This window comes from Trinickia dabaoshanensis (assembly GCF_002879885.1).
GTDB lineage: Bacteria > Pseudomonadota > Gammaproteobacteria > Burkholderiales > Burkholderiaceae > Trinickia > Trinickia dabaoshanensis.
Window position 1 is genome coordinate 1 of sequence record NZ_PNYA01000025.1, and the last position, 57525, is coordinate 57525.

50 protein-coding genes and 2 pseudogenes (1 of these 52 only partly in view) are annotated in these 57525 nt (G+C 63.8%); 37 read left to right on the forward strand and 15 right to left on the reverse strand.

The annotated features are described in order from the left end of the window. Positions 1 to 791 (reverse strand): annotated as a pseudogene (locus C0Z18_RS23660) (glucose-6-phosphate isomerase); the annotation flags it as partial. A 382-nt stretch (positions 792 to 1173) separates the two neighbouring features. Between C0Z18_RS23660 and C0Z18_RS23670 the strand changes: the two are divergent. Then, positions 1174 to 2025 (forward strand): lysozyme inhibitor LprI family protein, encoded by an 852-nt coding sequence (locus C0Z18_RS23670; RefSeq protein ID WP_158244284.1) that lies wholly within the window; start codon positions 1174 to 1176, stop codon positions 2023 to 2025. A 79-nt stretch (positions 2026 to 2104) separates the two neighbouring features. Here the strand turns inward: C0Z18_RS23670 and C0Z18_RS23675 are convergent, their stop codons facing one another. Then, on the reverse strand, positions 2105 to 3706 hold the full coding sequence (locus C0Z18_RS23675; protein WP_102647981.1) for an NAD(P)H-hydrate dehydratase: 1602 nt from the start codon (positions 3704 to 3706) through the stop codon (positions 2105 to 2107). Between the two features lie 149 nt (positions 3707 to 3855). Beyond that, entirely contained in the window at positions 3856 to 5145 is a 1290-nt protein-coding gene (locus C0Z18_RS23680) for an FAD-dependent oxidoreductase (RefSeq protein ID WP_102647982.1), read from the reverse strand. Positions 5146 to 5483: 338 nt separating this feature from the next. Between C0Z18_RS23680 and purL the strand changes: the two genes are divergently transcribed. Further along, the gene (gene purL / locus C0Z18_RS23685; RefSeq protein ID WP_102647893.1) at positions 5484 to 9563 is read left to right on the forward strand and encodes a phosphoribosylformylglycinamidine synthase; all 4080 of its coding nucleotides are present in this window, start codon (positions 5484 to 5486) and stop codon (positions 9561 to 9563) included. 93 nt (positions 9564 to 9656) lie between these two features. On the opposite strand, the gene C0Z18_RS23690 is transcribed toward purL, so the two are convergent. From C0Z18_RS23690 to C0Z18_RS23710, 5 genes are all read right to left on the reverse strand, one after another. After that, positions 9657 to 10436 carry a peptidylprolyl isomerase gene (locus C0Z18_RS23690; RefSeq protein ID WP_102647894.1) on the reverse strand — a complete coding sequence of 260 codons (780 nt, stop codon included), beginning with the start codon at positions 10434 to 10436 and terminating at the stop codon, positions 9657 to 9659. Positions 10437 to 10549: 113 nt separating this feature from the next. Beyond that, complete coding sequence (locus tag C0Z18_RS23695; protein WP_102647895.1) at positions 10550 to 10867, reverse strand: BolA family protein; 318 nt, start codon at positions 10865 to 10867, stop codon at positions 10550 to 10552. Further along, the gene (locus tag C0Z18_RS23700; protein ID WP_102647896.1) at positions 10864 to 11400 is read right to left on the reverse strand and encodes a septation protein A; all 537 of its coding nucleotides are present in this window, start codon (positions 11398 to 11400) and stop codon (positions 10864 to 10866) included. Before C0Z18_RS23700 ends, C0Z18_RS23695 begins: the two co-directional genes overlap by 4 nt. Positions 11401 to 11501: 101 nt before the next feature. Further along, on the reverse strand, positions 11502 to 11945 hold the full coding sequence (gene msrB / locus C0Z18_RS23705; RefSeq protein WP_102647897.1) for a peptide-methionine (R)-S-oxide reductase MsrB: 444 nt from the start codon (positions 11943 to 11945) through the stop codon (positions 11502 to 11504). A gap of 179 nt (positions 11946 to 12124) precedes the next feature. Continuing rightward, a complete protein-coding gene (locus tag C0Z18_RS23710; RefSeq protein ID WP_102647898.1) occupies positions 12125 to 13681 on the reverse strand; it encodes a protein adenylyltransferase SelO in 1557 nt (518 codons plus the stop codon). Positions 13682 to 13817: 136 nt separating this feature from the next. Between C0Z18_RS23710 and C0Z18_RS23715 the strand changes: the two genes are divergently transcribed. The 12 genes and pseudogenes from C0Z18_RS23715 (at position 13818) to C0Z18_RS23770 (ending at position 26929) form a co-directional block, all read left to right on the forward strand. Continuing rightward, the gene (locus C0Z18_RS23715) at positions 13818 to 15485 is read left to right on the forward strand and encodes a 3-(methylthio)propionyl-CoA ligase (RefSeq protein WP_102647899.1); all 1668 of its coding nucleotides are present in this window, start codon (positions 13818 to 13820) and stop codon (positions 15483 to 15485) included. A gap of 368 nt (positions 15486 to 15853) precedes the next feature. Then, positions 15854 to 17173 (forward strand): annotated as a pseudogene (locus C0Z18_RS23720) (3-hydroxyacyl-CoA dehydrogenase NAD-binding domain-containing protein); the annotation flags it as partial. Positions 17174 to 17209: 36 nt separating this feature from the next. After that, positions 17210 to 17851 carry a bifunctional nicotinamidase/pyrazinamidase gene (gene pncA, locus C0Z18_RS23725; protein ID WP_102647901.1) on the forward strand — a complete coding sequence of 214 codons (642 nt, stop codon included), beginning with the start codon at positions 17210 to 17212 and terminating at the stop codon, positions 17849 to 17851. Between the two features lie 150 nt (positions 17852 to 18001). Beyond that, positions 18002 to 18604: a hypothetical protein gene (locus C0Z18_RS23730; RefSeq protein ID WP_146014088.1), complete on the forward strand. Its 603-nt coding sequence runs from the start codon at positions 18002 to 18004 to the stop codon at positions 18602 to 18604. A gap of 202 nt (positions 18605 to 18806) precedes the next feature. Further along, a complete protein-coding gene (locus C0Z18_RS23735; RefSeq protein ID WP_102647983.1) occupies positions 18807 to 20006 on the forward strand; it encodes an efflux RND transporter periplasmic adaptor subunit in 1200 nt (399 codons plus the stop codon). A 3-nt stretch (positions 20007 to 20009) separates the two neighbouring features. After that, on the forward strand, positions 20010 to 21998 hold the full coding sequence (locus tag C0Z18_RS23740; RefSeq protein ID WP_102647903.1) for a MacB family efflux pump subunit: 1989 nt from the start codon (positions 20010 to 20012) through the stop codon (positions 21996 to 21998). A gap of 48 nt (positions 21999 to 22046) precedes the next feature. Next, on the forward strand, positions 22047 to 23462 hold the full coding sequence (locus tag C0Z18_RS23745; RefSeq protein ID WP_102647984.1) for an efflux transporter outer membrane subunit: 1416 nt from the start codon (positions 22047 to 22049) through the stop codon (positions 23460 to 23462). 106 nt (positions 23463 to 23568) lie between these two features. Further along, positions 23569 to 23871: a Dabb family protein gene (locus C0Z18_RS23750; protein ID WP_102647985.1), complete on the forward strand. Its 303-nt coding sequence runs from the start codon at positions 23569 to 23571 to the stop codon at positions 23869 to 23871. A gap of 37 nt (positions 23872 to 23908) precedes the next feature. Continuing rightward, on the forward strand, positions 23909 to 24412 hold the full coding sequence (locus tag C0Z18_RS23755) for a PaaI family thioesterase (protein ID WP_102647904.1): 504 nt from the start codon (positions 23909 to 23911) through the stop codon (positions 24410 to 24412). Between the two features lie 67 nt (positions 24413 to 24479). Beyond that, positions 24480 to 25478, forward strand: coding sequence for an NADP-dependent oxidoreductase (locus C0Z18_RS23760; RefSeq protein ID WP_102647905.1), 999 nt, complete (start codon positions 24480 to 24482; stop codon positions 25476 to 25478). A gap of 101 nt (positions 25479 to 25579) precedes the next feature. After that, complete coding sequence (locus C0Z18_RS23765) at positions 25580 to 26440, forward strand: SDR family oxidoreductase (RefSeq protein ID WP_102647906.1); 861 nt, start codon at positions 25580 to 25582, stop codon at positions 26438 to 26440. Between the two features lie 51 nt (positions 26441 to 26491). Next, positions 26492 to 26929, forward strand: a complete 438-nt coding sequence (locus tag C0Z18_RS23770) for a GNAT family N-acetyltransferase (protein ID WP_102647986.1) — start codon at positions 26492 to 26494, stop codon at positions 26927 to 26929. 36 nt (positions 26930 to 26965) lie between these two features. Here C0Z18_RS23770 and C0Z18_RS23775 read toward each other — a convergent pair whose 3' ends face one another. Further along, a complete protein-coding gene (locus C0Z18_RS23775; protein WP_102647907.1) occupies positions 26966 to 27802 on the reverse strand; it encodes an NRDE family protein in 837 nt (278 codons plus the stop codon). 174 nt (positions 27803 to 27976) lie between these two features. On the opposite strand from C0Z18_RS23775, the gene C0Z18_RS23780 reads away from it, so the two are divergent. After that, on the forward strand, positions 27977 to 28420 hold the full coding sequence (locus C0Z18_RS23780) for a DUF2778 domain-containing protein (protein WP_233217456.1): 444 nt from the start codon (positions 27977 to 27979) through the stop codon (positions 28418 to 28420). Next, positions 28417 to 28749: a hypothetical protein gene (locus C0Z18_RS23785; protein ID WP_102647909.1), complete on the forward strand. Its 333-nt coding sequence runs from the start codon at positions 28417 to 28419 to the stop codon at positions 28747 to 28749. Before C0Z18_RS23780 ends, C0Z18_RS23785 begins: the two co-directional genes overlap by 4 nt. Positions 28750 to 28775: 26 nt before the next feature. Here the strand turns inward: C0Z18_RS23785 and ygfZ are convergent, their stop codons facing one another. After that, positions 28776 to 29810, reverse strand: a complete 1035-nt coding sequence (ygfZ, locus tag C0Z18_RS23790; RefSeq protein WP_102647910.1) for a CAF17-like 4Fe-4S cluster assembly/insertion protein YgfZ — start codon at positions 29808 to 29810, stop codon at positions 28776 to 28778. 78 nt (positions 29811 to 29888) lie between these two features. Here ygfZ and mltG point away from each other — a divergent pair, with 78 nt between their 5' ends. From mltG to C0Z18_RS23835, 9 genes are all read left to right on the forward strand, one after another. Further along, the gene (gene mltG / locus C0Z18_RS23795; protein ID WP_102647911.1) at positions 29889 to 30905 is read left to right on the forward strand and encodes an endolytic transglycosylase MltG; all 1017 of its coding nucleotides are present in this window, start codon (positions 29889 to 29891) and stop codon (positions 30903 to 30905) included. Beyond that, entirely contained in the window at positions 30906 to 31526 is a 621-nt protein-coding gene (gene tmk / locus C0Z18_RS23800; protein ID WP_102647912.1) for a dTMP kinase, read from the forward strand. 58 nt (positions 31527 to 31584) lie between these two features. Beyond that, a complete protein-coding gene (locus tag C0Z18_RS23805; protein WP_102647913.1) occupies positions 31585 to 32610 on the forward strand; it encodes a DNA polymerase III subunit delta' in 1026 nt (341 codons plus the stop codon). A 71-nt stretch (positions 32611 to 32681) separates the two neighbouring features. Next, positions 32682 to 33212: a GNAT family N-acetyltransferase gene (locus tag C0Z18_RS23810; protein ID WP_102647914.1), complete on the forward strand. Its 531-nt coding sequence runs from the start codon at positions 32682 to 32684 to the stop codon at positions 33210 to 33212. Positions 33213 to 33264: 52 nt separating this feature from the next. Further along, positions 33265 to 34056, forward strand: coding sequence for a TatD family hydrolase (locus tag C0Z18_RS23815; RefSeq protein ID WP_102647915.1), 792 nt, complete (start codon positions 33265 to 33267; stop codon positions 34054 to 34056). A 52-nt stretch (positions 34057 to 34108) separates the two neighbouring features. Further along, entirely contained in the window at positions 34109 to 34846 is a 738-nt protein-coding gene (locus C0Z18_RS23820) for an ankyrin repeat domain-containing protein (protein WP_102647916.1), read from the forward strand. A gap of 76 nt (positions 34847 to 34922) precedes the next feature. Then, complete coding sequence (locus C0Z18_RS23825) at positions 34923 to 35300, forward strand: Rap1a/Tai family immunity protein (protein WP_102647917.1); 378 nt, start codon at positions 34923 to 34925, stop codon at positions 35298 to 35300. Positions 35301 to 35396: 96 nt separating this feature from the next. Beyond that, the gene (gene otsA, locus C0Z18_RS23830; RefSeq protein WP_102647918.1) at positions 35397 to 36773 is read left to right on the forward strand and encodes an alpha,alpha-trehalose-phosphate synthase (UDP-forming); all 1377 of its coding nucleotides are present in this window, start codon (positions 35397 to 35399) and stop codon (positions 36771 to 36773) included. A gap of 197 nt (positions 36774 to 36970) precedes the next feature. Then, entirely contained in the window at positions 36971 to 38056 is a 1086-nt protein-coding gene (locus C0Z18_RS23835) for a glycosyltransferase family 4 protein (RefSeq protein ID WP_102647919.1), read from the forward strand. A 96-nt stretch (positions 38057 to 38152) separates the two neighbouring features. Here the strand turns inward: C0Z18_RS23835 and C0Z18_RS23840 are convergent, their stop codons facing one another. Both C0Z18_RS23840 and C0Z18_RS23845 read right to left on the reverse strand, forming a co-directional pair. After that, on the reverse strand, positions 38153 to 38752 hold the full coding sequence (locus C0Z18_RS23840; protein WP_102647920.1) for a BPSL1445 family SYLF domain-containing lipoprotein: 600 nt from the start codon (positions 38750 to 38752) through the stop codon (positions 38153 to 38155). 131 nt (positions 38753 to 38883) lie between these two features. After that, positions 38884 to 39327 carry a hypothetical protein gene (locus tag C0Z18_RS23845; RefSeq protein ID WP_102647921.1) on the reverse strand — a complete coding sequence of 148 codons (444 nt, stop codon included), beginning with the start codon at positions 39325 to 39327 and terminating at the stop codon, positions 38884 to 38886. A 48-nt stretch (positions 39328 to 39375) separates the two neighbouring features. On the opposite strand from C0Z18_RS23845, the gene C0Z18_RS32785 reads away from it, so the two are divergent. The 8 genes from C0Z18_RS32785 to C0Z18_RS23885 all read left to right on the forward strand — a co-directional run bounded on the left by C0Z18_RS32785 (position 39376) and on the right by C0Z18_RS23885 (position 50450). Continuing rightward, the gene (locus C0Z18_RS32785; RefSeq protein ID WP_146014089.1) at positions 39376 to 39585 is read left to right on the forward strand and encodes a hypothetical protein; all 210 of its coding nucleotides are present in this window, start codon (positions 39376 to 39378) and stop codon (positions 39583 to 39585) included. 114 nt (positions 39586 to 39699) lie between these two features. Further along, complete coding sequence (locus C0Z18_RS23855; protein ID WP_102647923.1) at positions 39700 to 39978, forward strand: hypothetical protein; 279 nt, start codon at positions 39700 to 39702, stop codon at positions 39976 to 39978. 256 nt (positions 39979 to 40234) lie between these two features. Continuing rightward, entirely contained in the window at positions 40235 to 41206 is a 972-nt protein-coding gene (locus tag C0Z18_RS23860) for a sugar ABC transporter substrate-binding protein (protein ID WP_102647924.1), read from the forward strand. Between the two features lie 412 nt (positions 41207 to 41618). Next, complete coding sequence (locus C0Z18_RS23865) at positions 41619 to 42647, forward strand: LacI family DNA-binding transcriptional regulator (protein WP_102647925.1); 1029 nt, start codon at positions 41619 to 41621, stop codon at positions 42645 to 42647. A gap of 155 nt (positions 42648 to 42802) precedes the next feature. Further along, positions 42803 to 44707, forward strand: coding sequence for a methyl-accepting chemotaxis protein (locus C0Z18_RS23870; protein ID WP_102647926.1), 1905 nt, complete (start codon positions 42803 to 42805; stop codon positions 44705 to 44707). 735 nt (positions 44708 to 45442) lie between these two features. Further along, positions 45443 to 47365 (forward strand): PrkA family serine protein kinase, encoded by a 1923-nt coding sequence (locus tag C0Z18_RS23875; protein ID WP_102647927.1) that lies wholly within the window; start codon positions 45443 to 45445, stop codon positions 47363 to 47365. A 134-nt stretch (positions 47366 to 47499) separates the two neighbouring features. Beyond that, positions 47500 to 48768, forward strand: a complete 1269-nt coding sequence (locus tag C0Z18_RS23880; RefSeq protein ID WP_102647928.1) for a YeaH/YhbH family protein — start codon at positions 47500 to 47502, stop codon at positions 48766 to 48768. After that, positions 48765 to 50450: a SpoVR family protein gene (locus C0Z18_RS23885; RefSeq protein WP_102647929.1), complete on the forward strand. Its 1686-nt coding sequence runs from the start codon at positions 48765 to 48767 to the stop codon at positions 50448 to 50450. The genes C0Z18_RS23880 and C0Z18_RS23885 overlap by 4 nt, the downstream gene beginning before the upstream one ends. Before the next feature lie 20 nt (positions 50451 to 50470). Here C0Z18_RS23885 and C0Z18_RS23890 read toward each other — a convergent pair whose 3' ends face one another. Both C0Z18_RS23890 and C0Z18_RS23895 read right to left on the reverse strand, forming a co-directional pair. Next, positions 50471 to 51133 (reverse strand): phosphoribosyltransferase, encoded by a 663-nt coding sequence (locus C0Z18_RS23890; RefSeq protein WP_102647930.1) that lies wholly within the window; start codon positions 51131 to 51133, stop codon positions 50471 to 50473. 81 nt (positions 51134 to 51214) lie between these two features. Beyond that, positions 51215 to 51958, reverse strand: a complete 744-nt coding sequence (locus C0Z18_RS23895) for a 2OG-Fe(II) oxygenase (protein ID WP_102647931.1) — start codon at positions 51956 to 51958, stop codon at positions 51215 to 51217. 238 nt (positions 51959 to 52196) lie between these two features. Here C0Z18_RS23895 and C0Z18_RS23900 point away from each other — a divergent pair, with 238 nt between their 5' ends. The 3 genes from C0Z18_RS23900 to C0Z18_RS23910 all read left to right on the forward strand — a co-directional run bounded on the left by C0Z18_RS23900 (position 52197) and on the right by C0Z18_RS23910 (position 55259). After that, entirely contained in the window at positions 52197 to 52751 is a 555-nt protein-coding gene (locus tag C0Z18_RS23900; protein ID WP_102647932.1) for an AidA/PixA family protein, read from the forward strand. Positions 52752 to 52932: 181 nt separating this feature from the next. Continuing rightward, on the forward strand, positions 52933 to 53490 hold the full coding sequence (locus tag C0Z18_RS23905) for an inclusion body family protein (protein ID WP_102647987.1): 558 nt from the start codon (positions 52933 to 52935) through the stop codon (positions 53488 to 53490). A 353-nt stretch (positions 53491 to 53843) separates the two neighbouring features. Further along, positions 53844 to 55259 (forward strand): ISNCY family transposase, encoded by a 1416-nt coding sequence (locus tag C0Z18_RS23910; protein WP_102647988.1) that lies wholly within the window; start codon positions 53844 to 53846, stop codon positions 55257 to 55259. A gap of 318 nt (positions 55260 to 55577) precedes the next feature. On the opposite strand, the gene C0Z18_RS23915 is transcribed toward C0Z18_RS23910, so the two are convergent. Beyond that, positions 55578 to 55850, reverse strand: coding sequence for a hypothetical protein (locus C0Z18_RS23915; RefSeq protein WP_102647933.1), 273 nt, complete (start codon positions 55848 to 55850; stop codon positions 55578 to 55580). 868 nt (positions 55851 to 56718) lie between these two features. On the opposite strand from C0Z18_RS23915, the gene C0Z18_RS23925 reads away from it, so the two are divergent. Beyond that, positions 56719 to 57525, forward strand: partial view of an MFS transporter gene (locus C0Z18_RS23925; protein ID WP_102647934.1) — the 5' portion only. Its footprint extends 441 nt past the window's final position; the window shows 807 of its 1248 coding nt (coding positions 1-807); its start codon is at positions 56719 to 56721; its stop codon lies beyond the right edge, outside the window.

The window sequence follows — 57525 nt, forward strand, 5'->3', positions numbered from 1 at the left end:
ACCCAATCCCACATCTCGAAGACGTTTTCCTGGGCGATGCCGAACTTGACGACCTCGGCCGGGTTCGCCGAGACGCCCACGAAGTGTTTGGCGAGCGCGCTTTCGGGACAACCGTTTTGGATGAACCAATCGCGCATCGAGCGCGCGTTCGTCATCGTCTCGAGCGTCGTGAACGTCTTGGAGACGACGATCGTCAGCGTTTCCTCGGGGTCGATGCGGGCCATCACGCGCGCGAGATCGGCGCCATCGACGTTCGACACGAAGTAGCTCGAGATCTCGGGATGCGCGAGATGCTCGAGCGCGTGCACGACCATCTTCGGGCCGAGATCGGAGCCGCCGATGCCGATATTGACCACGTGGCGGATGCGCTTGCCCGTATGCCCCGTCCAGGCGCCGCTGCGCACGCGCTCGGCGAAATCGGCCATTTTCGCGCGCTCGGCCGCCACTTGCGCGTGGAACGGCGCATCGGCTTGCGTCGAGCGCAACGCCGTATGCAAGGCCGCGCGGCCTTCCGTCGGATTGACGGGCTCGCCCGCGAACATCGCATCGCGCCGTTTCGCGACACCCGCTTCGTCGGCGAGCGCGATCAGCAGCCGCAGCGTTTCGTCGGTGATCCGGTTCTTCGAGAAGTCGGCCGTGAGCCCGCCGCCTTCGATCGTGAAGCGCTCGGCGCGCGAGGGATGACCGGTGTCGGCGGCGAACCAATCGCGCAGCCGCTCGTCGCGGATCTGTTCGTAATGCGCGGTGAGCGCGGACCAAGAGGAAAGCGAGTTCAGCGTCTTGTGCGTCATGGGCATGGGTCTAACGAAGGGGCTCGGTCCATGAGCTTGGGAAGGCCGGGCGAACCGGACAAGCCAAGCTCGTCGTCTGTCGTCACATCGATTCTAGCGCGCGGTGTCGTGGCGCTCGCGAGCGGCGCCCGCGCGATTGGGCGCTCGTGCCGCCCGAGGTCGGTCAGTATAGCGGCGTTACGCGCTTCGTCGAAGTATCGATTGCGCCCCGCGCATCCGCCGGCGGGCAGCGCGCGCATGCGCTCCAACCACGACGCGGCGCTAACCCGACGGTCAGCCGACAGTCTCCCGACAGCAGGCCGACACCACATCAAATGCTCAGCCGGCGGTATCGAAGGCGCGCTATCATCCGATGTTTTTCACCCCGCAAAAGACGAACGAAATGAAAAAAATGGGCCAATGCGCCGCCGTCGCGGCGCTTTTCGCATGTGCATCGATGAGCGCGTTCGCGCAAACGGCCGACATTGACTGCACCAAGCCGCACCAAGCGGTGGATCGCATGATTTGCAACAACGCGGCACTGCGCGCGCTCGATGCTCGGGCGAACGCCTATTACACGATTTTGCTCGAGGCGAAGCCTGCCGCCGATACGAAGGCGTATCACGACTTCCGTGACAGCCTGCAAACCGACGAGCAGAAGTGGCAGCATGACACGCGCCACGCTTGTGGTGCGCAAGCCGCGTGCCTGACCGACGCCTACCAGCATCGTATCGAGGCGTTGCGCGGGAGCGCGCTCGCGTATCTGGGCCTGACGGTGACGGCCGCGCCCGCGCAGAGCCAGCCCTCGGAACCCTCGATCGACTACAAGAATGCGATCTACCGCGTCGACGGCAAGGACATCACGTTGCTCGAAGGGCAACATACGCAGCCGGCCGCGGACGATTCGTCGGCGCAAGACGTGACGCACATCATCGAGCCGCCCCCGCACGTAGCCGGCAAACTCGGCGGTCGCAACGCCGTGGCCGTCTTCCTGTCCGAGCAAAGTGGAGGCAGCGGGACGTTCTATTACGTCGCGTTGGCCTTCAACGACGGGCGGGGCACGACGTTCAAGATCGGCGATCGGATTCAACCCATCTCGATCGCGATCAATGGCGACGACTTGGTCGTCGGCTATCTGGACCGCAACGCCGACGAGCCGATGGCGGTACCGCCGACCGTGCCGCGCGAACGCCATTTCGCGTATATGAACGGTCAGATCCTCGAACGCCCACCGGCCGCGAGCGCGGCGAAATAACGCGCGGCCGGGCCGGCGCGGGCTCGCGCCGGCCAATGACGCGTCACTCGAGCGTCACTCGGACATCACGCACAGAGTTTCAATCGCGCACCGGGTAGATCGATCGATTGAGCAACTCGCGCACGGTGCTGGCCAATTCGCCGGCCGCGAGTCCCGCCGGGCCTCGGCCCGCGGCCGTCAGCGTCTCGGCGGCCAAGCCATGCAGATAGACGCCGGCCAAAGCCGCCTCATAACCCGGCAGCCCCTGCGCCAGTAATGCCCCGATGATTCCGCCGAGCACGTCGCCCGTGCCGCCCGTCGCCAGCGCCGCATTGCCGGTTGGGTTGATCGCCGCTCGGCCGTCGGGCGAGGCGACCACGGTGCCGGCCCCCTTCAGGACGATGATCGCGCGAAACCGCGCAGCCAGCGACCGTGCCGCGCTCAGGCGGTTCCGCTGGATCGTAGCCGCATCGCATCCCATCAGCCGCGCGGCTTCGAGCGGGTGCGGCGTCAGCACGCAAGGACGCGCTTGGGCCGCATGGCTTGCCCCGGTCGCACCGCGCGCGGCGAGGCTGTCGGCCAGCACCTTTTCGCGCGCGAGTAAGTTCAGCGCGTCGGCATCGATCAAGAGCGGAGCGTCGCAGGCGAGGGCCCGCTCGAGCGAGGATGCCGCTGCGGCGCCGGTTCCCATACCGCACCCGATCGCAATGGCGTCCACCGCCTCGAAACCGAGCGAGCCGGACGGATGCAGCATCAACTCGGGATACGGAGGATCGTAGGGCGGGGCTCCCTCGCCGACGAAACCGACATGAATCTTGCCCGCGCCCGTATGCAAGGCCGCGCGCGCGGCGAGGATCGGTGCGCCGCACATGCCCGTGTCGCCCCCGACGACGGCCAAGCTGCCGAACGTGCCCTTGTGCGAGGCGAACGCGCGGGCCGGAAAATGCGTAGCGAACAGCGCCGTCGCATTGAGCCGGGCCGCATCGGCGGCCACGGGCAAATCGACGCCCAACGGCGCGAGCGTCACGGCGCCGGACAGGTCGCGGCCATGCAACATGTATAACCCCGGCTTCGCGCCGAGGAATGTCACCGTCTCGGTCGCGCGCACGGCGGCGCCGTCCCCGACGATCTGGCCCGTATCGCTGTCGAGCCCGCTCGGTACATCGAGTGCGAGCACCCGGCCGCCGGCACCGGCGCGCCGGGCCATGCGCGCCGCCAACTCGGAGAAGACGCCTTCCAGCGGGCGAGCGAGCCCGATGCCGAAGAGCCCATCGACGATCCAAGCGTAACGCTCGAGCGAGGCCGGCGGCGCGTGCGAGATGGCGACACCGGCGGCATGCGCTTCCGAGAGTGCCCAGCGCGCGTCGCCCGCCGCCACTTCCACGGGCATGCAGACTTCGACAGCCACGCCGGCCTGCTTGAGCCGCGTCGCGGCAACGAGCCCATCGCCGCCGTTGTTGCCCGGCCCCACGGCAATCCAGACGGGATGCTCGGCGGCCAAGGAGCCGTCATGGGCGGCCCGTTCGAGCAGGTATTGCGCGCTCGCGGCGCCGGCACGCGCCATCAGCGTGTGCTCGGGCAGGCCGGCCGCGCCTAGCTTTTCGAGCGAGCGTAGTTCAGCGACGGTGAGCAGGGGAAGCGGCCGGTCGGCCGGTGAAAGCAATTGCGGCGGGGCGGCTGGCGGGGCGGGCACGTGTGTCATGGTCGGCGCAATCATGGTCGGCGCAATCAAAGCGATCTCCCATCCCGGACGTTCGCGGCAGCGCCCGAAGCCGGTCGCTGCGCCTGGGCGCTCGCCCTCGCGGGGCGAGGGCGGGCAACCGAGCGAGCGCCTTACCTTGCGGTGGCGGCTCAGGTCGCGAAGCGCTCGGCGCGCAGCGCCGCGAGCGTATCGGGCGGCACGCTCGGCGCCGCGCCCGAGATGAGATCAGCGACCACTTTAGCAGAGCCGCAAGCGAGCCCCCAACCGGCGGGGCCATGGCCGGCATTGACGAAAAGACGCGGGTGCAGTGCGTTGCCGACGACGGGCAAACCGTCGGGCGAGAGCAGGCGCAGCCCTTCCCAAGCATGCGCGGCCGAAATCTTGGCGGCCCCGGGGATCCAATCGTGCGTGGCCTGGGCGAGCAGTGCCGTGCCCGCTTCCAAGACCGATTCGGCCAGCGGCTTTGCCAGTTCCCGCTCCGGCTGCAGCACGGCGGCGCCGGCCACCCGAATGCGCTGATTCATCCGCGTCATCGACACGCGCCGCACGGAATCGACGACGGTCATATGCGGCGCGCATTCCTCGTACGCGATCGGAGCAGTCAGCGCGAGCATGCGGATCGGGTGCAGCGGCAGCGAAAGTCCCAGCCGCTCCAGCAGCGGCTTGCTGCCGGCGCCGGCAGCGACCACGACCGCATCGCACGAGACGACGTCCACTTCGCGGCTGCTCTTACGTTCGCCCTCGGCGGGAGCGAGTTCGACTGCCGCCCGCTGATTCTCGAGCCGGATCGCCTCGACGGCGCGGCCGAACAGGAACTGCACGCCGCCTTGCTCGTCGAGCACCTGTTTGAGGAGCTTCGTAAAGAGCGGGCAGTTGGCCGTGCGCTCCTGCGGGAACAGCACGCCCCCGGCAAACGCGGGCTCCGCGGGCACCGAGCGCTCGGCTTCGGCACACTCGGCGGCCGACAGCACGTTATGGTGCATTTCGAATTCGCCGAGCAAATCGAGCGCGCTTTGGGCTTGCTCCCATTCGCGCGGCTGGCGCGTCACGTGCAGCACACCCTCGCGCTGCTCGAATTCGAGATGAAAGCCGGCTTCGATCGATGCGATGACTTCACGCGAGAGATCGACGAGCGGACGAAGGCGCAGCCATTGGTGGCGGAATGCTTCGGGCGCTTGCAGGCGCGCAAGCTCACGGGCGAAGCGGCGCGCGCTCGAATTGAACCCCGGCCGGTACACCACGCCGCGGCGGCTGCCGAGGAAGGTGGGACCGAACCACGCATCGAGCGGCGTGGGCAGCACGATACCGCCGTGGCCGTAGGTGGCGCCTTGGGCGACCGTCGCATGGCGCTCGACGACGCACACGCGGTGGCCGGCTGCGCGAAGCTGGAAGGCGGTGGCGACGCCGACAATTCCGCCGCCGATGACGATGACATCCATGAATGAGCTGGTACGGTGCACTGCGGACAGCCACGGCGCATGGGCGCGGCAAGCGCCGTGCCGAATGCGAAACGCAAGGCGGGGGCCGTGGCGCTCGCTCATCCGCGCGGCTTCGCGCCGATGAGGCAAACCGCGCATGATAGCGCCAAACGCCCGCCGATGGCTCGCCAAGCGGCGCAAAAACCATGCGAGCGTGGTGCGAACGCCCGCCCGAATGGCTTACTACGGCCTATGGGGGACCGACTTCCGGGTATAATCTCTGTCTTCTTTTCGCCTCACGTCGTGGCATGCGCGCGCGAACCGCGCGATGCGCGACCCATCGACGCCTACGTCCTTCCATGGCCCACTTCTCGTGCTTCCCCGGTGCTTCGGCGCTTTCCGATTTCCGTCAAACCCGTCTGCTCGAAACGCTTGCCCGCATCGACGCGAACATCGTCGGCGTGCGCGGCCAGTACCTGCATTTCGTCAACGCCTTGACGCCGCTGTCGGCGCAAGACAACGAGCGGATCGAGGCGCTCCTGCACTACGGTGAGCCATTCGCGCCCGGCGAAGGGCGCGGCGCACAAGAAACGTTTCTCGTGCTGCCCCGCCTCGGCACGGTCTCGCCATGGGCGAGCAAGGCGACCGACATCGCGCACCACTGTGGGCTCGAGCATCTGCGCCGCATCGAGCGCGGCGTCGAATTCACCGTCGTGCTCAAAACGGGCCTGACGGGTCTGCTCGGCGGCAAGAAGGCGCTGTCCGACGAAGCCCGCGCGGCCGTGGCCGCGGCGCTTCACGACCGGATGACCGAGAGCGTGGTCGCCTCGCGCGAGGACGCCGTGCATTTGTTCGACGAGCTGCCGGCCAAGCCGCTCGCGACCGTCGACATTCGCGCGCACGGCCGCGCGGCGCTCGAGCGAGCGAACGGCGAGTTGGGCCTTGCATTGGCGGACGATGAAATCGACTACCTCGTCGATGCGTTTTCCAAGCTCGGCCGCAACCCGACCGACGTCGAACTCATGATGTTCGCGCAAGCGAACAGCGAGCACTGCCGGCACAAGATCTTCAACGCACAGTGGACGATCGACGGCGAGGCGCAAGACATCTCGCTGTTCCAGATGATCAAGAACACCGAAAAGCTCAATCCGCAAGGCACGATCGTCGCCTATTCGGACAACTCGTCGATCATGGAAGGCGGTCCGGCCGAGCGCTGGTTCCCGCGTGCGGCCGCGGCCGGCGAGCATGGCGCGCTCGATCAGCGCTACGGCCGCCACGTAGAGCTTACGCACACCTTGATGAAGGTGGAGACGCACAACCACCCGACGGCGATCTCGCCGTTCGCCGGCGCGGCGACCGGCGCGGGCGGCGAAATCCGCGACGAAGGCGCGACGGGACGCGGTGCGCGACCCAAGGCCGGCCTCACCGGTTTCACGGTGTCGAACCTCGAGTTGCCGGGTGCGACCGAGCCGTGGGAAAACGCGCGCGATTGCGCCCAGCCGCGCGCGCTGCGCAATCCGAACGAACAGCACGCGGCGTACGGCCGTCCGGATCGTATTGCCTCGCCGTTGCAGATCATGATCGACGGCCCGCTCGGCGGCGCCGCGTTCAACAACGAATTCGGCCGTCCGAACCTGGGCGGCTACTTCCGCGTCTACGAGCAAAACGTCGGCGGTCAGGTGCGCGGCTATCACAAGCCGATCATGATCGCGGGCGGGATCGGCAACATCTCCGACGCGCACACGCACAAGCACGATCTTCCCGCGGGCTCGCTGCTCGTCCAGATCGGCGGCCCCGGCATGCGCATCGGCATGGGCGGCGGCGCGGCCAGCTCGATGGCGACGGGGGCCAACACGGCCGAACTCGACTTCGATTCCGTCCAGCGCGGCAATCCCGAGATCGAGCGGCGTGCGCAGGAAGTCATCAACGCGTGCTGGCAGCTCGGCGCGCACAATCCGATCCTGAGCATCCACGACGTCGGGGCGGGCGGCCTGTCGAATGCGTTCCCTGAGCTCGTCGACGGCGCGGACAAGGGCGCGCGCTTCGAGCTGCGCCAAATCTCGCTCGAGGAAAGCGGTCTTTCCCCGCGTGAGATCTGGTCGAACGAAGCGCAAGAACGTTACGTCCTGGCCATCGCGCCGGCCGATCTGCCCGCATTCGAGGCGATCTGCTCGCGCGAGCGCTGCCCGCTGGCCGTCGTCGGCGTGGCCACCGAGGAGCGCCAGCTTCAGCTCATCGATGCGCAAGCGGAAGGCGAAGCCGCATACCCCGTCGATATGCCGATGGACGTGCTGCTCGGCAAGCCGCCGCGCATGCACCGCGACGTGACGCGAGTGACGGCCGAGCGTGCCGGTGTCGACGTCACCGGCTTGTCGCTGCCCGATGTGGCCGTTTCCGTGCTCAAGCACCCGACGGTGGCAAGTAAATCGTTCTTGATCACGATCGGCGATCGTTCGGTGGGCGGCACGAGCGTGCGCGATCAGCTCGTCGGGCCCTGGCAAGTGCCGGTGGCCGATTGCGCGATCACCGCGGCCGATTACGCGGGCTTCCGCGGTGAGGCGATGACGATGGCCGAGCGCACGCCGCTGGCCGTCATCGATGCCCCCGCGTCGGGCCGCATGGCCGTAGGCGAAGCCGTCACGAACATCGCCAGTGCGCCGATCGCGTCGCTCGACAAGCTGAAGCTGTCGGCGAACTGGATGGCGGCCTGCGGCACGGCGGGCGAAGACGCCGCGCTGTTCGATACCGTGAAAGCGATCGGGATGGAGCTGTGCCCCGCGCTCGGCATCAGCATCCCCGTCGGCAAGGACTCGCTGTCGATGAAGACCAAGTGGGACGAGCAGGGCGTCGCCAAGGAAGTCGTCGCGCCGGTCTCGTTGATCATCTCCGCGTTCGCGCCCGTCGAGGACGTCCGGCGCCATCTCACGCCGCAACTGCGCCGTCACGACGAGGTGGGCGAGTCGGTGTTGATCGCGATCGACCTCGGCCGAGGTAAGCACCGCCTCGGCGGCAGCATCCTCGCGCAAGTCACGCAGCAAGTGGGCGATACGGTGCCCGACGTCGACGACGCCGAAGATTTGAAGCGCTTCTTCGCGGCCATTCAAGCGCTCAACGCGAGCGGGCGTTTGCTCGCTTACCACGACCGCTCGGACGGCGGCTTGTGGGCGACCGTCTGCGAAATGGCTTTCGCGGGTCACGTGGGCGTATCGCTCAATGTCGATATGCTTACGCTCGACGCGGGGCATGAATTCGACTACGGCGACGCAAAGGATTGGGCCAAGCAAACGAGCGGCCGGCGCGAGGACCAGACGATGCGCGCGCTGTTCTCGGAGGAACTCGGCGCCGTCGTGCAAGTGCGCGCCGCCGAGCGCGACGCCGTGTTGGCCGCGTTGCGCGAACATGGCTTGGGCGCTTGCTCGCATGTCATCGGCAAGCCGAACGAGCGCGACGTCATCGAAATCTACCGCGACGCGAAGAAAATCTACGACGCCCCGCGCGCCGAGCTCCATCGTGCATGGAGCGAGGTGAGCTGGCGTATCTCGCGTCTGCGCGACAACCCCGCATGTGCCGACGCCGAGTACGACATGCTGCTCGATGCGAACGATCCCGGCATCGCGCCGCATTTGACGTTCGATCCGAACGAGGACGTCGCGGCGCCGTTCTTGAACCTCGCGGCGCGTCCGCGCATCGCGATCCTGCGCGAGCAGGGCGTCAACTCGCATCTGGAAACGGCGTACGCGTTCGACCGGGCCGGCTTCGACGCCTACGACGTTCACATGAGCGATTTGCTGTCGGGCCGCGCGACGCTGGCCGACTTCAAGGGCGCGGTGGCCTGCGGCGGCTTCTCCTACGGCGACGTGCTCGGCGCGGGCGAGGGCTGGGCGAAGACGATACGCTTCAACCCGCAATTGGCCGATATGTTCGCGGCATTCTTCGGGCGAGCCGATACGTTCGCTCTGGGCATCTGCAACGGCTGCCAGATGATGAGCAGCCTGGCGTCGATGATCCCGGGCGCCGATGCGTGGCCGAAGTTCACGCGTAACAAGTCGGAGAAATTCGAGGCGCGTTTCTCGTTCGTGCGGGTCGAATCGTCGCCGTCGATTTTCTTTGCGGGCATGGAAGGCTCGCGCATTCCGGTGGCGATCGCGCACGGCGAAGGCTTCGCCGACTTCTCGCAGCAAGGCGATGCCTCGCGCGTGGCGGTGGCGATGCGTTTCGCCGACCATCATGGCGAAGCGACGGAACGTTATCCGTTGAACCCGAACGGCTCGCCGCAGGGGATCACCTCCGTCACGACGGCCGACGGCCGCTTCACCGTGCTGATGCCGCATATGGAGCGCGTGCACCGCACCGTCACGATGAGCTGGCACCCCGAAGGCTGGGGCGAGGCGAGCCCGTGGATGCGCGTGTTCCGTAACGCGCGGCGCTGGTTGGGGTAAGCAAACCCAACGCCCTGAAACGACAATGCCGCCCTCGGGCGGCATTGTTACTTGCGGCTCGCCGTATCGACGGCGAGAAGCGGCGACTCGGACTTACTGAATCTTCGCCTTCGAGCGCAGGTTCTGTTCGAACGCCTGCACCTTTTCCTGCTGGATCTGCTGAACGATCTGCCCCTTCACCTGATCGAGCGGCGGCGGGGTGATGTTGCGGATGTCGTCGACACGGATGATGTGCCAGCCGAATTGCGTATGCACGGGTGCATCCGTCATCTGGCCTTTTTGCAGCTTCTCTGCGGCGGCGGCGAATTCCGGCACGTACGTATGCGGGTTCGCCCAGTCGAGGTCGCCGCCGTTCTTGCCCGATCCCGGATCCTTCGAGAATTGCTTGGCCAGGTCTTCGAACTTGGCGCCGCCCTTGATCTTCGCGATCAGGTCCTTCGCTTGCTGTTCGTTGTCCACGAGGATGTGATGCAAGTGATATTCCTTGCCGCCGGCTTGCTTGACGAGTTCGTCGTAGCGCGCCTTGACCTCGGCATCGGACGGCTTGTTCTTCGCGGCGTAATCTTCGATCAGCGCATGCAACACGACGCTTTGTTGAGCCACGGCCATTTGCGCCTTGACGTCGGGGCGGTTCGGCAGGCCCTCACGCACGGCTTCTTGCATGAGAATCTCGCGATTGACGAGTTCGTCGCGAACGGCTTGGTGCAGTTGCGGCGTGTCTTGCTGGCCTTGCTTGACGAGTTGGCTCACCAGCGCGTCGGCGCGCGATTTCGGAATGGCGGTGCCGTTGACGACGGCGATGTTCTGCGCGAAAGCCGGAGCGGCAGCGAATGCAGCCAGCATCACCCAGAGACGGGTCTTTTTGTGGGTCATCGGAAGTTCCTAGCGTTCCTGTCGAAATGAATCGGTTCAGTCAGCGCGCCTCCGCGAAAGGGGGGGGCGCTAGAGGTTCAACCCTGCGACGAGATGGGTTTCACGCGCGCGTTTCACGCGCCGGGCAGCCGCGCAAATTCCTCGGGCGTGTAGGCCATGATCGCGAGCGCATGAATCCCGCGTTGCATAACGTCGGCCAGCGCATCATACACTAGCCGGTGCCGCGCCACGCGGGGCTTGCCCGCGAATGCCGCCGCCACGATCGTGACCGTGTAATGCCCGCCGGCGGCGGCGCCCGCATGACCCGCATGCTGCGCGCTATCGTCGCGCACGGCGACCGACTCGGGAGCGAGCGCGGCGCTCAGCCTCGCTTCGATAAAGGCGATGCGCACCTCGGCGGACGCGTCGAGAAACTCGGAGGGCGTGCTCATTGCTCCTCCTCCTTCATGTACTTCGCCAGCCAAAGACTCTGGATGACGATGAACACGACCATCGCCCCCGTCGTACCGAACAGCTTGAAGTTGACCCACTGCGCCTCGGTAAAGTTGCCGACGACGTACAAATTAGCCACGCCGAGCGCGACGAAAAACAGCGCCCAGGCGATATTGAGCTTGTCCCAGATGGCGTGCGGCAGCGTCAATTGCTTGCCCATCATCGATTCGATGACGTTCTTGCGGAAGCCGTAACGCGCGACGGTCAGACCGACGGCAAAGAGCCAATACAGCGCGGTCGGCTTCCATTGGATGAATTTCTGATTGTGCAGCACGAGCGTGGCACCGCCGAATACGACGATCACGCCCAAGCTGACCCACAGCATCGGATCGACCTTCCGATGGCGAAACGCCACCCACGCGACCTGCAACAGCGTTGCCGCGATGGCGACGGCGGTGGCCGTGAAGATGCCCCACAGCTTGAATGCAACGAAAAACAGAATGATCGGGAACAGGTCGAAGAGAAATTTCATGAAGGCCGAAGAGTCCTAAAGCGTCGATGGACGGGGCGCGCCCGGCGCCGAGGCACTCGTTCATCGCCGCGCGGGGCGCGGCGATGCGGAGGCAACCGGCGCTACTTGGGCTCGAATTGTAGCGCAGCCGAGTTGATGCAATAGCGCAGCCCCGTCGGGGCAGGGCCATCTTCGAATACGTGGCCGAGATGCGCGCCGCACTGCTTGCAGCGCACCTCGATGCGCAACATGCCGTGCGTGCGGTCGGTCTTCTCCTCGATCACCTCGCCGTTGATCGGCTTGAAGTAGCTCGGCCAGCCGCAGCCGGCGTCGAACTTCGTCGACGATTCGAACAGCGGCGTGCCGCAGCAGACGCAATCGTAGACGCCGCCTTCCCAATGGTCCCAATAGCGGCCCGTAAAGGGACGCTCGGTCGCGGCGTGGCGCGTCACTTCGTATTCGATGTCGGACAACTGCTCGCGCCAGCCCTCATCGGTCTTCTTGACCTCGTAGGTGTCGCGCGAAGCGTCGGAGGAATCGGTCAAAGCGCTCGGGCGTTCGTTCATGAGATGTGTCTCCGTTTAACGATGACGGCGCAGCTCGTGGCGCGCCGGGTGAAGGGCATCGGCCGCGCTCGATGACGGGCCATATCGGCTAATACGCCGCCGGCCGGCATTCGGATGCAAGGCGCGAGGCGGCACGAAAGGTACGAGACCGGTACGAGACAGCGGCAAAGCGCCTCGGTTCACGACGAGCAGCTCACTTCGAGCGAACCGGCCCAGTCGGGCGGCAGCGCCGCATAGGCCTCGTTCTCGGGCTGCTCGTCGAAAGGGCGGCGCAGCACGGCGGCGAGCCGCTCGAGTTCCGAAAAGTCCTTTTCCTTCGCGTGCCGGATCGCCGTCTCCGCGAGGTGATTGCGCAAGACGAACTTCGGATTGACGCGATTCATCGCCTCGCGCCGCGCCGCATCGTCGATCGGCTCTTGCGCCAGTCGCGCGCGGTAGTCGGCCAGCCAGCCGTCGATCGCGGGCAAATCGAGAAAGAGGTCGCGCACGGGGCCGTCGCCGCTCGCGTCGTGCTTCGAGACCTGCGCGAGGCGCCGGAACGTCAACGTGAAATCGGCGCGGCTCGCATGCATGAGCGCGAGCAACTTGTCCGCGAAAACCGAGTCGCCCTCGCGTTGTCCGGTCAAGCCCAGCTTGGCTTGGAAGCGGCCCTCGAGCTCGGGCGCGAAGTGCTCCTTGAAGCGTTCGAGAGCGGCTTGCGCGTCCGCGACGGCACGCTCGGTGCGCGCCGCTTCGTCATAGCGCTCGCCGATCAGCGGCAGCAGCGCCTGTGCGAGGCAAAAGCAATTCCAGTAGGCGATCTGCGGCTGCATGCGGTAGGCGTAGCGCCCCTGCGTATCGGAATGATTGCAGATATAGCCCGCGTCGAAGCCGTCGACGAAACCGAACGGGCCGTAGTCGATCGTGAGCCCGAGGATCGACATGTTGTCGGTATTCATGACCCCATGGCAAAAGCCCACGGTCTGCCACTGGGCGACGAGCCTGGCCGTGCGCTCGACCACGACGCCGAGCAGCGCGAGAAACGGATCGTCGGCCTCGCGGCAGCTAGGGTGGAAGCGGTCGATCACGTGCTCGGCCAACGCCCGCAACTCGGCGGTCCGGTCGGCGGCGTAAAAATGTTCGAAATGCCCGAAGCGCACGAAGCTGGCGGCAACACGGGTCACGACCGCAGCCGTCTCGATCTCCTCGCGGCGCACCGGCAGATCCGAGCCGACGATCGATAGCGCTCGCGTCGTCGGAATGCCTAGATGATGCATGGCCTCGGAGCACAGAAACTCGCGGATCGACGAGCGCAACACGGCACGGCCGTCGCCCATGCGAGAGTACGGCGTGCGGCCGCTGCCTTTCAGTTGAAGCTCGAAGCGTTTGCCCGCGTGCTCGATCTCTCCGAGCGAGAGCGCGCGGCCGTCTCCGAGCTGTCCGGCCCACACGCCGAACTGATGGCCCGAGTAGACGGATGCGTACGGTAACGATTCGCCCGGCCATTCGCGCGTGGCGTTACCGGCGAACAGTTCGGCGAACCCCGGCTCGGACGCGATCGCGGGATCGAGCCCGAGCATGCGCGCCACCTCGTGGCTCACGCCCACGACATACGGGTCCGGCAACGGCGCGGCCGGCAAGCGGGTGTGGAAGGCGCTGCCCAGCGCGGCGAATGCGCCGGGGCGCCGGATCGATAACGCGTCGGCGAGCGACGAGATGCGTGCCGACGGCTCGGCGACGCCTGGGGAAAACGACATATTGAGGGCCTCTGGGTTACCCGATATTGTAAGTCGCCGCTTCGCGGCGTGCTGAGCGCGGCTCGAGCCGCCCGAACGCCCGGCGAATCGAGCTTGACCGGCCCTAACCGTATTACCGCGCGAGGAGACCGCTTTCATGCCAATGCCGTTGCTGGGCCAGATGATGGATGTGCAGTTGAACGTGTCGACGCTGCTCGTGCATGCGGCGCGATATGCGGCGGACACCGAGATCGTGTCGCGGCGCATCGAGGGCGATATTCATCGCTATACCTACCGAGACTGCGAGCAGCGGGCGAAGCAACTCGCGCAAGCGTTGATGCGGTTGGGTGTCGAGCCGGGCGAGCGCATCGGCACGCTTGCTTGGAACGGCTATCGCCACCTCGAGGCTTATTACGGCACGACGGGCTTCGGGGCCGTCTGCCATACGATCAATCCACGGCTCTTCCCGGATCAAATCGCTTTTATCGTCAATCACGCCGACGACCGTTACGTCCTGTTCGACACGACCTTCGCGCCGCTCGTCGCCACGCTCGCGCCGCGTTGTCCGAACGTGAAAGCATGGATCGCGCTGGCGGACGACGCGCACATGCCCGAACTGGATGCGCCGTTGCTCGGGTACGAGTCGCTCGTGAGCGCCGAAGACGGGGACTACGCGTGGCCCGCGCTCGACGAGCGGCTCGCGTCGTATCTTTGCTATACCTCGGGCACCACGGGCCATCCGAAAGGCGCGCTGTATTCGCACCGCTCGGTCTACTTACATGCGTTGGGGGCTGCGTTGCCCGATGCGATGGGATTTTCCGCACGTGACTCCGTGCTTCCCGTCGTACCGATGTTCCATGTCAACGCGTGGGGGATTCCGCATGCCGCCCCGTTGGCCGGCTCCAAACTGGTGTTGCCCGGCAAAGATCTCGACGGCAAGTCGCTGTTCGACTTGATGCAGGCCGAACGTGTGACGTTTTCCGCGGGCGTGCCGACGGTTTGGATGAGCTTGCTGACCCACGTGAAGTCGATCGGCGCACGCTTCGCGTCGCTCGAGCGCACGGTCATCGGCGGTTCGTGCTGCCCGCCGTCGATGCTCGAAACGTTTGAAGACGAGTACGGCGTGCGGGTGATACACGCTTGGGGAATGACCGAAATGTCGCCGCTCGGCACGCTCGCGCGACTCAATTGGGAGCAGTCGCAACGTCCACTGGAGGAGCGGCGGCGCTTGTTGAAGAAACAAGGCACCGTGATTTGCGGGGTCGATATGAAGATCGTCGGTCCCGACGGGCAGGAGTTGCCGCGCGACGGCGTGGCATTCGGCGATCTGCACGTGCGCGGGCCCTGGGTCATCGACCGCTACTTTTCCAAAGACGAATCGGCGAGCGAACCGTCCGCCCTCGTGGACGGGTGGTTTCCGACCGGAGACGTCGCGACGATCGACCCGGACGGCTTCCTGCAGATCACCGATCGCAGCAAGGACGTCATCAAATCGGGCGGCGAATGGATTAGCTCGAGCGAGCTGGAAAATGTCGCGGTTGCGCACCCCGAGGTAGCGGAAGCCGCATGTGTCGCGTGCCGTCATCCGAAGTGGGACGAGCGGCCGCTGCTCGTCGTCGTGAGGCGGCCGGGCGCGAAGGTAACGCGCGAAGCGTTGCTTGCGTTCTACGAGGGCAAGGTGGCCAAATGGTGGATACCCGACGATGTCGTCTTCGTCGACGAGCTCCCGCATACGGCCACCGGCAAGCTGCTAAAGTTGAAGCTGCGCGAAATGTTTCGCGACCACGTCTTGCCGACGGCTGGCGACGGCACGACGGCGGGTTGACCACGACCGCGCGCATCGCACCACCGGTGCATGGCCTCTAAAATGCACGACCGTTCGATTGTGTGTATCCTAGCCTGCACGACGAGCAGAGCGCGCGCTGCGTCGCTCAACCAGGAGGCACACCGATGGTAGTGGACTATACGATCCGCGACGGCGTGGCCGTCGTTTCGCTCGATCATCTCTCCCTCGACGATCCGCCGATGTGGGAAGCCATCGCGGCGACGCTGGAGCGGGCGGCCGCCGACGCCGGTGTCCTCGCCGTCGCGCTGACCGGTACGCGCTCGGGAAAGGCCGGGACCGGGGCCGATTGCACGCTGGCGGAACTTCTCGCCGCCGTCCGGGCGGGGTCCGCCTTCTCGCAAGACTGGTTCGTCGAGCTCGCATCGACACCGGTGAGCCGGGCGTTGCGCCATGGGTTCATCGCCGAGCGCGCGGCCGCCGAGATCGCCGATGTGCCGGACGGAACGCCGCTGCGCTGCGTTGCGCGCGTGGCCGTGATCGGCGCCGGCACGATGGGCGGCGGCATCGCCATGAACTTCATGAACGCGGGGTTGCCGGTGGTGCTCGTCGAGTCGAACGAGCAGGCACTCGAACGGGGCCTCGCAACGATTCGGCGCAACTACGATGCCTCCGTCAAGAAAGGCAAACTAACCGAGGCCGAGCGCGACGCGCGTCTGTCTCGCGTGTCGCCGACGCTCGCTTACGATGCGATCGCCGACGCCGACCTCGTCATCGAAGCCGTGTTCGAAGAGATGGGCGTCAAAGAGGCCGTGTTCCGCCAAATCGACGCCTTCGCCAAGCCCGGCGCGATCCTCGCCACGAATACGTCCACGCTCGACGTCGACCGAATCGCGAGCATGACGAAACGTCCCGGGGACGTCGTCGGCATGCATTTTTTCAGCCCGGCGAACGTCATGAAGTTGCTCGAAGTGGTGCGCGGCCAGGCCACCTCGAAGGACGTGCTTGCCACCGTCATGCGCCTCGCAAAGACGATCGGCAAGACGGCGGTCGTATCGGGCGTGTGCGACGGGTTCATCGGCAACCGCATGATCGAACAGTATTTCCGGCAGGCGCTATTCATGCTCCAGGAAGGCGCCATGCCCGAGCAGATCGACGGCGCCATCGAGCGGTTCGGTTTTGCGATGGGGCCGTTCAGGATGAGCGACTTGGCGGGCAACGAGATCAGTTGGGCGATCCGCAAGCGCCGGTATCGCGAAATGCCGTCGCTGCATTATCCGCGCGTGGCCGATCGCCTGTGCGAGGCGGGCCGCTTCGGCCAAAAGACCGGCGCGGGCTGGTACGACTACGAAGGCGGCAAGCGCGAACCGCGCGTATCGAAGCTCGTCGCCGAACTGATCGTCGAGCATTCGGCCGCCATCGGCTGCCCCCGTCGAGCGATCGCCGACGACGAGATCGTCGAACGTCTGGTCTATGCGCTCGTCAACGAAGGCGCGAAGATTCTGGCCGAGGGTATCGCGTCGAAAGCGTCGGATCTCGATGTCGTTTATTTGAACGGCTATGGTTTTCCCGCTTCGCGCGGCGGCCCGATGTACTACGCGGACACGGTCGGGCTCGATCGCGTCGAGCAGGCGATTCGCCGATATGCGTCGCAGGTGAACGGCGACGGATGGGAGATCGCGCCGCTGCTGGTCGAGTTGGCGCGCGGCAAACGACGCTTTGGCAATTAGGCGCACACGGCGCGAGGGCGATCTGAGGAGAACGTGATGAAAGGACCGGGCGACGTGCTGCTCGTCGTGGACATGCAAAACGATTTCATGCCGGGCGGCGCGCTCGCGGTGCCGAACGGCGACGAAATCGTGCCGCTCGTGAACCGTCTGGCGGCCGGCTTCGAACATGTCGTCCTCACGCAGGATTGGCACCCGAGCGATCATCGCTCGTTCGCCGCCAACCATGAGGGGCGGCGGCCCTTCGAGAGGGTGACCCTCGGCTACGGCGAGCAAGTGCTGTGGCCCGTCCATTGCGTCCAGGACACACCGGGCGCGGCACTGCATGAAGGGCTCCGTATCCCGCATGCGAGGCTCTTGATCCGCAAAGGGTACCGGCGCGACGTCGATAGCTATTCCGCTTTCCTCGAGGCCGATCGAAAGACGCCGACCGGCCTCGCCGGCTATCTGCATGAGCACGGCGTCGAGCATGTATGGTGCTGCGGGCTCGCCACCGATTATTGCGTGGCATGGTCGGCGCTGGATGCGCGCGCGGCCGGTTTCGACGTCACCGTCATCGAGGACGCGTGCAGGGCGATCGATCTCGACGGATCGTTGGCCCGCGCGTGGCGGCAACTCGATGCCGCAGGGGTGATGCGCATCGGTTCGGAACGCTTATTGACCGAGACCACGCGCGCATAGAGGCGGCGGCGCGCTTGCCTTCGCCACGCCGGTGAACGAGCGCCCCCGAATCGGGGAGCTTGGCGTGCACTTCGCGGTCCAAGCGCAGGATCGTCGCGCTGCACAGTGCGACGCGACACTTCGCCGATCGCCCCATGGAGGATGCACGTCATGAATTACTACACCGAGCACCGCTACCTCGAACCCCGTGATTTAACACCGGCCAGAACCCCCGAGCGCTATGCCGCCGTGGTCGGGACGGCCGTGCTTTCGACCGAGCACGAGATTACCGGACGCGACGGCGAGCACTGGCAGTTCTATGTCGATACGGGCAACGGCGTGCGCTATCAGGTGGACGTCAACATCCAATCGAGCGACGGGGAAGCGACCGAGATGTATGTCGGCGCGGAAAACCTCGATCCGGCCGGCGTCACGCCCGACGAACCCTTCGGTTCGCCGCAATACGGCATCTTCCCCGCGGCCCTGAGCTATGCCGGTATCGGTCTCGCCGATGCGATGTTCCAGTCCGTCGATTCGGTGCGCATCCGCCAGCAACTCGAAGCCGCGCTCGCGCAGTCGAGCTTCGTCGCTGTCTACGGCTTCGTGTTCGACGACGGCGGAGCGCGCGGCAAAGGCATTCACGAGACGCATCTGAACGTGGCGCACACCGACGAGGACGGCGCGCTCGCGGTCTACAGCAAGGACGCGAACGGCCAGCCGCAGCGCACGTGGTTCTTCTTCAAGTTCGCCGAGGACCACATCGCGGCTCGCTAGAGCCGGGGGGCGCGGCAACGAGCGCGCGTCAATCTCGGCGCGCGCTTCTCTCATTAACATTCGGTAACAAGACCGGCGTCTCTCGAAGTTTTCGAGACGATTACAGTTCCTCGCTCGATCCGCGCGCCATGACCTCGTGCATGGCGCCGCGGCACATCACTGCCGCCGACCGTCGCTCGTCACGCGGCGCCACGATCAACGCATGTCCATACTCCGAAACCGCCGCCTATTGGCCGGCGCGAGCGCGCTCGCCGCTCTGATTGTTGCTGTCGCCGGTTACCGGCACTTTACGTCGAACGAAGCGCCACCTCATTTGACGGCAAGCGTCGAGCGGGCCGATCTCGAGGATGCCGTGCTCGCGGTCGGCACACTGTACGCGCACCGGCAGGTCGATGTCGGCGCTCAGGTCTCGGGGCAACTGAAATCGCTGAAAGTGCAACTCGGCGATCCGGTGCGCGAAGGGCAGGTGTTGGCCGAGATCGATCCGACGCTGCTCGAGCATGCACTCGGGCAAGCCCAAGCCGCGGCACGCTCCTTGCTCGCGCAGCGCGCGGCAACGGACGCGCGCTTGCGGCAAGCCGCGCTCGCCCTCGAAAGGGAGCGGCAACTGTGGGCGCGCGAGGCCACCTCCCGCGAAGCCCTCGAGCGCGCCGAAGCGCAGTGGCAAGTCGAGCGTGCCGATTTGAGCGAACTCGACGCCCGCTGCAACGGCGCGCGCATCGAAGTCGACAAGGCTCGGGCCAATGCGGGCTACACACGAATCGTCGCGCCGATGTCGGGGCATGTCGTCGCGATCGTGACCCGCCAGGGTCAAACGGTCATCGCGGAGCAGCAGGCCCCGGTCATTCTCAAGCTCGCCGATCTCGACACGATGACGGTCAAGGCGCAGGTATCGGAAGCCGACGTGCTGCGCGTCGAGCCCGGCGAGCGGGTGCACTTCACAGTCTTGGGCGATCCGGACACACGTTATGAAGGCACGGTCCGCGCGATCGAACCGGCGCCGCAAGATTTCGCGGAGCCATCGCCGACCGGGGGCGGGGGCTCATCGGCGGGCGGCTCCTCGCGAGGCGGTGCGGCCGTGTTCTACAACGCGCTATTCGAAGTCCCCAACCCCGAGCATCGGTTGCGCATTTCGATGACGGCCCAAGTTTCGATCGTGCAAGGGGCGGCGAAGGGCACGCTCGTCGTGCCGGCGTCCGCGTTGGGCGCGAAGGGGGCCGACGGCGCCGTCGCCGTGCGCGTGCTGACCGGCGACGGCCGCGTCGACACCCGCCAGGTCCGGATCGGGATGAACAATCAGGTCAAGGCGCAAGTGCTCGAGGGATTGAGCGAAGGCGAGCGCGTCATCGTCGGCCAAGCGCCGGCGGACGATACGGCCGGCCATGCCGGCGAAGAGGGCTGATCGATGGCCGAACCGTTGCTGGCGCTGCGCGGCGTGGCGCGCCGCTATCTGTCGGGCGACAAGGAGATCGAGGTCCTGCGCGACATCGATCTCGATATCGCGGCAGGCGAATTCGTGGCGATCATGGGCGCGTCGGGCTCGGGCAAATCGACGCTCATGAACGTACTTGGCTGTCTCGATCGACCGAGCGCCGGGCTTTACCGCGTCGGCGGCGTCGATGTCGGCGAACTCGAGCCCGATGCACTGGCGCAATTGCGCCGCGAGCGTTTCGGTTTCGTCTTCCAGCGGTATCACTTGATGCCGCATCTCACCGCAGCCGACAACGTTCAGGTCCCATCGGTCTACGCCGGCGCGACGCGGTCCGAGCGCATCTCGCGATCGCAAGCCCTACTCGCGCAGCTAGGTTTGGCCGACCGGGCCGGGCACCGTCCGAACCAGCTTTCGGGCGGTCAACAGCAGCGCGTGAGCATTGCGCGGGCCTTGATGAACGATGCCGATGTCATCTTGGCCGACGAGCCCACGGGCGCACTCGATAGCCAGAGCGGAAGCGAGGTGATGCGCTTGCTTTGCGAACTGCATGCGGCCGGGCGCACGGTGGTGCTCGTCACGCACGACGAGCAGGTTGCCGCCTATGCACAGCGCGTCGTCGAGATGCGCGACGGGGCGATCGTCGGCGATCGCCGGCGTGCCGGCGCAACGATCGCTTTCGTGGCGCCTGGAAAAGCGCCTGCAACGCCCACCGCGGCTATGAGGCCGGTCACTGCCGCGCGCTCGATGCCACTTCGTTTTATCGGGGCGCGCGTCGGCCAGGCGCTCGCCACGGCTTGGGCAGCGCTGCTGGCGCATCGGCTGCGCACGCTGCTGACGATGCTCGGCATCGTGATCGGCATCATGGCGGTCGTATCGATCGTGGCCGTCGGCGAAGGCGCGAAGCGCTACATGCTCGATGAAATCGGCGCGATGGGCACGAACACGATCGACGTCTATCCGGGGCGCGACTGGGGCGACAGCGACGCGAGTCAAATCAAAACGCTCGTCGCCGCCGATGCGGATGCGCTCGCCCACGAGCCTTACGTCGATAGCGTCACGCCGGGGGTCAACCGAACTGCAGTCATTCGCCATGGCAACGTCGATGTTCAAGCAACGGTCACCGGCGTGGGGGAGCACTACTTTCAGGTGCGTGGGCTGAGGTTGGCCCAGGGCATCGCATTCGATTCGGAGGCGGTGCGCCGCACCGCGCAGGTCGCGGTGATCGATGCGAACGCGCGCCGCAAGCTGTTCGGCGCGCATGCCGACGTCATCGGCGAAACGATCTTGGTCGGTAACGTGCCTTGCGTCGTGATCGGCGTGGCGGCCGAAAAGCGCGCGATGTGGGGCGGCGGCATGAACGAGTTGACGGTGTGGGTGCCTCACACCACCGCCAGCGCCCGACTCGTGGGCGGGCGCCGGCTCGACGGCATCATCGTACGGATCAAGGCGGGGCAGCCGAGCGAGGCGGCCGAGCGCGGCGTCGTCGAATTGCTCACGCGCCGTCATGGGCGCAAGGACTTCTTCACCTACAACATGGATACCGTCGTCAAAACGGTCCAGTCGACCGGGCGGGCGCTGACGCTCCTGCTCTCGCTGATCGCCATCGTCTCGCTCGTCGTCGGGGGGATCGGAGTGATGAACATCATGCTCGTGTCGGTAACCGAGCGTACGCGGGAGATCGGCATCCGGATGGCCGTCGGCGCGCGGCGCAGCGATGTCATGCTGCAATTTCTCGTCGAAGCCGTGCTCGTCTGTTTGATGGGCGGGACCATCGGCATCGCGCTGTCGTTCGGCGCTGGCTTCGTGTTTTCCGCGTTCGTCGATCAATGGAGCATGATCTTCTCGACGAACTCACTGATTTTCGCCGTGGCGTGCTCGACGGCGATCGGCGTTGCATTCGGTTTCATCCCCGCTCGCAATGCGGCGCGGCTCGATCCGGTGCAAGCGTTGGCGCGCGATTGAACCGGGGGCTCCGTGATGTCATTCAAACGTTTTACCGGTTCGGCCGCGATGACTGCAAGAGTCGCCGCGGCCGCGATCGCCGCTGTGTCGATTGCGGGCTGCGCGTCCACGGCGCGCGATGCCGAATGGCGCCGGCCCGACGTGCCGGCGAGTTGGTCCGGCGCCGAAGCTCCGGCCGACGGCGACTCGGGAGACTCGCCGACGGACGCTCGGCCAGCCGCCGCGCGGTCCCCGGGTGGTACGCCATGGGCCGAGCGCTGGTGGGCGAGCTTCGACGATCCCGCGTTGGACGCGCTCATCGAACGGGCAGTGGCCGACAATGCCGATCTTGCGATCGCCGCGATCCGTGTGCATCGTGCGCAACTCGAGGCGGGGCTCGTCGATGCAGGCACAGGCCTGCAAGCCGCCCTCAGCACAGGGGCCGGGGTGACGAGGCCGTTTGGCGCCGATCGCGCGCGCGTGTCGACGGGTGTCAATGCGGTTTTGTCGTTTGAACTCGACTTGTGGGGCAAGCTGGCCGCGCGTCGCGACGAAGCGTCTTGGCGCGCGCAGGCAAGCGAGGCCGACCGCGATGCCGCCGCTTTGCTATTGATCGGTACGACCGCGAAGCTCTATTGGCGCATCGGCTATCTGAACCAATCGATCGCGTTCGACGAGGCGTCCGTGATCGATGCGCAGCGGACGGCCGCGATCGTCGAGTCACGCGCGGCCGCGGGCGCGGCATCGCCGCTCGATGCGGCGCAAGCGCGCCGGCAGGTCGCCGCCCAGCGGGCCGCTTTGTCGCAGCGCAAAATCGAGCGCGAGTCGAAGCGCAACGCGTTGGCACTGATCTTGGCCCAGCCGCCGCGCGAGCGCGGGCAGGAGCCGGCGAGCTTGCGCGGCGCGGTCATACCGAACGTGACCGCGAGCTTGCCGGCCGTCGTGCTGGCGAGGCGGCCTGACATACGCGCCGCCGAATCGCGTTTGCGCGCGCGCTTGGCCAACGTCGATGTGGCTCGGGCGTCCATTTATCCGGACATCACGCTGACGAGCGAGCTGGGCACGAGCAGCGACATGCTGCTTCGCACTTTGCAAAACCCGGTCGCTTCGCTCGGCGCTGCGTTGGCACTGCCGTTCGTTCAGTGGAATACGGTGCGCCTGAACGTGGCCTTGTCCGAAAACGAGTTCGACGAAGCGTCGATCGCATTCCGGAAAGGACTGTACGGTGCGCTGGCCGAAGTGGAAGATGCGTTGGCGGCGCGAGCGCAATTGGACGAGCAGGCCGTTCAGCACGCTCGCGCCGGCGAGGACGCGACGCTCGCCGTGTCGCTGGCGCGTGCGCGCTTCGAGCTGGGCGCAACCGATGCGGCGCCTTGGCTCGAGGCGCAACGCGCGCAGCGTTCGGCCGAGCGCGACCGTATGGCGAACCATCTGGCTCGGCTCGAAAATCGAATGGATCTTTTCCTTGCGCTCGGAGGCGGCTAGCATCGGCATGGCCATTCGCAGGCCTGTCGAGATCGAGGGAAACGAGTATCATCCGTCGCTACCGCCCGAAGACAATGGCCATCCCAGCATCAAGGAGTCAAGCGAAATGATTCGTCACATCGTCATGTGGAAATTGAAGGAAAGCGCGTTGGGCGCGAGCCGTGCCGAAAACGCGGCGAAGCTCAAGGAGCGTTTGGAGAGTTGCACCGATATCGTCCCGGGCATCGTGCGCCTCGAAGTGGGCGTTGCCACGCAAGGGCTCGATTCGACCTATGACGTCGTGCTCATTTCCGACTTCGCGGATAAGGCCGCGCTCGATGCCTATCAGGTTCATCCCACGCACGAAGCCATCAAGGAGTTCGTGGTCGCCGTGCGCGAGTCGCGCGAGTGCGTCGACTTCGAAGTTTGACCGTCATCGAGCATACGGATAGCAGAGCGAACGCATCATGCCCAAGCGAGAGGAGTCGCAGTCCGCGCAAGCACCCGAGGCCGCGCGCGAGCGTACGATCGAGAGTCCGTTCGTCGATCACCTCGGCGTTCGCCTAATCTCGGCGGAAAACGGCGAAAGCGAAGTTGCGCTGACGCTTGCCGAAACGCAGATGAACACCTGGAATGTCGCGCACGGCGGAGTCACGATGACGCTCGCCGATGTCGCGCTCGCCACTGCCGCGCGCAGCTTGACCGAGGACGGCGTGGGTGTGGTCACTGTCGAAATGAAGGTCAACTTCATGCAGCCGGGCCGCGGCGAATTGCGCGCGTACGGCCGCGTGCTGCATCGTTCGAGCACCATGGCGTATTGCGAAGGCGAGGTCCGTGACGATAGCGGCAGCTTCGTCGCCAAGGCGCTCGGTACGTTCAAATACATGCGGCGGCTCGCGGTTGGACGCGAGGTCGTCGAACAAAGAAGGCGCCGGCCTCCCGGCACCCAGCCCGGCCCGAGCGACGGCTGATCGCTCGGGCGCTGCGCGTTTTCGTCGCCGTTTTCCCGCCATTCGCGAATCGGAGAGAAAAATCGCCATGACCCCAATGAATCGCCGTATCGTGCTGGCCTCGCGCCCGCAGAAAGCCGTCTCCGCCGAAAACTTCCGACTCGAGCAAACGCCGCTCGCGGAACTGGCCGACGGCCAGTTCCGTGTCCGCAACCATTACTTGTCGATCGATCCGTATATGCGAGGCCGCATGAACGACGCGAAGTCGTATGCCGCGCCGCTCGGCATAGGGGACGTGATGATCGGGGGCACGGTTGGGGAGGTGGTGGAATCGAAGCACCCAGGCTTCGCCGTGGGGGACAAAGTCACAGGGATGTTCGGTTGGCAGGACTACGACACCTCCGACGGCGCGGGCGTGCGCAAGATCGACGATGCGCGCGTGCCGCTCACGGCTTATCTAGGCGTGGCCGGCATGCCGGGCGTCACGGCCTGGTACGGGCTGAACAAGATCATCGCGCCGAAGCCGGGACAGACGGTCGTCGTGAGCGCCGCCAGTGGCGCTGTCGGCAGCGTCGTCGGTCAGTTGGCCAAGTTGGCCGGATGCCGGGCGGTAGGCATCGCGGGTGGCGAACAGAAATGCCGCTACGTGACCGGCGAACTCGGTTTCGATGCCTGCGTGGATTACAAAGCGGGCAACCTGTATGCGGATCTGAAGGCGGCCACGCCCAACGGCGTCGACGGCTATTTCGAGAACGTCGGCGGGGACGCGTTCGATGCGACCTTATCGCGCATGAATCCGTTCGGCCGCATCGCCCTGTGCGGCATGATCGCCGGCTACGATGGGCAACCGGTGCCGCTCAAACAGCCCTCGATCATCTTGACGATGCGTTTGCTCGTGCAGGGCTTCATCGTCACCGAGCACCTCGATGTCTGGCCGGAAGCGCTCGGCGAGCTCGCGAGCCTCGTCGCGCAAAAGAAGCTGCGCTATCGAGAGTGCATCACCGATGGCCTCGAGCATGCCCCCGAGGCATTGATGGGCTTGCTGCAAGGCAAGAACTTCGGCAAGCAACTGGTCAAGATCGCTTAACCAAGATCGGCTAACGATGGGCACTGCCTAGCGCATCGGGCCCGCCAAGGGCCGGTGCGCGGCACTTTCCCGCGCGGCAACACGAAGCGCAAGGAGAACGCATGGAACAATTCGACGGCAAGGTCGCCGTCATTACGGGCGCCGCGAGCGGGTTCGGCCGCGCATTCGCGCAAAAGGGCGCGGAGCTCGGAATGAAGCTCGTTTTGGCCGACATCGACGGGGAAGCGCTCGGCGATGTCGTTGCATCGCTCACCGCGGTAGGGGCCGATGCGATCGCGGTGCCGACGGACGTGTCGGATGGCGCGGCTGTCGAAGCGCTCGCGCGGCGCACGCTCGACGCTTACGGCAAGGTCCACCTGCTGTTCAACAATGCGGGGGTGGGCGCGAGCGGCTATCTTTGGGAGATGAGCGAGAACGATTGGGCGTGGGTATTCGGCGTCAACGTGATGGGCGTTGCCAACGGCGTGCGCGTCTTTACGCCGATCATGCTGAACCAGAACGAACCGGCTCACATCGTCAATACGGCTTCTGTCGCGGGCCTGGTCTCGCCGCCGTCGATGGGGGTGTACAACGCGTCGAAGCACGCCGTCGTCTCGCTGACCGAGACGCTCTATCACGACCTGCGGCGAGCCGGTGGGCCCGTTGGTTGCTCGCTGCTGTGTCCGGCGTTCGTCCCGACCGGGATCGCGCAAGCCGAGCGTTCGCGGCCGGCGCGCTGGCGTAACGAAGCGCCGCCGTCGGCGTCGCAGATACTGGCCGGCAAGGAGATCCGCAAGGCCGTGCGCTCGGGCCGGCTTGCCGCCTCCGATATCGCCGAGGCCGCCTTCGATGCCGTGCGTGCCGATCGGTTTTACGTCATCACCCATCCGGCCATCATGGAAAGCGTTCGCGTCCGTCACGAAGATATCGAGCAGATGCGGGCACCGACCGACCCGTCGGTTTCGCCTCGAGGCAGCACCTGACATGCTGTGCGGAGCCATGCCGCCGGGCTCGAAACGTACGAGGAGCTACCGATGCGCGACGTGACGATTCAAGCGGGCGATTGGCATGGTCTGGGCAAGGACGCCGCTGGCGTGCGCGAGGCCGTCTTCGTGCGCGAGTTGGGCATCGCGGCTCCGCTCGTCTCGGATGAAGCCGACCTCGATGCGGTGCACGTCGTCGCGTATCGCGAGGGCGATGCCATCGCGGCGGCCCGTTTGCTGCCGGACGGCGCGATCGGGCGGCTCGCGGTGCTGCCTCGAGCTAGGCGCTCGGGAGTAGGGTCGTTGATTCTCGAAGCGCTGCTCGCTCACGCGATACAGCGCGGCGACGCGTGTGTGAGACTTTATGCGCAGCGCGATGCCGTTCCGTTCTATCTTCGGCACCAATTCTCGACCGTTGGCGAACCGTTTTATGAGGCGGGAGTCGAGCACGTCGAGATGGTCCGGCAACTCAAGGAAAACGGCCACTGAGTAGCCGGTCGCGCGAGCCCGGTTCCGGCAATGGAATCAGGCGCGGGCATCCCGCGGGTTCGACAAAGCAAACTCGAATGTGAATCGCCGCTCGAAGGACCCGGGGCGTTCGATGCGGTGCGAACCGTCGTCGTCGCTACGTTCGGCGATTTCGACGCCGGCTATCGCGCCGGTCGTCCGAACACGCAGCGCGGTTGTGCCCCGCGTGCCGTAATCGGGTGTTTCGATGAAGGCGGCCGATAGGGCGCGCTCGCGCTCGAGGCTGATACCGGTCGAGGGCAGCGTTTCATCGGCAGCCACGCGCGGGTCGCGCATGAGTTCGATCAGCGCATCGAGTTCGGGCGTGCCGCCCCGATCGGTCAACTTCCCTAGCTCGGCGCGCTTGCGCACGAGTTTCGGCCACGGGGTGTCGAGCACGGCGTTCGAAATGCCGTGCACACCCTCAGGCAAGAGACTCGGGGCCGCATCCGCGCGATTGCAATACCAACCGAGTTCGCGCCGGGCGAAATCGCCCACGATCAAGTTGAAGCCGTTGTACGCCGCGCCGCGCTCGGCGATGTCGCACAGATAGTCGAGCGGCGCTCCCCGTTGCCCCACGAGGTAATCGGCGACGAGTGCGCCGCGCGTGGGTGCATCGGCGCGAAACGCGCGCGCATCGCGATGATTCGTGAGCGCGGCGAAGCGTCCGTCCCGCGTAAGCCCGAGCCAAGTCCCCCCGCCGACGAGGTCGCGACAGGCGAGCACGCCCGGGGCATCGGTCCACCAATCGAGCGGCGCGGTGGCGCGCGCGAAAAATTCGTCGCGATTGGCGGCAAGCGTGAGGAGGGCGCCGGCCCGGGAGTCAGGCCGCCAGTCGAATACGATCAAGCACATAGGTGGATAGGAGCGATCGTGACGTGAAACGGGGATCGAAGGTTCGGTTGTAAGTCGGTCTGAAAATGCGTCGGTGATGCGGTGCTCTACAGCGTGTTCGGAAAAACTCGAGGTTTTCACCGAGAGACGTCGAATATGACCGCCTCATGTTATTTCAGATTGAATGGCAAACGCATGTCCACCCTCCAGTGCTTGGACTTCGGAAGCATGCTGGCGTTTTCGGGAAACGGGAAGTTCGTGAACGACCCTCAGGCAACTGCGATACCAAAGAATGGGCCGCTCCCCCACGGCAAATACTATATCCTGGACCGGCAATCAGGCGGTCGCCACGGTGCAGTAGTCGATGCGTTAAACGACGGCGCAAACGGGACCCATCGAGGGCACTGGTTCGCACTCTACTCGACCGTACCGCCCATCACAGACGCTGTAACGGTGAACGGCGTCAGGCGCGCGAATTTCCGAATTCATCCCGTCGGCTATTGGGGCGTAAGCGAGGGATGCATCACACTGCCTAACGTTGAAAATTTCTATGCTCTGCGCACATGGCTCAAGCGCCACCCACCGTCGAAGATTCCCGGCACCGAACTCGACTTTTACGGTACGGTCACGGTCATATGAAACGCACTTCTGTCGACTTAGTGCTGGCGGCGCTTCTGACGTTCCCGGTGTACGTCGGGTTGGCCAATAACCGGACGATCAACGATTGGTTCCTTTATGGGCAAGCGTGGGAACTGTTCCAGCCATTGTTCGATCTGGGCAATGCGATTGGCATCGACCGGCAAGCCGCGATCGTGATCGGAACGATGTTCACTGTGAGTTTCGTGCTATCCCTTACGGGCATCATCGTCGTGCGCTACGCAGTACGGAAGCTGCCAAGCCGCGTTAGACCGCCGAATGCAAGAGCGCGCCAGCGGTTCCCTCAGCGACCTCCCGCCGTTCGCTCCTGATACACGCGACTACCGACCACCACGCCTCACACTTCGCTCGGCAACGCGTACGGCAACGGCTGAAACGCGAGGGCAGGCCCGTCCGCGGCGGCAAAGTGAACGCTTCCGCCCTCCAGTGCGGCGAGCTTGATTTCGGCCAACACATCGATGCCCCCCTTCGGCGCGGCAGCGGCGTTCACGATCATGCCGCACGGCTGGCCCGGGTCGTCCGAATGGAATAGCTCCGCGCCGGGGGTCACCGGCTTGTCCGCGTGCTCGCCCGCAATGTGCGCCAACGCCATCCGCCGCTTGATGGTCCCGCGATACTGGCTGCGCGCGACGACTTCCTGCCCCGGATAACATCCCTTGCGGAAATTGATGCCTTCGAGCACGTCGAAGTTGACCATCTGGGGCACGAACTGTTCGAGCACGCCGTGCGTAATGCGCGGCTCGCCCGCATGAATATCGAGCCAATCCCAGACAGCGGGCGAAACGCGGGGAAGTTGACCCTCCAGTCCTGCCAGCCGCTCTTGCACGAGCGCCTTCGGTCCAATCCAGAGATAGCGCGGCCGCGCCGCGGCGTCGGGCACGCGAATCAGCGATCCGGCCGGACCCGCAACGTGTACGTGCACGCCATCGGGCAACGCGTCGAACAACTGGGCGAGCGGCGCGCGAACATCGCCGGCAAAGCCGACCACCGCGACCGAATCCGTGGCGTCGGTCAGCTTCGCCTTCGCGCGCAGCACGAACATCGACAGGCGTTTTTGTACCGCCGCGGTCAGTTCCCTCGAAACGAGCAGGCGAATCGTATCGGCCGCGCGCCAGATCAGCATCGAGGCAAGCAATCGCCCCTTGGGCGAGCAGTAACCGGCGAGGCGGGCACTCGCGGCATCGAGGTGCTGAACGTCGTTCGTCAACTGACCGTGTAGAAAACTCGCCGCGTCGTCGCCGACCGCGTCGATCACGCCGAACTGGTCGAGCGGCATGAATGCGCCGCGCGAAAGGACCGCTTCGAACTCGGCGGCGGCGGGGTGCGACGGCGTCGCGGAAGCGGGGGACACGGGGGCGTTCTGTTCGTTCATGGAATTCGTGACTAGTCAATCCTGACTTCGGCTTAGGCGAACAAGTATTATATGGGGTCCTTCCTAGCCGTGTTTCGCATGACCTTGTTGAGAAAATGCCTCGCCTTCGGGGTAGTCCTAGCCGTTTTGCTTGGCCTGCTTGCCTCGGTGGGCGGCTATTACTGGGCCACCCATCCGCTCGCGCTGCCGTCCGCCACCATCGATGTCACGATTCAACCGCGCAGCACCGTGCGCGGCGTCGCGGCGCAACTCAATCGTGGCGGCGTTCCCGTGGAGCCGGAGCCGTTCGTGCTCATGACGCGCCTGCTCGGCCTGCAAAGCCACCTGAAATCGGGTAATTACGAGTTCCGCACCGGCATCACACCCTACGCCGTGCTGCAAAAGCTGGCGTTGGGCGACGTCGACGAATCGGTCGTCACGATCATCGAGGGTTGGACGTTCAAGCGCATGCGAGCGGAGTTCGATGCCAGTCCGGCGCTTCGGCACGACACCGCCGGGATGGACGACGCGCAGTTGCTCGCCGCGATCGGCGCCAGCGACTCGCCGACGACGAGCGCCGAGGGCCTGTTTTTCCCCGATACCTATTTGTTCGACAAAGGAACGAGCGACGTGAACGTCTACCGGCGCGCGTACAAGTTGATGCAACAACGCTTGACGGCGGCCTGGGCCGCCCGCGCGGCGGGTCTGCCATACCAGACGCCGTACGAAGCGCTGACGGTTGCCTCGCTCATCGAAAAAGAGACGGGCAAGGCAAGCGATCGCCCGCTCGTGTCGGCGGTGTTCGCCAATCGGCTCCGCATCGGCATGCCGCTGCAGACAGACCCGGCCGTGATCTATGGATTGGGCGAGCGCTACGACGGTCACCTGAGCAAACGCGATTTGCAACAGGACACGCCGTACAACACCTATACGCGCCGCGGCCTACCGCCCACCCCGATCTCGCTGCCCGGCGTCGCTTCGCTGCAAGCCGCGCTGAACCCGGCGCCCACCAGCGCGCTATATTTCGTGTCGCGCGGGGACGGCAGCAGTATCTTTTCAGACACGCTCGGCGCCCATAACCGCGCCGTGGACAAATACATCCGAGGACAGGAATAAATGGCGCGAGGCAAGTTCATCACGTTCGAAGGTATCGACGGAGCGGGCAAGACGACGCATTTGCCCTGGTTTCGCGAGCGCCTCGAAGAGAAGGTGACGGCCGCGGGCCGCGCCGTCGTGACGACGCGCGAGCCGGGCGGCACGCCGCTTGGCGAAGCGTTGCGTGAACTGCTGCTGCATGAGCGAATGGATCTCGAGACGGAGGCGCTGCTGATGTTCGCCGCGCGGCGCGAACACCTCGCGCAAGTGATCGAGCCGGCGCTCACGCGCGGCGATTGGGTGCTGTCGGATCGTTTCACCGACGCGACCTTCGCCTACCAAGGCGGCGGGCGCGGCTTGCCGCGCGACAAGCTCGAAACGCTCGAACGCTGGGTCCAGGGCGGCTTTCAGCCCGATCTCACCGTACTGTTCGACCTGCCGCCCGAAACCGCGAGCGAGCGCCGCGGCGCCGCCCGCGCGCCCGACAAGTTCGAGAGCGAGACCGACGCGTTTTTCGCCCGTACGCGCGCGGAATATCTGCGCCGGGCACAAGAAGCGCCGTATCGTTTCGCAATCGTCGATGCCAAGCTGAGCATCGAACAGATCCGAAAGCGGCTCGGCGAGGTCATCGACGCGCTATGAACGCCCGCGCGATCCACGCACTCCATTGCTCGTACGAAGATTAAGTTAAGGCTCGACGATGATCTACCCGTGGCAACACGACGATTGGGACCGCCTGCAGCGCCTACGCGCGCAATGGCCGCATGCTTTGCTGCTCTACGGGCAAGCCGGCATCGGCAAGCTGCGCTTCGCGCAACACCTGGCGCAAGGGATGCTGTGCGAGGCTCCTGCGGCGAACGGCGAGCCCTGCGGTCAATGCGCCGCGTGCAATTGGTTCGTTCAAGGCAACCATCCCGACTACCGGGCCGTGCTCCCCGAAGCACTGGCCGGCGATGCCGCCGGAGCGGCGGTGTCCGAGGAAAAAGCGGAGGGCGAGGAGGGCAAGAAAACGCGCACGCTGAGCAAGGAAATCAAAATCGAGCAAGTGCGCGCGCTGCTCGATTTCTGCGGGATCGGCGCGCACCGCGGCGGCGCACGGGTGGTACTCGTCTATCCCGCCGAGGCGCTGAACGCGGCCTCGGCCAATGCGCTGCTCAAGACGCTCGAGGAGCCCCCGGCCGGAGTGGTCTTCCTGCTCGTCTCGGCGCGCGTCGACCGGTTGCTGCCGACGATCATCAGCCGCTGCCGGCAATGGCCGATGGCGACGCCGTCGCCCGAGCAGGCGCGCGCCTGGCTCGCGGAGCAAAACGTGTCCGATCCCGCCGCGCTGCTGGCCGAGGCCGGCGGTGCGCCGCTGGCCGCCTTGGCGCTGGCCGCCGACGACAGCCGGCCGCTGCGGGACTTCACGCTCAAGCAGTTGGCCGCCGGTCCCGAATGCGACGCATTTGCGTGCGCCGAGGCGCTGCAAAAGCTCCCGGTGCCGGTCGTGCTCGGCTGGCTGCAGCGCTGGCTGTACGATCTCGTCGCGCAACGGGCCGCGCAGCGGCCACGCTACTTCCCGGCCGCGCAACGCGAACTGGAGCGCTGCGCGACGCGCATCGACGCCAACGCGTTTGCCCGCTTCATGAAAGACGTCACGCGCGAACGGGCCGTCGAAAATCATCCGCTCAACGCCCGGCTCGTGTTCGAAGCGCTGTTTCTCGGCTATCGCGACTTGTTCGTCTAAGCGCCGAGATCGCCATACCATGCGAACCGAACGAGTTCTATCCGCCGAGTCCACCAGAAAGAGCTTCAGTCATGCACGTTAGCTACCGCGATGCGACACTCGACGATTTGCCCGAGATCGTCGCCATCTACAACTCGACGATTCCTTCTCGAGAGGTAACGGCCGACCTCACGCCGGTTACCGTGGAAAGCCGTCTGCCGTGGTTCGAGGCCCATGGGCCGAGCAAACGGCCGCTATGGGTCGTGGAAGAACCGGCGCAGGAGCAGGCGGGCGCCAAGCGCATCGTCGCGTGGCTAAGCTTTTCGGATTTCTATGGCCGTCCCGCCTACGCGCGCACGGCTGAAATCAGTATCTATCTCGATCGGAGCGAGCGCGGGCGGGGGCTCGGTACGCGGCTCGTGGCGGCCGCGCTCGACGCCGCCCCGGGGCTCGGCATCGATACCTTGTTGGGCTTCATTTTCGGGCACAACGCGGCGAGCCTCGCGCTGTTCCGGCGCTGCGGATTTCACGATTGGGGTTTGTTGCCCCGCGTGGCCGTGCTCGATGGCATCGAGCACGACTTGGTGATCCTCGGGCGTCGCGTCGGCGACCCGGCTCCCTGATCGTCCGAACGCCCCGCCCGCGCCGCGGAACAATCTGAACTTAAGGAAGACGATGTTCGTCGATTCGCATTGCCACATCAATTTCGAAGGCCTGGTCGAACGCTTGCCGCAGGTACTCGAGAACATGCGCTCGCACGACGTGACGCACGCGCTGTGCGTCAGCGTCGATTTCGAAACGCTCCCGAGCGTGCTCGAGGTAGCCGCCACCTACGAAAACGTCTATGCATCCGTGGGCGTGCACCCCGATCACGAGGACGCGCGTGAACCGACGCTCGCGGAGCTGGTCGAATTGGCCGCGCATCCCAAAGTCGTCGCGATCGGAGAAACCGGGCTCGACTATTACCGCCTGGAAGGGCGCTCGATCGCCGATATGGAGTGGCAGCGCGAGCGCTTTCGCACGCACATCCGGGCGGCCAAGACTGTCATGAAGCCGCTGATCGTGCACACCCGCGCCTCGAGCGAGGACACGCTACGGATCATGTCGGAAGAGCAGGCGAGCGTGCCGGGCGGTGTCATGCATTGCTTTACGGAGCCGTGGGCCGTGGCCGAACGGGCGTTGGCTCAGAATTTTTACATTTCGCTTTCGGGTATCGTCACCTTCAAGAGCGCGACCGACGTACAGGATGTGGCACGGCGCGTGCCGCTCGAGCGGCTTTTGATCGAAACGGACTCGCCTTACCTCGCGCCGGTGCCGTATCGCGGCAAACCTAATGAACCTGCGTACGTAAGTTATGTCGGACGTTTCATCGCACAGGCGCGCGGCATGTCCGATGCCGACCTCGGTGCCGCGACCACGCAAAATTTCTTTCGTTTATTCGGCATCCCCGTGCCGGATGCTGCCTGAGCGAACGACAGACTACCGCTGATACGACAAAACAAAGGAAGACCACTTGAATATGCATACCGATCCGTCGCTCTCGACCGTTTCCCGGCGCCTCGTGCACCGCTTCGCGCTCGTGTGCGCCGGCGCCCTCGCTTCGGTGGCGCTGACCGCTCACGCATCGAGCCTCGATTCGCTCGTCAAGGCCGTGAAGTTCGACGATGTCGACGCCGTCCAAAAGGCGCTCAAACAAGGCGCGGATCCGAACGCGACAGACCCGCAAGGCATGCCGTTGATCGTGCTGGCGGCGCGCGAGAAGTCGGACAAGGTGGCCAAGGCGCTGATGGCGGATTCGAAAACCGATATCGAGAAGCTCGATTCGGCGGGCGAGAACGCCATGATGCTCGCGGCGCTGAACGGCGATGCCGACCTCGTCAAGGCTCTGATCGACAAGGGCGCCGAAGTCAACAAGAAAGGCTGGGCGCCGCTGCATTACGCGGCTGCGAACGGTCACGACGACATCGTGAAGGTGCTGCTCGATAACTCGGCCTACATCGATGCCGGCTCGCCGAACGGCACGACGCCGCTGATGATGGCCGCGCGCGGCAATCATCTGTCCACCGTCAAAGTGCTGCTCGACGCGGGCGCCGATTCGCGCGTGAAGAATCAACTGGGCCTCACGGCGCTCGATTTTGCCAAGCGCTACCACGCCAAAGACGTGACCGAAGCGATGGAAGACATGTACGCCCGGGAGGCGGCGAGCGCATCGGGTGCGGCCGGCGCGTCTACTCCGGCTCAAAACGGTGCAAAATGATCGTTTTTTGGCCCCGGGCGAGATTGCCGGGGCCGTTTGCGCAATACCCGTTCACCGCTCGGAGAAAAGGAAGATTATGTTGCGGGCTTTGATATGCGTCGGGACGTTGACCATGCCCGTCGCCGCCCTGGCGGCGGTTACGCTGGGGGGCGGCAAGTTCACGGCAGGCGATTTGCACAAGCTGTGCACCCAGACCGACGCGATTTCGCGCGCCGCCTGCGTTGCCTATATCAAGGGGGCCGCCGACGGCGTGTTCAATACGATCGATGCCATCGGTGGAACCACCGGCCCGCGCGTGGGCCAGTATTTTTGCTTGCCCGAGCGCGTGGAGTCGCAGCGGCTCGTCGACGCGATTCGCCGCTTTGTCGCCGAGAATCCCGACACGGCGGAATACAACGCCAGTACGGCCGTCTCGCTCGGTCTCGAGAAGGCCTTTCCATGCAAGAGCGAATGAACGGCGTGTGAGCGGCGGATGACCGATTCAAGCGCGGCGGGCGCCGCAATTGAGAACGATCGATTTACGTCGGAACGAAACAGCACCACTACCACCATGGGTCGACTCATCGCCGTATCGAATCGCGTCGCAACGCCTACCGAGACCAAGGGTTCGGCGGGCGGGCTTGCCGTCGGTATTTACAGCGCCCTGAAGGACATGGGCGGCGTATGGTTCGGCTGGAGCGGAGACGTGGTCAGCGAAACGGTAGCCAACGCCGGACCGACGCTCAAGCAAGAGGGCACCGTTACCTTCGCGACGGTTGGCCTAACGCGGCGCGACTACGATCAGTACTACCGCGGCTTTTCCAATGCGACGTTGTGGCCGGTCTTTCACTACCGCAACGATCTCGCGGGCTACGAACGCGAGGAATACGCCGGCTACCGCCGCGTCAACGCCTGGCTCGCGCATAAGCTCGTCAAACTGATCGAGCCGGACGACATCGTCTGGGTGCACGACTATCACTTGATTCCGTTCGCCGAGTCGCTGCGCCGAGAGGGCGTGACCAATCGCATCGGCTTTTTCCTGCATACGCCGTTTCCGTCGCCGCAGGTGCTGCTGAACATTCCGCCGCACCAGGAACTGATCAAGTCGCTCTGCTGTTACGACTTGCTCGGCTTCCAGACCGATGCGGATCGCCTCGCTTTCCACGACTACATCGAGCGCCATGCCGGAGGGACGGTCAGCGCGGAGGGCAACGTCGAGGCTTACGGGCGCCGGTTGCGCACGGGCGTCTATCGCATCGGCGTGTTTCCCGATGAAATCGCGGCAGAGGCGGAGCGTAACGAGAGCCGTCAGCAGGTGCTGGAACTCAAGCACAGCCTCGAGGGACGCAAGCTCATCATGAGCGTGGACCGCCTCGATTATTCGAAGGGGCTCATCGAGCGGTTCCGCGCCTTCGAACAATTGCTCGAGCATGCGCCTGAATGGCGCGGGAACGTCACGTTCGTTCAGGTCGCTCCGCCGACCCGGGCCGACGTCGAGAGTTATCAGCAAATCCGGCAGAAGCTCGAATACGAGGCCGGGCGTATCAACGGCCGTTACTCGGGACTCGATTACACGCCGATTCGCTACCTCAACCAGCGTTTCGCGCGTTCGCAGTTGATGTCGATGTGCCGTGAGTCGCAAGTCGGGTTCGTGACGCCGCTGCGCGACGGCATGAATCTCGTGGCGAAGGAGTACATCGCCGCTCAGAACCCCGACGATCCCGGCGTGCTGGTGCTCTCCGAGTTCGCGGGCGCCGCCGCCGAGCTGTGCGCCGCGTTGATCGTCAATCCGCACGACATCGCCGGGATGTCGGAAGCCCTCGAACGCGCGCTGTCGATGCCGCTCGAGGAACGCAAGCAACGTCACGAAGTCAATATGGCCGTGCTCAGGCGCAACGATCTGGGCGTCTGGCGCGATACGTTTCTGGCCGATTTACGCGCGGCCTGAGCCTGTTTCGCGACTGTAACAACCCGCAGCAAATGAAAGCGGCGCGGTATCGGGGGCGTGTCGTACCGAATAATTGAAGCCGTGGCGCCGCAATTCGAAAAGCTGGCCGGCCGAAGCCGGCTTGGCGCCCCCGAGTAACCGGCCGGACCGGGATGAAATTTCATCCACCGAAGGTCCCCTTGCATGGAGTCCATCGAATGAAGATTGCTCAGATCGCGCCGCTGACCGAGTCGGTGCCACCGAAGCTTTACGGCGGCACCGAGCGTGTCGTCTCCTACATCACCGAAGCGCTGGTGGATCTGGGGCATGACGTCACGCTCTTCGCGAGCGGGGATTCGAAAACGAGTGCCAAGCTCGAAGCGGTGTGGCCGCGGGCGCTGCGGCTCGATCCCGCCATTCGCGATCGCATCGCGCCGCATATGTTGCTCATGGAACTCGTGCGGCGCCGGGCCGAGGAGTTCGATGTCCTGCATTTCCATATGGACTACTACTCGTTTTCGCTGTTCAAGCGGCAAGACACACCGTTCGTCACCACGCTGCACGGGCGGCTGGATCTGCCCGAGCAGCAGCCCGTGTTCGATACGTTCAACACCGCGCCCGTCATTTCGATCTCGAACGCCCAGCGCCACCCGATGCCGCAGGCGAAATGGCTGTCCACGGTGTACCACGGTTTGCCGGAAGCGCTCTATACGCCCCAGCCCGTGGAGCAGAAGTATCTTGCGTTCCTCGGCCGCATTTCCCCCGAGAAGCGCGTGGACACCGCCATTCGGATTGCCGCGCATTGCGGGCTACCCATTCGGATTGCGGCGAAGATCGACGCGGCGGATCGCGAATACTTCGAGCGCGAGATCAAACCGCTGTTCGATTTGCCGCACGTCGAGTTCATCGGCGAGATCGCCGACGACCAGAAAGCGGCCTTTCTTTCGGGCGCGCATGCATTGCTGTTTCCGGTCGATTGGCCGGAACCGTTCGGGCTCGTCATGATCGAGGCGATGGCCTGCGGCACCCCCGTGATCGCGTTCAATCGCGGCTCCGTGCCGGAAGTAGTCGACGAGGGTCTGTCGGGCTTTATCGTCGAAGACGAGATCAGCGCGGTGGCAGCCGTCAATCGACTGCATACGATTCCGCGGACGCGTGTGCGGCAACGCTTCGAAGAACGTTTCACGTCGCATCACATGGCGCGTCAATACATCGAGGCGTATCAGGCCGTGATCCGAGCACAGAAGCGCTCGCGCTTCAAGGTGGTCGACTCGATGACGGGTGCGGGAACGGCGGGCGCGTAAGGGCGAAAGGCGAGCGAAGCCAAGCCCGTGTCCGAGAGTGTGCAAGCGGCGCGCTGCCGACGGTAGCGCGCCGCTTCTCGCTTGGAAGGCCGTTGGTTAGATATTGAGCCGGGTGATCTTCGTGCCTTCGAGCGAGAGATCGCCCATGAGGCCCGCATTCGTCATCACGATCACTTCGACAGGCTTGGTGGCCGTGGTCGTATCGATGGCGCCGTTCGCGCCCATCTTCAGCACGGCGACCGAGGCGTCGCCGCCCGCCGACCAGCCGTCACGCGAGCGGAACGAGTTCAACGCGTCGTCGGTCATGAAAAGGAAGATGACCGCCTTCGATTGCGCGCCGGCCTGCAATCCGAACGAGCCGGACACGGTGTTGTAGTAGCCGACCGTTTGGCCGCCTACGCGCAACGCGCCTTCTCCGTATTGCGCCCCGACGACGAAGCCCGCTTGCAGTACCTTCGGGAACACGAGCACGCCATGCGCTTTTTGCACCAGCTCGCGCGAGCCGGGCACTTGGGCGTACAGGCGAGAGAGCGTCGCATCGACGCTCGAGTTGATCTCCTGACGTTTCGACACATTGCTGCCGGGGGTCGAGCCAACCGGGTTGCCGTTATTCGTGGTCGCGGTGCAGCCGGCGAGGGCAAATGCGCCGACCACGACGGCGGCGGCCGCTTTGCGCATCAAGTATTGTTTCTGCATGGACTCTCTCCGTTATGTTCCGTCGGTCAAACCGCTCGACGGCGGGTGGACGAAGCGTGATGTCACACAACGCAACGAGAGCCGAGCATGGTGCATGCCAGGGCCGGGCCCGAATTTGCACGGCGCGCCGCTCAGTGCTGAACCGTTCGCTTGACCACGGGAGGGCGCCGTAGTGCGCGCCGAATGCCGGCCACGAGCACGCCCACGGCGAAGATGAAGGCTGCCGGCACGACCCAGTAGCCCACGAAGGCATGCCACAGATAGAGGAAGAGGGTGCGGCGGCGCAGCGCGTATTCGGCCTGCGCGTCATGCTGACGCTGAGCGTTCGCCGCCAAGACGTCCGCCGGGCAGCCGGCGGCGCGCGCCTCGTCCGGCTTGCCGCGACAGCGTGCGGCGTCGCCGGCGGCACGCTGCGCGTCGGTCAATTGCCACGTCGTCAAGGCGCGGTTGAGATCGACGACGTTGTACGACATTTCGTCCTGAATCTCGCGTACCGCGACGATCGCCACCGGGACTGCCCAAAAGACGATGACGACGAGCCAGCGTCTTACCCAGCGGTTGTGTCTCCATGCCATTTATGCCTCCGCAATGCACTCAAGCATCCACGATGAGACGGCGGCCCGATGGCTTATATCGTTGGGTTCTCGCGGGCCGTCTTGGCAGCCATCATAGAAGAAATGCGACGAATCGTCGCTCCTTATAAGAGCCAGTCCGATGAAAGGCGGCTCGGTACGGTCGCGGCGACCGGTAATTTCTTCAATCTTCCCGGCATTTCGGATCTCCGCGGCAGCCCGTCGGCGCTCGCCGAGCACCTTCGCGCGCGAAGTCGATAAAGGGAACGCCTCTTGCATCGATGCGTATGACCGTTAGCGGTCAATTCACGGTGTGGGGCCCGAGGCCGCCGTTGGCGCGGGACAGACAGTCTTTCTTCCGATGGAGCGTCCGTCATGGCCGTACCGTTTTCCGAGCAATACAAGGGCTTTGCGATCGGGGTGCAGGCGCTTAGGCGCGCGAAGGAGCCGGACCAATCGGACGACGCGCCGCGCCGGTTCGACATCGTCGTGACCATCACGCGCAAGGCGAGCGGAGATCGAGCGAAGCCGGAGATGTTCGGTGTACCGGAGCACGCCCCGCTCGACGATCAACTCCAAGCGCATCGCATCGGCGTGCAGTACGCACGCGACATCATCGACGGCAAGGTGGACGGCACCTCGCTCGAGCCTTAGTTCAACCGTACGACGAGTCCATGGCAAGCGCGGCACGCACGATCGGTTCGCGTACGCGTTTGCCCGGCGGGCACGGCTCGAGGCCGGTGCCCGTCCTTGCGCATTGGCGCGGATGAGTCCAGCATAGGCGATCCCCGGTTCATCGCGGGGAACCCGGTCGGTCGTCGCATCGAGCGATGACGCACCGCGGGAAGTCGCCGGCGTTCGACCCGAAAAATCACGGCTCGCCTCGAGCCGAATAAGAAAGGAGAACCTTATGCTGCACCGCACCCGCCGCCGTATGCTAGTTGCCGCCGCCGCGCTCGTGTGCACGGCGCTCGCGCCGCTCGCCTCGAGCGACGCGCTGGCTCAAGGCGCGAAGAAGCCGAAAGTCGCCCTCGTCATGAAATCGCTGGCGAACGAGTTCTTTCTGACCATGGAAAACGGAGCAAAGGACTATCAACAGCACAACGCCGCGAAGTTCGACCTCATCACGAACGGCATCAAAAACGAAACCGATACGGCCGCCCAGATCAATATCGTCGAGCAGATGATCGACAGCCACGTCGATGCGATCGTGCTTGCGCCGGCCGATTCGAAAGCACTCGTTCCCGTCGTGAAGAAGGCGGTCGACGCCGGCATCATCGTCGTGAACATCGACAACCGGCTCGACCCCGACGTCGTGAAGTCCAAAGGGTTGAACGTCCCGTTCGTCGGCCCCGACAATCGCAAGGGCGCCGAGAAAGTCGGCGACTTTCTGGCCAAAAAGCTAAAAGCCGGCGACGAGGTGGGTATCGTCGAAGGCGTGTCCACCACCACGAACGCGCAACAGCGCACGGCCGGCTTCAAAGATGCGATGCAAAAGGTCGGAGCGAAGATCGATTCGGTCCAGTCGGGCGAGTGGGAGATCGACAAAGGCAACGCGATCGCCTCGGCGATGCTCAATCAATACCCGAACCTGAAAGCCCTGTTGTGCGGTAACGACAACATGGCGATCGGCGCGGTCTCGGCGATACGCGCAGCCGGCAAACAAGGCAAGGTGCTCGTGGTCGGTTACGACGATATCGATGCCATCAAGCCGATGCTCAAGGATGGGCGCGTGCTCGCCACCGCCAACCAATACGCGGCGAAGCAAGCCGTGTTCGGCATCGATACGGCGCTGAAGGCAATCGAAGAGCATAAGAAGCAGTCCGACCTGTCGCAGGTGGTGGAAACGCCCGTCGACTTGGTGACGAAGGCTTCAAAGTAATTTTCCAGGCTCTAAACGGCGCGCTCGGCGCGTTTTACCAAGGCGCTGCGCGACGTCGCGGCGTTCGCTTCGGGCAGCGGCGCTCAAGAAAGCTCGCGCCGCTGCCGTTATCCTCCGACATAAGCGTCATTGTGACTCGCCGGTACTACCGGCGCTTTGCCGCGCTGGTCGCATCGCAATGCGTGCGCTCTTCTCGGCGTTCGGTTCGCACTTGCCCATCTCGCAGAGGTCGAGCCGGAGCATTGCGCAGTTCGCTGTCCCGTTCCGTCGGCGCGGGCGATACTGAGTCGCGGAGCGAAGGATCCGGTTCGGAAAAACGCGCGGGGAACGCGGCGGATCGGCGGTATGAATGGATGGGGTAGCTGCGGGCTGGTTGCGCCCGCACACAACAACAAGCGAGAGAGTATCGGTAATGGCGACGATCAAAGATGTGGCGGCCATGGCCGGCGTGTCGTTCACCACGGTGTCACACGTGGTCAACAATACGCGTCCGGTGTCGGCCGACGTGCGCACGAAAGTCGAGCGCGCGATCGCGCAATTGAACTACGTGCCGTCGGCGGTCGCCCGATCGCTGAAGGCGCGCTCGACGGCGACGATCGGGCTCGTCGTGCCTAACAGCACGAATCCGTATTTCGCCGAATTGGCGCGGGGAATCGAAGATGGTTGCGCGCGCCAGGGTTATTGCATGTTTTTTTGCAATTCCGACGACGATCCGGTGAAGCAGCGCAATTATCTGCGAATTCTGCAAGAAAAACGAATCGACGGCCTCATCATCGCCTCGGCCGGAGACGACGCCGTGCTCGCGAGCAGCCTCACGGATACGCGCGAGCCGCTCGTCATCGTCGACCGCAATATCGAGGGTCTCGCGGCGGATCTCGTCCAGATCGACCACGAACGCGGCGCCTATGTGGCTACGCGTCATTTGCTCGAACTCGGCCACGTGCGCATCGGCTGCATTACGGGACCGGTCGCCACGGCGGTCAGCGCGATGCGGGTGCACGGCTTCATCCGCGCCATGACCGAACGGGGCATCGATATCGAGCCGAGCGCGATCGTCGAAAGCGATTTTTCGGGCGAGGGCGGGCAACAGGCCGCCGGACAGCTATTCGACACCGTGCGGCCCACCGCCATTTTTGCCTGCAACGACATGATGGGCATCGGCGCGCTGCGCGTGGCCGCGGAACGCGGCATCCGCGTGCCGCAACACTGCTCGATCATCGGATTCGACGATATCGAACTGAGCAGTTTCACCTACCCGGCTCTGTCGACCGTCGGCCAATCCGTGCGTGCGCTCGGCGAGGCTGCCGCGCAAATGCTGATCGAGCGGATCAGCGGCGTGGTGAGCGGGCCCACTCGTCGCCGCGTGATCACGCCGCGTCTCGTGCTGCGCGAATCGACCGCCGTTTTTGCCGGACCCATGAACGCAGCCCTATGCGCATAAGGACTATAGATCCGCCCCTAATTCGTCCGATTAATTAGTTCTCCTCAAGTTCGATCCTTACCAGGCCGTAAACATCGGATAGGGCGCGCGCTTCCTTCGCAGCGTGCGGCGAACGGCGCGCCCGGACCTTTGGTTCTGAAAGGATGAACGCTCAAATGTTGAAGAACGGTATATCGATTAAAACGCGCATCGGCCTGGCCATGGCGTTTTTGTCCGCGCTATTGCTCGCACTCGGCGCGCTCGGATTGTCGGGTATGAGTAAGGCGAGCAAGGCGGCGAGCGACATCTATCAGAGCCAGATGCCAAGCGCGGTCGCCATCGGAATGGCGGAAAGCTACGCGGCCCGCGAGCGCCTAGCGCTCGATCGCGCGGCGATGCACGCCGGCCAGGCCGACGAAACGAAAAAGAACTTCGATCGTGCCGCCGTGCTACGCGAGCGTTCCGACAACTGGTGGAAAAAATATCTGGCATTTCCGCGCGATGCCGACGAAGACAAACTCGCGCAAGACGCTTCCGCAAAACGCGACGCGCTGCGGCGGGGCATCTCGACCTACATGGACGCGATCAGTTCGAACGATCACGACAAAATCCTTAGCGCTGCCGACAGTCTACAAGCCGCGTTTGTCGCGCTATCGAAAAGCGACGACACGTTGAACCAGTGGCAATTCGCGCAATCGAAAGCCGAGTTCGAGCAATCGCAGTCGAGCTACGAGACATTGCGCGCGGTCACGCTCGCTTTGCTGGCGGTCGCGCTCGCGGCGGCGCTCGCTTCGTACTTGAGCCTGCGTTCGGCCATTGCGAGACCGCTCGCCGATGCGCTCGCCCAGTTCGAGGCGATCGCCGCGGGCGACCTGCGGCGCCCGATCGTGGTGCGTACGCGCGACGAAATGGGCCTGATGCTCGAAGGGCTGGCGAAGATGCAGCGCAGCCTGACCGATACCGTTCGTACCGTGCGCAGCGGTAGCGAATCGATCGCCTCGGCGACCAAGCAAATCGCCGCGGGCAATCTCGACTTGTCGGCTCGCACCGAAGAGCAGGCCGCGTCCCTGCAACAAACGACCTCCAGCATGGAGCGGCTGACCGGAACGGTGCGGCAAAACGCCGACAACGCGCGTCAAGCGAGCGCGCTGGCGGCCAACGCTTCGGAAATCGCCAACAAGGGCAACGAAGTAGTGGGCCAAGTCGTCGGTACGATGGGCGAGATCAACGATAGTTCCGCGAAGATCGGCGACATCATCACGATCATCGAGGGCATCGCGTTCCAGACCAACATTCTCGCGTTGAACGCGGCGGTGGAAGCCGCGCGCGCCGGTGAGCAAGGCCGCGGCTTCGCGGTCGTGGCCGGCGAGGTACGCGCGCTCGCGCAGCGCTCCTCCGGCGCCGCGAAGGAAATCAAGACGTTGATCGATACGTCGGTCGACCGCGTGCGCTCGGGCTCGGCCCTCGTGGGCGAAGCGGGGCGTACGATGGAGGAAATCATCGCGGCGGTGCAACGCGTGACGGACATCATGGGCGAGATCGCCGCGGCCTCGGAAGAGCAGAGCGGCGGCATCGGCGAAGTGGCGCGTGCCGTCTCGCAGATGGACGAAGTGACGCAGCAAAACGCCGCGCTCGTCGAACAAGCTTCGGCGGCCGCCCATTCGCTACAAGAGCAAGCCGACCGCTTGCGCACGGCCGCCGGCGTCTTCCAAATCGCCGACGAAGGTGCGGCATGGCGCGCGACGTCTCAGCACGCGGCAGCCCCCGGCAAAGCGCCGGCGCCGAAGCCCGTCGCGAAGCCCGCACCGGCCCGCGCGCCGCGCGCGCCGGCCGCGTCCGCGCTTAAACGGCCCGCGCTCGCGGCTACCCCAAGCCGCTCCAACGCGGCTCCGGCCGCGGCTTCGCCGACGGTCAAACCCGCGGCTGCCGCTTCACAGGCCCAAGCTCAAGCCGAGGCGAAACCCGTTGCTACGGTGACGAGTGCGACGCCCCCCGCAACGCCGGTCTCCACGCCGGTTCGCAAGAGCCCCGTGGCGAATGTCGCGAAGGCGGCCTCCGACGACGATTGGGAAACCTTCTAACGTACGCTGCTAAAGCCGCTACCCGAGTCTATCCCCGCGCGTCCGGCCACGGACGCCAATGAGCCCGATCGCTTCGATGCCGAGGCGATCGGGCTCGTCGTTTTCTTCTGCCCCTCAAAAAAACATCCGCAATCGCGTCATCGAAAAGGTGACGCCGTGCGTATACGTGGAAAGCGTGGACAGTGCGCGCGCGATTCGAATGGACGACGACCGGCTGGGTCACCCACGTTTCCGACCGAGCAGGCATCGCACGTGCGAAGGGGCGTTGAACGCACACCGGTCGCCACCGAGAGTGATCCCGAAACCGTGGGCCGATTTCAATGCGACCTTGGTGCGCCGATGTCAGCTCTCGCCTGTGCTCCGGTTACTCGACGACGGTGGGAATGCGCACCGGTATGTGAGAGGCGCGAGCGTGTTGCAGCGTCGGCGCACATAGCGGCATCGACGAGATGCGCGGCTCGCATCGGCGTGGTCTACGGTTGAGGCAATGAACGGGAGATCGAAGTTCGAAGAGCGAGTGCTCGTGGCGATATCGCTAAGGGGGCGAGCGAGAAGCAGGATGAAGATTGTAGGCCAGTGTGCTCGTATATCCAAGTTAGGGCACACGTGTAGGACGTTAAGCCACGTAGGTCGTGAAAAATAATTTAAAAGGGTTTAGGATGAATTCGAGCGAGGTCGTTTCGGTATAGCCACCAAGTAGACGACTTCGTCCGCAGACTTCGGCGAGGAGGTAGCATGGATATTTACAGCAGCTTCGCGACGCGCTTCGAGAAAACCCGGGAGGAGGAGTTCTCGCTCGAAGAGTATCTCGCGCTCTGCAAGAACGATCCCGCCGCGTACGCGTCGGCGAGCGAACGCATGTTGACGGCGATCGGGGAGCCAGAGCAGGTCGACACGCGCCACGACCCACGCTTGTCGCGAATATTCGCGAACAAAGTGATCAAGGTTTACCCAGCCTTCCGAGAGTTCTACGGGATGGAGGATGTGATCGAGCAGGTGGTCGCGTACTTCCGTCACGCCGCACAAGGGCTCGAAGAAAAGAAACAAATTCTTTATCTACTCGGTCCGGTGGGCGGCGGCAAGTCGTCGATCGCGGAACGGCTCAAGCAGTTGATGGAGCGCGTGCCGTTCTATTCGATCAAGGGCTCGCCGGTCAACGAATCGCCGCTAGGGCTTTTCGATTACGAGGAAGACGGGCCGATCCTCGAAGAGCAATACGGCATTCCGCGCCGCTACTTGAAGAGCATCCTGAGTCCATGGGCGGTCAAGCGCCTGCATGAGTACAACGGCGACATCCGCAAGTTTCGCGTCGTGCGCCGCTTCCCGTCGATACTGCGGCAAATCGGTATCGCCAAGACCGAGCCGGGCGACGAGAACAATCAGGACATCTCCTCGCTCGTCGGCAAGGTGGACATCCGCAAGCTCGAGCAATACGCGCAGGACGATGCGGATGCGTATAGCTACTCGGGCGGTTTGTGTCTCGCGAACCAGGGCTTGCTCGAGTTCGTCGAAATGTTCAAAGCGCCGATCAAGGTGCTGCACCCGCTCTTGACCGCGACCCAGGAAGGCAACTTCAAGGGCACGGAAGGGTTCGGCGCGATTCCGTTCGACGGCATCATCCTCGCCCACTCGAACGAATCGGAGTGGAAGGCGTTCCGCAACAACCGCAACAACGAGGCACTGCTCGATCGGATCTTCGTGGTGAAGGTGCCGTACTGCCTGCGCGTATCGGAAGAGATCAAGATCTACGAGAAGCTCATCCGCAATTCGTCGCTCGCCGAGGCCGTGTGCGCGCCGGGCACGCTGAAGATGATGGCGCAATTCTCCGCGCTCACGCGCTTGCAGGAGCCCGAGAATTCGAATCTGTTTTCGAAGATGCAGGTGTACGACGGCGAGAACCTGAAGGACACCGATCCGAAAGCGAAGTCGTATCAGGAGTATCGCGACTACGCAGGGGTGGACGAGGGCATGACCGGGGTGTCGACACGGTTCGCCTTCAAGATCCTCTCGCGCGTGTTCAACTTCGATACGAGCGAGGTAGCGGCCAATCCGGTGCACCTGATGTACGTGCTCGAGCAGCAAATCGAGCGCGAGCAGTTCCCACCGGAAACGGAGCAGAAATATCTATCCTTCGTGAAGGATCTGCTTGCTTCGCGCTACGCTGAATTCATCGGGAAGGAAATCCAGACGGCATACCTCGAGTCGTATTCGGAGTACGGACAGAACATTTTCGATCGTTACGTCACGTACGCCGACTTCTGGATCCAGGACCAAGAGTTCCGCGATCACGACACAGGCGAAAGCTTCGATCGTGCGGCGCTGAACGCCGAACTGGAGAAGATCGAAAAGCCGGCGGGCATCAGCAACCCGAAGGACTTCCGTAACGAAATCGTGAATTTCGTGTTGCGCGCGCGAGCTGCGAACGGCGGCAAGAATCCGGCGTGGATCAGCTATGAAAAGCTGCGCGTCGTCATCGAAAAGAAGATGTTCTCTAATACGGAGGAATTGCTGCCCGTCGTCTCGTTCAATGCCAAGGGTTCGGCTGAGGAGCAGCGCAAGCACGAAGACTTCGTCAATCGCATGGTCGCCAAGGGCTATACACCGAAGCAGGTGCGCTTGCTTTGCGACTGGTACTTGCGAGTGCGTAAGTCGTCATAACAGACCGTAGTGGGATGTGTCGCCGCGCTCGGGAATCGAGCGCGGCCTACGCAAGCGAGGCGCGCTGTGCGGGCATGAGGTCTGCGCCATGGAACGCCGTATCGCTTTCGTCAATTAAAAGCGGGAGACTGGATGTGCTTCATCAAATCATCGACCGCAGGCTGGCTGGTAAGAATAAGAGCATTGCGAATCGCGAGCGCTTCCTGCGCCGCGTAAAAGGCTACATTAGGCGGGCCGTGTCCGAAGCGGTTCGCGATCGCAGTATCAAGGACATTCAGAACACGCAGAGCATCACGATTCCGCGCAAGGATATCGCCGAGCCCCAGTTTCGCCACGGCCAGGGCGGCCGCCGCGAGCTCGTCCATCCGGGCAACGAAGACTATGTTCGGGGCGACAAGATTCCGCGGCCGAACGGCGGCAGCGGCGGCGGAGGTAGCCAAGCGAGCAACGAAGGCGAGGGCCAGGACGATTTCGTCTTCGAGTTGAGCCGCGAAGAATTCATGCAGTACTTCTTCGACGACCTCGAACTACCTCGGCTCGTGAAGACGCACCTGCTCGCCGTGCCCACGTGGAAGAACATCCGCGCGGGCTGGGCGGCGGAAGGCACGCCGAACAACATCGACGTCGTGCGCTCGCTGCGCAGCGCGCTCGGCCGGCGCATCGCGCTCGGCGCGCCGCTCGTCAATCAGTTGCATGAACTCGAGCGCCAGTACGAATTGCTCTCGAGCGAGCCGGGCGATCACGGCGAGGAACTGAAGCGGCTCGAGGAAGAGCTGCATCATCTGCGCGGGCGCATCTGGCGCATTCCGTTCATCGATCCGTTCGATCTGCGCTACGTCAATCGAGTCAAGCAGCCGCAACCGTCGAGCCAAGCGGTGATGTTCTGCCTCATGGACGTCTCCGGTTCGATGGACGAGCAGCGCAAGGATCTCGCGAAGCGGTTTTTCATCCTGCTTTATCTGTTCCTCAAGCGTAACTACGAAAAGATCGAGGTCGTGTTCATCCGTCACCATACCCGTGCGGAAGAAGTGGACGAAGACACGTTCTTCCATTCGACGGAAAGCGGCGGCACGGTCGTATCGAGCGCGCTCGAGCTCATGCGCAAGATACAGAACGAGCGCTATTCGCCGAGTGAATGGAATATTTACGGAGCGCAGGCCTCGGACGGCGACAACTGGACCGACGATTCGCCGAAGTGCCGCCGCATCTTGCAGGAGGACATCCTGACAAAGGTGCGGTACTTCGCCTATATTCAAGTCGCGCCCGAAGAGCAAAATCTGTGGCTGGAGTACGCGCAGCTCGCCATGACGGAACCGCATCTGGCGATGAAGAAAGTCGATGCCGCGGCCGATATCTACCCCGTGTTCCGGGAGCTGTTCGAAAAGCAGGTGGCGGCCTCATGAGTACTAAGCATTTGCATAACGAGTCGCGCGGCTATCAGCCGGAGCGCCGCCGCAAGGGCGCGCATGGACCGCACGCGCGCAACGAACAACAGACGAAACCCGAGCAGCAAGCCGACACCGGGGGACAAGCCCCCGTTGTGGCGCAAAGGGAACCCCGTATGAACGTCGCCGACCGCAGACCGTTACCGTGGCCGTCCGATTGGACATTCGAGTTGATCGAAGAGTACGACACGCACATTGCCCGCGTCGCGGAGCAATACGAGCTCGACGTCTATCCGATTCAACTCGAACTCATCAGTGCCGAGCAGATGATGGACGCGTACGCGTCCGTCGGTATGCCAGTGAACTATCGGCACTGGTCGTTCGGCAAGCACTTCTTATCGACGGAGAAGAGCTATCGGCGAGGCCAAATGGGGCTCGCCTACGAAATCGTCATCAATTCGAACCCCTGCATCGCGTATCTGATGGAAGAGAACACGATGACGATGCAGGCGCTCGTGATCGCGCATGCCGCCTACGGGCACAACTCGTTTTTCAAAGGCAACTACCTGTTCCGCCTTTGGACCGACGCACACGCGATCATCGACTACCTCGTCTATGGCAAGAACTACATCGCCGAGTGCGAGGAACGCTACGGCATGGATCGCGTGGAAGAACTGCTCGATTCGTGCCATGCACTGATGAATTACGGCGTGGACCGCTATAAGCGACCGCAAAAGCTGTCGCTCGCCAAGGAAGCCGCGCTGCGCCGCGAACGCGAAGCGTATCTGCAATCGCAGGTCAACGAGCTTTGGCGCACGCTGCCTTCGCATCACACGCCGCTCACCGAAGAGGAAGAAGAACGCTACCCACCGGAGCCGCAAGAAAACTTGTTGTATTTCGCCGAGAAGAATGCGCCGCTGCTCGAGCCGTGGGAGCGCGAGGTCATTCGGATCGTCCGCAAGATCGGCCAGTACTTCTACCCGCAGCGGCAAACGCAAGTCATGAACGAAGGCTGGGCGACGTTCTGGCACTACACGTTACTGAATACGTTGTACAACCAGGGGCTGCTCGAAGACGGCTTCATGATGGAGTTCTTGCATTCGCACAGCAACGTCATCTATCAGCCGCCCGTCACGAAACCGTATTACAGCGGCATGAATCCGTACGCGCTCGGTTTTTCGATGATGAGCGACATCCGCCGAATTTGCGAAGCGCCCACCGAGGAAGATCGCCGTTGGTTTCCCGACATCGCGGGCACGCCTTGGCTGCAGACGCTGCACTACGCGATGCGCAACTTCAAGGACGAGAGCTTCATCGCGCAGTATTTGTCGCCGCAGCTGATTCGCGACATGCGTTTGTTTTCGGTGCTCGACGACGATACGCGCGACGCGCTCGAGGTGTCGGCCATTCACGACGACAGCGGGTATCAACACGTGCGGCAATCGTTATCGCGCCAGTACGACATGCATCACCGCGAGCCCAACATTCAGGTTTGGTCGGTCAATACGCGGGGCGATCGCAGTCTCACGCTGCGTCACTTCATGAGCGAGAACCGGCACTTGGCCGGCGATAGCGACGAAGTCCTCAAGCATATGGCGCGGCTTTGGCAATTCGACGTCTACCTCGAGAGCGTCGACGAGAACGGGACGGTGCGCAAGCGCTACGATTGCCGTTATACGCCGCCGGCAATTCGACTATGACGAACGGCCAACGCGGCGATTCACCGCGTTGGCCCGTTTTCCCCGCCCCAAGCGCGCTGGAGCAGGGCGCGCACATCGTCGTCCGTCGTTTCTCCGAAATCCTCGTAGTGCTGGCCGACACTGAAGAACAGCGTCGGTTGAGCGAGACACACGAACGCATCGACGAGACTGCTGAATTCCGTTTCGATTCCGGCCGGTGCGACAGGCAGCGCCGCGACGACGCGTGCAGGATGGCGGGCGCGCAAAGCGAGAATGGCCGCTTTCATCGTGGAGCCGGTGGCGATGCCGTCGTCCACGAGCAACACGGTGCGCCCCTCGATGGGGGCGGGGGCTCGATTCCCTCGATAGGCCCTCTCTCGTCTCTCTAGCTCGGCACGCTCTCGGGCGAGCACCGCGTCGAATTGCGCTTGCGTGACCTGTGCCGCCTCCATCGTGTCATGTTCGACGTGCAATGCGCCGCCCGATGCGATCGCTCCCATCGCCAATTCCGAATGACCCGGCACGCCGATTTTGCGGACCGGCAACACATCGAGCTCGGCTCTCAGGGCCAACGCCACCTCGAAGGCCACGGGAACGCCCCCGCGCGGCAACCCCAGCACGACCGTGCGAGCGCCGGCTTCATTGCGCAGACGATCGGCGAGCATGCGCCCGGCCTCATGACGATCTTTGAATAGCGCGAACATAGGGCTGCCTATCGCAGATAAGCGGGACGGAGCCGCCAGGTTTCATTTTAGGAAAGAATCGAGAGACCGAGGGGGAGAGCGCTAGAGCGCATCGTGGAAAATGATGCCTACGGTATGGCGTCGTCCCGAGCGGATGCGGCTGACACCATGGCGTAAGTTGACGCGGTAAGGACCACGTGTACCTTGCACGGGACGCTGGCTGACCGCGAAGACGACGGCATCGCCCCGCGCGAGGGGAACGACTTCCGGACGCGATTGCATGCGGGGCCGCTGTTCCGTGAGCACGAATTCGCCCCCCGTAAAGTCCGTACCGGGTTCCGACAGCAGGATCGCGACTTGAAGCGGAAACGCGTGCTCGCCGTAAAGATCTTGGTGCAGGCAGTTGTAGTCGCCCGCGCCGTATTGAAGGATGAGCGGGGTCGGACGCTTTTGATCCGCACGATGACAGCGCTCGATAAATGCGGCATGCGTTTTCGGGTAGCGTACGGCGATGCCCATCACGTCGTTCCAACGGTTGGCGATCGGCGCGAGACGCGGGTATAGCGTGGCGCGCAGGGCTGCGATGAGGGGCGGGAGAGGGTAGGCGAAGTATTTGTATTCGCCTTGCCCGAAACCATGCCGGCTCATCACGATGCGGCTGCGATAGATCGACTCGGTTTCATAGAGTGCGGCCAGTGCCCGGCATTGGTCCGCCGTCAGTAGGCCCGGCAGCACAGCACACCCTTGCGCGCCTAGTTCAGACTCGATAGCGGGCCAATCGATGCTTCGGATTCTTTCGACAGTCGATTCAGCGCGGGTGGCTTGAGCGGGTTGGGCAATAGACATACTGGCTGTTTCTTGCGCGTCGTAAAAGTGTAGATATCTTGCAGCAGCGGGCAGCCCCTGGCCCACCGCACATTGCGGTTTCATTCCAGCCATGATCTTATCCGCCTCCAATGGCCGGTTTCGAATCCGCTTGACGCCTAATTCGTGCCTACGATGACTGCCGACTTTGACAGGTGCGTCCCGCTCGTTTGGGGCGCAAATTGGCGCATATCCGAGGAACGCGCGCGGGGGGCTCGGCATGGCAGCGGACATCGACAAGCCCGAGAAAACGGCCCGACTGAATGTGTTGGTAGTAGTCGACACAGCGTACGTCAAGTCGACTTACGGACCAAACGGACACACGACCGAGCCGCATGCCATTGGCAGTGAAGGGCAGTTCATGATCTGCCCAGGGGCACGGGCCGTCCATGCCCGAGGCGCACACGAGCTACGGTTGAAAGCAGGCATTGGGGATCGAGTGGCCGTGCGGGTCACCTCGATCTGCGCAAATGCCGGTGATGCGGTCATTGCCTATGGATTCACCCACGCCTCGGGAACGAAGGCTTTCGGACACTTCGAGCAGGTCGTGCAAGTCAGAGCCGGAGCCGTTAGGCCCGACCCCGATTCCCCCTATCGCAACGGGCTGCCTCCTATCGAAAGCGCGGCCGACTTTACTAGCTTCGACTCGATTGTAGTTAGGCGCGGCATAGAGCGGCTGCGCCTTGCTTTCGCGTTGTATGTCGTTTCCTCGAACGGACAGGCGCAACGTCCTTTTGGTTACTACGCATGGAATCCGACGATTTCAATTGAATAAGCCAACGCAGCTGGAAGCATCAATTCGGTTTATATCGAAGCAAATATTTAAAAACCATGGCCGGCACCCTGTTTACTTCGACAGGTACATTAGTCTGAGAATAATACAGAATTAACGATGACGGGGTTTGCGACGCACCGTCGTTTTTTTAATTAAATTCGTCGCGAAATAGGGGATGAACATGGCCGAAGTAACGTTGTCAGCAAGCTCGCAGGATATCAACATCCTGGTCGTCATCGACACGGAGTACATCAAGGCCGCATATCCAAATGGGAGCAAGGATCAAAACAACCCGACGGGTATCTCGCATGATCATCAGTTCATGCTCTGTACGGGGGCGCGTAGCATAATTCGGGGCCAAGGCACAGGAGACTTGGAGTTTTCGGCTTATCCGGGCGATCGCGTGTTATTCACCGGCGTGTCGATTTATGACAATTCGGACGATGCGGTGATCGTTTACAACATCCGACATTTTCAAGGAGATCAAGTATTCAATCAATTCAGCACGGACACGGTCGTCCGTAACGGCGCTGTGCAGCCGAATCCCGACTCCCCGAGCAGAAACGGTTTGCCGCCGCTTCAAAAGGCGTTAACGTTTGCAACATTCGGGTCGACAGTTCGGCAAAGCGGCAGAGAAGGATTCGGAGTTAGCTTTGGGCTGTACACGCTGGTCGGTGGCCAAAAGCAAGATCTGTTCGGCTACTACTGGTGGGACCCCTACATCACGGTTCCGGCGTAATCGCGCTGTGTCGCGTGAACTAGAGAAGTAAAGCCGCGGGCGTTTTAATTCGCGCGGGAGCGTGAGGAAATACGGTTTTGTGCGCTGGCTGCCGAGATTCACAGCCAGCGCACCGGGCAGCAACGGGCGTGGTTGCGCCGTGCTTGGCGCCGATCGGGTTGGACCGGCGGCGGCGGTTGGGTGGAAGCTAACTGTGCGAGTCGGGTTGGCTGAGATAATTTGACATAACATGAATTATCGAACTTTCTGGTGTAAGAGCTTTTTAGTAATGTCCGCTTCTGGCTACTTAGAAATGTCCGCTTTTGAGCAGCGTAAGCTATCCGGTCGCCGTGTTCCCGGTGCTGGAGGCCCAGATGGCTGCGACAGAACGGATCACCATGACGATGCGCGAGCTGGACAGATTCAAGGTCATTCAGGATGTGGTGGACGGCAAGCTCCAGCCATGGCGTGCAGCCGACCGGCTGGAACTGACGACGCGACAGATTCGCCGGCTGGCTGCCCGGTTTCGGGAACACGGGCCGGCCGGGCTGGTTTCTGGGCATCGAACCAAGCCCGGCAATCGTCGACTCGACGGCGAGCTCGCAGCCCGGGCGCTGGCGATCATCCGTGATCGCTACGCCGATTTCGGGCCGACGCTGGCCTGCGAGAAGCTTTGGGAGTGCCACGGTATCCGGCTAGCCAAGGAAACGGTCAGACGGCTCATGACGGAGGCCGGCTTCTGGATACCGCGCCGGCAGCGTCCACCGAAGGTTTATCAGCCGCGGGCACGGCGTGCATGTTTGGGCGAGTTGATCCAGATCGACGGCAGCGACCACCGCTGGTTCGAGGATCGGGCGCCAGCCTGTACGCTGCTGGTCTACGTGGACGATGCGACGAGTCGATTGATGCACGTGTACTTCACAGCGAGCGAATCGACCTTCAGCTATTTTGAGGCGACGCGCGCGTACCTGGAGCGTTACGGCAAGCCCCAGGCGTTCTATAGCGACAAGGCCAGTGTATTTCGCCCGACGACCAAGGGCGAAGCGGGCGTGACGCACTTTGGCCGGGCGATGTACGAGCTCAATATCGACACGTTTTGCGCGAACAGCAGTTCGGCCAAGGGGCGCGTGGAGCGGGCCCATCTGACGCTGCAGGACCGGCTGGTCAAGGAACTGCGCTTGCGGGGCATCAGCACGGTCGCCGAAGCCAATACCTGGGCGCCCTCCTTCATGGCTGCCTACAACGCGCGCTTTGCCAAGCCAGCGAAGAGCAGCTTTGATGCACATCGGCCGCTGCGCGACGACGAGAATCTGGACTTGCTGATGACGTGGCGCGAGACCCGGCGCGTGACGAAGTCGCTCACGGTGCAATATGACCGGGTGATCTATCTGCTGGAGGACACCGTGCCCAATCGAAAGCTGATCGGCCGCTATATCGAGGTGTGGGAGTACCCCGACGGGCGCATCGAGGTTCGCGCTGACGAGCGTGTGCTGCCATACCGGCAGTACGACCGGTTGGCCGAGATCGATCAGGGCGTGCTCGTTGAGCACAAGCGCCTGCGCCACGTGCTGCAGGTGGCGCAGGCGCTGCAAGCGCAGCGTGACGATCGACGCGCCTCGGGTTCGCCTTCGCGCGCGAATCGCGGTGTGGCTGTGCGCAAAGCTGAACGGGCGCCTGGTACGAAGAAACAGCGCGAATTCACGCAAGGCGATCTGAACGAGGTCATCGTGCAATTGAGCCCTTCTCAACCCTCGAAACCGGGGCGTCGGTCTGCCAGGGTGAGCACTTGATACGTCAGCGCCCTGCCCGTTCAAGCACCTGCCGTCTACGCTGCTTCTATCGAGAACCATGAGAACCGACGAACGGCGAACCCCGACATTTCTATTTAGCTGGAAGCGGACATTTCTATTTAGCCAGCAGGCGGACATTTGAATCCGGCTTTGACATTGGATGTAAGAGCAAAGTTGTCATGAACCGCCGGCATGAGAGACCACGACAGCATGACTACTCGTAAGCCGAGGATCCTTACGCGGCACAATGCCGCCTCGCTCAACGAATTCTTGTACTCAGCCACCTTGTAAAAAAGCCGCAGCAGCGGCTTTTTTTAATCAGTGCGCCGTCCGGCGAGTGGTGCGCCACAACACCGGTCCGCCGTAAGCGATCGCCAAAGCAATCGCAAAACTGGCAACCAACAACACGCCAACGACCACGTCTTCGTGCCCCTCAACGCCGACAGCGCCAAATATGCGAAACAAGGGACTCAAGACGACGTAGCCACGCTCGCTATACAGCCAACCCGGGATCGCATCGATCTTTGTTAGGCCCAAGAACACCGGAATCGTAAGCGCGACCGCAACTAGGCCAGATAACAAGCGTTTCATCGCACCTCCACCGTTCCATAGAATCTAATGGTCGTCCCGGGGATCGCCCTTGTCTCTTGCGACAGCAGGAAATCTCGCAGCTTATAAAACTTCGAGGATCGGGCTTCGCCTTGTACACCGCTCGCGTATGTGGACGATGCGACGAGCCGCTGATGGCGCTGCACTTTACGGCCACCGAATCGACCTTCGAGCCCGTTTTTGCCGGATAGCAGCGCCAAATATTACACACGGATCACGGAGGGCCCCAAAGACGAAAAATTCGCGATCCGCACAGCGCCTTCCGGAAACTTCGCAACGATTTCTAACTGCCCGCCCATCGCCTCGATATGCGATCTCAGCGTCGAGATATACATGTCCGTCCTCTGTTCTACTTGGCAATACCAGGGTGCTTTACGTGCAAAACGACGGCCAACGCCTTCTGCGAAAAGCCCCTCGCACGACGAAATTCACTCAGTGCCATTTCGTCGACCATTTTCTTTGCGCGCGCATCAACTCAAGCCCGCGCCTGCGGCGACATCTTGTCGCGCAACTCTGCAAACTTTTTGGCCATCATCGGCTCCCCTCATTGCTCAGTTGACCCAAGTGTTCGTCATATTAGTCGGCCATTAGGACGTCGACCTGCATCCATCGCGTATGCATGCCGGTTCACGAGGTCCGCACGCCGTATCCCGTGCTGTCCAACGTCAGCAAGATCGCGGGTTCTCCCATGCGCGGCCACCCTTCTCGCTCTGCATTCCCGTACGCACCGGACGACTAGATAAACGACCAAGCCCAGCCTCGCCTCAATGAAACCGCAAGCCACAGTTAGCCCGCATTCCCGCGATCGACCACGATAGGCCCAATCCATTATCCAAACGGGCGTCCCGACATGCCGATCCAAACCGCACTTCCCCCATCAGCCGCATCGTTACCCCGGGCCTTTCACCGGCTCGCCTGGTCCAACCTCGCCGCGCAATGCGCCGAGCAAATCGGCCTCGCGGCAACTCCGATCGTCGCCGTCTTCGCGCTTGGCGCAGGCGCCGGCCAGACCGGTTGGCTTCAAACCGCGCAGACCATGCCGTTTCTGGCGCTGTCGATCATCCTCGGCGTTTGGGCCGATCAAACCTCTCGTCAAAAGCTCATGGCCTGCGCCGAAGCCGTGCGCTGCGCGGCGCTGCTCGCCGTCCTGGCCGCACTCGTGGCCGGTCAGCTGTCGTTACCGTTGCTGGCGGTTTGCGGCTTCATCGGAGCCTGCGGCACGGTGGCCTATAAGGTAGCGGCACCATCGCTCATTACAGCCTTGGTCGAACGCGACGCGTGGGCCACGGCTAACGGCCGCATCGAGCTTGCTCGTAGTGTTGCGTACTCGGCGGGACCCGCGCTGGGCGGACTCCTGGTCGGCGTGGTCGGTGCCTCAGCCGCTTTCCTCGCGGCAGCCGCGCTGTCCGCCTCGGCAGTGTTTCTGCTTGCCAAGATCGGCGAGCCCGAGCGAGCGCCTGCCCTTCGGCGAAGGTTCCTCTCCGAACTGCGCGAGGGTGCCGCCTTCGTCGCCGGCAATGTCCTGCTCCGGGCCATCGTTGCGACGGCCGTCTTTTTCAACATCGGCTTCTTCGTCATTCAGGCCGTGTACGTCCCCTATGCCAGCCGGCAACTCGGGCTCTCAGCGACCGGCGTCGGCATCACGCTGGCGGCCTAC

Coding starts and splice junctions, on each gene's coding strand:
- C0Z18_RS23670 (WP_158244284.1), top strand. CDS start 1,174: ATGAAAAAAATGGGCCAATGCGCCGCCGTCGCGGCGCTTTTCGCATGT.
- C0Z18_RS23675 (WP_102647981.1), bottom strand. CDS start 3,706: ATGACACACGTGCCCGCCCCGCCAGCCGCCCCGCCGCAATTGCTTTCA.
- C0Z18_RS23680 (WP_102647982.1), bottom strand. CDS start 5,145: ATGGATGTCATCGTCATCGGCGGCGGAATTGTCGGCGTCGCCACCGCC.
- purL (WP_102647893.1), top strand. CDS start 5,484: ATGGCCCACTTCTCGTGCTTCCCCGGTGCTTCGGCGCTTTCCGATTTC.
- C0Z18_RS23690 (WP_102647894.1), bottom strand. CDS start 10,436: ATGACCCACAAAAAGACCCGTCTCTGGGTGATGCTGGCTGCATTCGCT.
- C0Z18_RS23695 (WP_102647895.1), bottom strand. CDS start 10,867: ATGAGCACGCCCTCCGAGTTTCTCGACGCGTCCGCCGAGGTGCGCATC.
- C0Z18_RS23700 (WP_102647896.1), bottom strand. CDS start 11,400: ATGAAATTTCTCTTCGACCTGTTCCCGATCATTCTGTTTTTCGTTGCA.
- msrB (WP_102647897.1), bottom strand. CDS start 11,945: ATGAACGAACGCCCGAGCGCTTTGACCGATTCCTCCGACGCTTCGCGC.
- C0Z18_RS23710 (WP_102647898.1), bottom strand. CDS start 13,681: ATGTCGTTTTCCCCAGGCGTCGCCGAGCCGTCGGCACGCATCTCGTCG.
- C0Z18_RS23715 (WP_102647899.1), top strand. CDS start 13,818: ATGCCAATGCCGTTGCTGGGCCAGATGATGGATGTGCAGTTGAACGTG.
- pncA (WP_102647901.1), top strand. CDS start 17,210: ATGAAAGGACCGGGCGACGTGCTGCTCGTCGTGGACATGCAAAACGAT.
- C0Z18_RS23730 (WP_146014088.1), top strand. CDS start 18,002: ATGAATTACTACACCGAGCACCGCTACCTCGAACCCCGTGATTTAACA.
- C0Z18_RS23735 (WP_102647983.1), top strand. CDS start 18,807: ATGTCCATACTCCGAAACCGCCGCCTATTGGCCGGCGCGAGCGCGCTC.
- C0Z18_RS23740 (WP_102647903.1), top strand. CDS start 20,010: ATGGCCGAACCGTTGCTGGCGCTGCGCGGCGTGGCGCGCCGCTATCTG.
- C0Z18_RS23745 (WP_102647984.1), top strand. CDS start 22,047: ATGACTGCAAGAGTCGCCGCGGCCGCGATCGCCGCTGTGTCGATTGCG.
- C0Z18_RS23750 (WP_102647985.1), top strand. CDS start 23,569: ATGATTCGTCACATCGTCATGTGGAAATTGAAGGAAAGCGCGTTGGGC.
- C0Z18_RS23755 (WP_102647904.1), top strand. CDS start 23,909: ATGCCCAAGCGAGAGGAGTCGCAGTCCGCGCAAGCACCCGAGGCCGCG.
- C0Z18_RS23760 (WP_102647905.1), top strand. CDS start 24,480: ATGACCCCAATGAATCGCCGTATCGTGCTGGCCTCGCGCCCGCAGAAA.
- C0Z18_RS23765 (WP_102647906.1), top strand. CDS start 25,580: ATGGAACAATTCGACGGCAAGGTCGCCGTCATTACGGGCGCCGCGAGC.
- C0Z18_RS23770 (WP_102647986.1), top strand. CDS start 26,492: ATGCGCGACGTGACGATTCAAGCGGGCGATTGGCATGGTCTGGGCAAG.
- C0Z18_RS23775 (WP_102647907.1), bottom strand. CDS start 27,802: ATGTGCTTGATCGTATTCGACTGGCGGCCTGACTCCCGGGCCGGCGCC.
- C0Z18_RS23780 (WP_233217456.1), top strand. CDS start 27,977: ATGTCCACCCTCCAGTGCTTGGACTTCGGAAGCATGCTGGCGTTTTCG.
- C0Z18_RS23785 (WP_102647909.1), top strand. CDS start 28,417: ATGAAACGCACTTCTGTCGACTTAGTGCTGGCGGCGCTTCTGACGTTC.
- ygfZ (WP_102647910.1), bottom strand. CDS start 29,810: ATGAACGAACAGAACGCCCCCGTGTCCCCCGCTTCCGCGACGCCGTCG.
- mltG (WP_102647911.1), top strand. CDS start 29,889: ATGACCTTGTTGAGAAAATGCCTCGCCTTCGGGGTAGTCCTAGCCGTT.
- tmk (WP_102647912.1), top strand. CDS start 30,906: ATGGCGCGAGGCAAGTTCATCACGTTCGAAGGTATCGACGGAGCGGGC.
- C0Z18_RS23805 (WP_102647913.1), top strand. CDS start 31,585: ATGATCTACCCGTGGCAACACGACGATTGGGACCGCCTGCAGCGCCTA.
- C0Z18_RS23810 (WP_102647914.1), top strand. CDS start 32,682: ATGCACGTTAGCTACCGCGATGCGACACTCGACGATTTGCCCGAGATC.
- C0Z18_RS23815 (WP_102647915.1), top strand. CDS start 33,265: ATGTTCGTCGATTCGCATTGCCACATCAATTTCGAAGGCCTGGTCGAA.
- C0Z18_RS23820 (WP_102647916.1), top strand. CDS start 34,109: ATGCATACCGATCCGTCGCTCTCGACCGTTTCCCGGCGCCTCGTGCAC.
- C0Z18_RS23825 (WP_102647917.1), top strand. CDS start 34,923: ATGTTGCGGGCTTTGATATGCGTCGGGACGTTGACCATGCCCGTCGCC.
- otsA (WP_102647918.1), top strand. CDS start 35,397: ATGGGTCGACTCATCGCCGTATCGAATCGCGTCGCAACGCCTACCGAG.
- C0Z18_RS23835 (WP_102647919.1), top strand. CDS start 36,971: ATGAAGATTGCTCAGATCGCGCCGCTGACCGAGTCGGTGCCACCGAAG.
- C0Z18_RS23840 (WP_102647920.1), bottom strand. CDS start 38,752: ATGCAGAAACAATACTTGATGCGCAAAGCGGCCGCCGCCGTCGTGGTC.
- C0Z18_RS23845 (WP_102647921.1), bottom strand. CDS start 39,327: ATGGCATGGAGACACAACCGCTGGGTAAGACGCTGGCTCGTCGTCATC.
- C0Z18_RS32785 (WP_146014089.1), top strand. CDS start 39,376: ATGGCTTATATCGTTGGGTTCTCGCGGGCCGTCTTGGCAGCCATCATA.
- C0Z18_RS23855 (WP_102647923.1), top strand. CDS start 39,700: ATGGCCGTACCGTTTTCCGAGCAATACAAGGGCTTTGCGATCGGGGTG.
- C0Z18_RS23860 (WP_102647924.1), top strand. CDS start 40,235: ATGCTGCACCGCACCCGCCGCCGTATGCTAGTTGCCGCCGCCGCGCTC.
- C0Z18_RS23865 (WP_102647925.1), top strand. CDS start 41,619: ATGGCGACGATCAAAGATGTGGCGGCCATGGCCGGCGTGTCGTTCACC.
- C0Z18_RS23870 (WP_102647926.1), top strand. CDS start 42,803: ATGTTGAAGAACGGTATATCGATTAAAACGCGCATCGGCCTGGCCATG.
- C0Z18_RS23875 (WP_102647927.1), top strand. CDS start 45,443: ATGGATATTTACAGCAGCTTCGCGACGCGCTTCGAGAAAACCCGGGAG.
- C0Z18_RS23885 (WP_102647929.1), top strand. CDS start 48,765: ATGAGTACTAAGCATTTGCATAACGAGTCGCGCGGCTATCAGCCGGAG.
- C0Z18_RS23890 (WP_102647930.1), bottom strand. CDS start 51,133: ATGTTCGCGCTATTCAAAGATCGTCATGAGGCCGGGCGCATGCTCGCC.
- C0Z18_RS23895 (WP_102647931.1), bottom strand. CDS start 51,958: ATGTCTATTGCCCAACCCGCTCAAGCCACCCGCGCTGAATCGACTGTC.
- C0Z18_RS23900 (WP_102647932.1), top strand. CDS start 52,197: ATGGCAGCGGACATCGACAAGCCCGAGAAAACGGCCCGACTGAATGTG.
- C0Z18_RS23905 (WP_102647987.1), top strand. CDS start 52,933: ATGGCCGAAGTAACGTTGTCAGCAAGCTCGCAGGATATCAACATCCTG.
- C0Z18_RS23910 (WP_102647988.1), top strand. CDS start 53,844: ATGGCTGCGACAGAACGGATCACCATGACGATGCGCGAGCTGGACAGA.
- C0Z18_RS23915 (WP_102647933.1), bottom strand. CDS start 55,850: ATGAAACGCTTGTTATCTGGCCTAGTTGCGGTCGCGCTTACGATTCCG.